This window comes from Parasphingorhabdus sp. (assembly GCF_036963705.1).
In the GTDB taxonomy this organism is placed as follows: domain Bacteria; phylum Pseudomonadota; class Alphaproteobacteria; order Sphingomonadales; family Sphingomonadaceae; genus Parasphingorhabdus.
In genome coordinates this window covers 1-41637 of sequence record NZ_JBALUT010000022.1, presented here as the reverse complement: position 1 = coordinate 41637, position 41637 = coordinate 1, and the positions used below count along the sequence as shown (strand labels likewise).

Below are 41637 nucleotides of genomic sequence, written 5' to 3'. Positions count from 1 at the left end.
GTAACAGGTGAATGATTACGACAAGAAAGATTGATACAATCTTGCTCGAACTCATCTCTTGGTCAGCATAAGCCATTCAGAAATGTAACTCCTTTTTCCCCATCAAGGTCGCATGCCTCATCGCTGAAGCCCTTTACAAAGGCATGAGGCTTGAAAAACCGTCGCGACCTTTGTTGTCCCAATGACAGCTTTTCGTTCGCATGAAAGCCATCTTAAATTTGTTTTAACGTGCTAGTTCCACGCAGGCAATCGCTTTGTTGGTTCATCATCGATTAAGCTGTTAAAGACCCACTATAGGCCTTAAACCAAGCATCTTGAAATCCAGCTCCCGAGAAAATCATGCGCCCATTGACATTTTTAGCCTTCACCTTGCTTTTTAGCGAAATTGCGTTGTTTCCAGCTTTATCCCAAGCGCCGGGCGACACGGATCCGCTGCAATATGCAGACCTCGCCGACCTCAGCGCAGCCGCTCCGATCATCGTTCATGCGACAATTAAGCAAGCGATTAAAGTCGACCCGGAAAGGGCACCAAACGCGCCTCCGGGAACCCAGCGCTTTTATATTATCGCTTCAACCAACGCTTTGATTCGCGGTCAGGGCGGGGTCGGAGAGACGATTCGTTACGTCATTGATTTGCCTCTTGATGCACGGGGACGGGCTCCCAAAATCAAGAAACAGCCATTCATTATATTCGCTCGTCGTCCGTCGAGCGGCGGCGACAATATACAATTAATAGCTGAGGATGGACAGATCGCCTGGTCAGAAGTTCGCGAACAGAGGGTCCGCTCTCTGGTCCGCGAACTGGTCGACCGCGACGCACCGCCCGCCATTTCGCGGATCGCCAGCGCTTTTCACGTGCCGGGCACTATCATTGGCGAAGGTGAAACCCAGATATTCATGGAAACCGAAACCGGGTCCCCCATTTCGATCACTGTGCTGAAACGCGACGGCCAGCAAAAATTCTGGGCCGTGTCCCTTGGCGAGATTGTCGATGAGGCAGCGCGCGCGCCGGTCAGAAACAGCCTGCTGTGGTACCGGTTGGCTTGCTTTCTTCCCGCGCAATTGCCCGCCGCCTCGCTGACCAGCGACATCGCTGCCAACGCCCGGCAGGCGCAAAGCGATTATCGGCTGGTTCTGCGCGACCTTGGCAACTGCCCGAGATCACGACAACCCTGAAGCAGCAGAACTAGTTCTGGCATTCGCTCATGGCGGCGCTAATAAGGCGCCAACAATCTCACTCGCAATTTAAAGAGGCTTATGACCATGACCGCTCCGCTACGCATCGCGCTCGCTGGACTAGGCACCGTAGGAACCGGTGTTATTCGGTTAATCGAAGAAAATGGCGCCATGATCGCACAGCGGGCCGGCCGTCCGATCATTGTATCCGCCATTTCCGCGCGCGACCGGAACCGTGATCGCGGAATCGATCTGGCCGCATATCCCTGGTTCGACCAGCCTGAAGAACTCGCGGCGCTTGACGATATTGATTGCGTTGTCGAAATGATCGGCGGCTCCGACGGCACAGCGCTGGAACTAGCGCGTAAAAGTCTGGCAGCGGGCAAGTCGTTCGTTACTGCCAACAAGGCCATGATCGCCCATCACGGGATGGAGCTGGCCAAGGCGGCCGAAAACGGGAATCTGTCGCTAAGATATGAAGCAGCGGTCGCCGGCGGAATACCTGTGATCAAAGGACTGCGCGACGGTGCTTCGGCCAACAAGATCGAGCGGGTTTACGGTATTCTCAATGGCACATGTAATTATATCCTCACCGAAATGGAAAAACACGGCCGCGCCTTTGACGACGTCCTGAAGGACGCCCAGGAAATCGGCTATGCCGAATCGGATCCAAGTTTTGATATTGATGGCGTAGATGCAGCCCATAAATTGGCGATCTTGGCAGCACTGTCCTTTGGCAAGGCACTCGATTTCGAAGGCGTGGAAATTGACGGGATTCGTCATATCATGGCGGCAGATATCGGCCAGGCAAAGGCGCTGGGCTATCGCATCCGCCTGCTCGGCATGGCCCGGATCGATGACGGGAAATTATTCCAGCGCGTTACCCCCTATCTGGTGCCCGAAGGGCATCCGCTAGCCCATATTGAAGGTTCGACCAATGCGGTGGTTGCCGAAGGCAATTTTTCCGGTCGTCTGATGTTTCAAGGAGCGGGTGCCGGTGAAGGACCGACCGCCTCTGCGGTCGTCGCTGACCTGATTGACATTGCCCGAGGCGATGCCGGCACCGTATTTGCCGCGCCGGCGAGCAAGATGGAACCATGCGAGCGGGCCGAGAGCGGAAACCGGATAGGCAAAAGCTACATTCGGTTCATCGTCGCTGACAAGCCGGGTGTCTTGGCTGAAATCACCGCAGCCATGCGCGACGCCAACGTATCGATCGAGAGCCTCATCCAGACCGAGAAAGCCGCAGAAGGATCGGTGCTGATCTCCATGGTAACGCATGATAGTCGCGAGCGGGACGTCTCATTGGGCCTTGCTGCCCTGTCGAGCTCGACCAGCTTGAAGGCGACTCCGGTCGTGATGCATTTGCTGAGCGATCAGGACTGATCAGTCTCCGGTTAGAACGCCGTCACGAAATTGCTGTTGATAGTCTTTGGTCGGGACATCCGCATTCTCATCCCCGAGGATCTTTTGCAATCCGTCCAGTATGCGACCGCTTTTTCCGTTACCGACAACCGATTTTAGCCGTTCGATAGAGCAGTTTCTATCCTGCAGCGAAACTCCGCAGCTTCCAGAAACGACACGGGACGAATTCGCCGCCGGAATTTCCCCGCGCTGCGGCCCCCGATTTTGATTGGGTCCGGCTAGTTCCGGAAATGGCAGGCGCTGCTCTCGATCGATTTCAGAGGTGCCGCAGACTACAATCTCATCGCTGGTCTGGTGGACAAGGCAGCCGTCGGCATCGACAGCTACCAGTTGCCGAGCGTTTTCCACCAACGCACGAGTCCGGTCATCGGGCAACGGCGCCTGCCCCATCACGGGTGATGGGACCAGTAAAGAGATCAGCAAAACCTGTCTCGACATTGTAATATCGCTCCCCTATCGAGAGTTCAAAATTACCCTATAGAAGGACTACTCCACAATATGCCCGAAGCAAGCCAAATATTGGACCGCGTACTCGTCATGGAAATGGTACGCGTTACCGAAGCGGCGGCCATATCCGCAGCCAACCTGATCGGTCGCGGTGACGAAAAAGCGGCTGATGCCGCCGCTGTAGAAGCGATGCGCGCGGCGCTGAACGAGTTGGATATATGCGGCACGGTAGTTATCGGAGAAGGCGAACGGGACGAGGCTCCGATGCTTTTTATCGGCGAGAAAGTCGGGCGCGGCTGTGAAGGCGAAGCGCCGGCCATCGATATCGCGCTCGATCCGCTGGAAGGCACGACCATCACCGCCAAGGCAGGCGCCAATGCACTGGCCGTCCTCGCTATCGCGGAAAAGGGCAACCTGCTGAACGCTCCTGATGTCTACATGGAAAAACTGGCTGTCGGGCCTGGCTATTCACCCGGTATCATCGATCTTAACAAATCGGTGACCGAAAATGTCGAAGCCGTCGCCAAGGAGAAGGGCGTTGCGCCGGCTGAAATCATCGTCTGCGTTCTCGACCGTCCGCGGCATGACAAGATTATATCAGAATTGCGCGGGATCGGTTGTGGAATCATGCTGATTCCCGATGGCGATGTTGCCGGCGTGATCGCAACGTCCGACGAAGACACGACCGTTGATATGTATATGGGTAGCGGCGGCGCACCGGAAGGCGTGCTCGCGGCAGCTGCGCTGCGCTGTGTTGGTGGCCAGTTCAAAGGACGCCTGTTGTTCCGCAACGACGATGAGCGCCAGCGTGCCTATAAATGGGGCATTGAAGATCTCGACAAAATCTACGACCTGAAGGAATTGGCCAAGGGCGATGTGATCTTTGCCGCCACCGGCGTAACCCACGGTTCGCTGCTGGAAGGCGTCAAGAAACTGCGCGGCGGAAAAATGACGACGGAAAGCGTTGTGATGCGCGCTTCGTCCGGCACCGTACGCTGGGTGAAGAGCGAACATCGCAAGACCTGAAAATGAGAGTTCCAAGCCTGGCGCCGCTAAGGCGATTTGCCAATGGGGCTAGATGGTCAATCCTGGCTCTGCCTTGGTTGATCGCCGGCTGTGTGACGCCGGTAGACTATGGCAAGATACCGCATTCCGCCTATGTAGCGCCAGAACGATGCAATCCACCGGCAACGAGTTCCGCGGGCATTAGTGACAAGCCCTTTTTCTTTGTCACTAGCCGCCTGCCGGACTGCCTCACCGAAAATATCAGCCTGCTCAATCACCGCGGTGACAAAGTACGTTACGGTCGTTTTGCAGATCCTCGAAACGTGGCAGAAGAAGCGGACGAAGCAGAGCGCAAGGTTGCGCTGACATTCACTGACACACAACAGTGGTGGACGGGACTTGCCGAGCAGATGACCGCCGCTGACGGTCGCGTTCTACTTTACGTTCATGGCTACAAAGAGACATTTTACACAAGTTCGCGAGACACGGCCCAGATCGCGCGACTGGCTAACTTTGCAGGGCCCGTCATTCAATACAGCTGGCCTTCGCAAAATGCGTTGCTCAAATATCCCGTCGATGAAACCAATATGTACTGGGACGAACGCAATTTTCGCAAATTCCTGATGCAGTTGGCGCAGCTCAAATCCACCAAGGAAATTGTTCTCGTTTCCCACTCGCTGGGCGCAAGACTGGTTTTGCCCTCGGTGGAATTTGTTGACCGCAATGTGTCCAATAGCGATTCGAGCGTCATTTCGAACATCATTCTCGTCTCGCCGGATGTCGACACGCAAGATTTTGAACGCGACATTGCCGAAGAGATATTGTCGGATCGGCGCGTGCGAAACGACCGGAGAATTACCGTTTACGCATCGATAAATGATCGGGCCCTGTCTCTATCGGATGGCATTCATGGCTACCCCCGCCTCGGTTACCCCAGATGTTTCGATCCATTTGAAGCAGCCGACCTCAAGGCCAAAAACCTGCCCGAACGATGCTATGCAAGACATCCCACATATGCGGAGGCAGTCGACAAGGCGGCTTTGACCATAATCGACACCACCGCGATCAGCCGGGGCCGTAGCGGCCACAGCAACTATCTGGTGAGCGCGCCCGCTTGTCGGGACTTTGCGGCCGCAGTTAACGGCAAAAGAAAGCCTGAAGGGCGCCAGGCAACGCATCTTGCGCATGTCTTTATCCTCCCGCCGATTCCCAAAGGCGAGAAGCCTGATCATCTAGCGATTTGCCGCCGGGCAGAATGACGGCGAGTGGTTCCGATCCACTGACAAATCTGCTCGGTCAGGTCCGTGCCTGTACGATCTGTTCCGGACTGCCCTTGGGACCCAAGCCATTGTTACAAGCGGACAGGGCGGCGCAGATCCTGATCGTTGGACAGGCACCAGGCAGCAAGACTCACGAAAAAGGTCGGCCCTTTGATGATCTTAGCGGCAAGCGGCTGCGGCAATGGCTCGGCGTAACCGAAGACCAGTTCTACGATCCGCGTCTATTCGCGATCATTCCGATGGGTTTCTGCTTTCCCGGAACCGGCAAAGGTGGCGACCTGCCACCCCGACCGGAATGTGCTTCGGCCTGGCGAGAGCCGCTAATGCAGGCATTGCCGAACGTAAAACTCACTCTAATGCTCGGCCAATATGCTCTGGACTGGCATCTTGGGGAGAAAAAATCCAGAACCCTCACTGAAACCGTCCAACGCTGGCAGGAATTCTGGCCCGGCCATTTGCCCCTGCCCCACCCCAGCCCGCGCAATATTCGCTGGTTCAAGGCCAACCCCTGGTTTGAGGCGGATGTGATCCCGGTTTTGCAGGAACGGGTCGGCAAACTGATCTAGAAGACCCCTATGGCCAGTCCGGCCGACAAAGTGGCCCCGGTCTCCGCGCATCGATTGCAATCGACTTGCGGGATGGTCTTTGGCGCCAATATCGCCTCTTCGGTTTGCGCATGGGTGCAGATTATGAGTGTATCAATCACTTTCTTGAGCCGCCAGCCGGTGGCGATACGCTCCAATTGTGCTTTGGCATTCGTCCCGTCGGATCCAGCGCAAATCATCGCCGCATAAGGTCTCCCTTCGATCTTGCCGAGCAAGGGATAATAGCAGCGGTCGAAAAATGCCTTCATCACCCCGGCAATCGCCGCGAGATTTTCCGGGGTCGCGAAGATATAGCCGTCGGCGGACAACATGTCGTCCGGCTGGCAGTCTTCCGCACGAATGACGCATATAGCGGTGCCATCCTCGCCCTGCCCGGCCGTTGCGGCAGCCTCGACCATTTGGGCGGTACCGCCGGTATAGCTATAATAGACGATCAGAAGCTTTTTCATCATCCAGCCTCTAGCAAGCAACAGACCGATTGTCAGCGCCTCAGCTTTCACGCATAGCACCGGCCATGAACGCAGTATTGAATGTCGAAAACTCCCTGTCCGGCCAAAGCTGGCGCTGGCGCAGCACCAGCGCCGACGCGCGCGATCCCGGATTTCAGCCGGATGATCTGGTAACCCAGTTATTGCTTGCGCGGGGCGCTAGTCGCGAAACGCTCGAGGTCAACCGAGACCCGACAATCAGGGGTTTCATGCCCGATCCCTCGGTCTTTCAGGATATGGATGTGGCGGCGGATCGCCTCGCTCTCGCTATCAAAAATCAGGAAAAGGTCACGATCTTCGGCGACTATGATGTCGATGGCGCAACCAGCGCAGCCTTGCTGATCCGGGTGCTGAGAGACCTTGGACTTGAGGCCGGCTATTATATCCCCGACCGCTTGATGGAGGGTTATGGCCCGTCCGGCGAGGCCCTAGTCAGGCTCGGCGAGCAGGGCAGCAATCTGGTGGTCACGGTTGACTGCGGGGCAATGGCCTTTGAAGCGCTCGACATGGCGCATCAGGCCGGTGTCGAAGTGATTGTCGTCGACCATCACAAATGTGCGGTGGAACTCCCCAAGGCGCTGGCACTGGTCAATCCCAACCGGCTGGACGAAAGCGAAGCCGGCGCCGAACATGGCCATCTCGCGGCCGTCGGCATGGCGTTCCTGCTCGGCGCGGCGCTTGTCAGAACGCTTCGCAAGCAGGGTTTCTTCGCCGATCGAGCCGAGCCCAAGTTGCTCGAGCTGCTGGATATTGTTGCCTTGGGCACTGTGGCCGACGTGGCCCAGCTGCGCGGCCTGAATCGCGCGTTTGTCGCGCAGGGTATCAAGGTCCTCGCAGGACGCCAGAATGTCGGCCTTTCGGCTCTGATTGATGCCAGTCGGCTCAAACGCGCACCGATATGCTCCGACCTCGGCTTTGCTTTGGGTCCACGGATCAACGCTGGCGGACGAGTCGGCAAATCCGATCTCGGCGTGCGATTGCTGATCACACAAGATCCCGAGGAAGCGCAGGCCATCGCCGCCGAACTAGACCATCTCAATCAGGAACGCCGCGCGATCGAAGCCCATGTGCTCGAGGAAGCCGACGCCATGTGTTCCTCGCAGCAGAATCAGGCCGTAGCGGTGCTTTCTGCCAAGGGCTGGCATCCCGGGGTCATCGGGATCGTAGCAGGGCGGATCAAGGAAAAGCTGAACCGTCCGGCGATCATCATCGCGCTGGACGAAGAGGGAATCGGTAAAGGCTCCGGCCGTTCGATTTCCGGCATCGATCTCGGCGCTGCGATCATCGCCGCCAAGGACAGTGGCTTGCTCATCGCCGGCGGCGGCCACGCTATGGCAGCGGGCATCACCATAGAGGCGGACAAGGTGGATGCCTTTTCCGAATTTCTCAACGACCGGCTCGCGGACAGCGTCGGCAAGGCTCAGGATGGCAAGGCCCTGTTGGTCGATGCTTTGCTCTCCCCCAAAGGCGTCAACCCGACAATCGTCGAAGCGATGGACGGCGCTGGCCCCTATGGCATGGGTTGGCCTGCTCCGCGCATTGTCACTGGTCCGGTGCGAATCATCAAATGCGATATTGTCGGAACCGACCATGTCCGGATGATCGTCGCCGGCGATGACGGCGCATCGATCAAAACAATCGCATTTCGCGCTGCTGAAAGTGATCTCGGCCAGGCTTTACTCCATGCTCCGCGAGGGCGGAAATTGTGGATAGCAGGCCGCGCCAAGATCGATGACTGGGGCAGCCGCCCGTCGGCGGAAATCCATCTGGAAGATGCCGCCTGGGCCGATTGAAGGGAGGTCCAAAGCAGACCAGGACAACACCCTTATCGCTATCCCGACGCCTATCACCCGTACGCAGAAGACAACGAGCTAGGGTCCTTTGTCACTGCAGCGGGAAATAGGCCGGAAAAACCGGCTAAAAGAGGGTTGACCAAAGTCCAACGCCCCCCTAATGGCCGTTGCTCGCTGACCAGCAATTGGTATGGCCCCTTCGTCTAAGGGTTAGGACGCGGCCCTTTCACGGCTGAAATACGGGTTCGAATCCCGTAGGGGTCACCATTATTTTCATTCTAGTCCTATCACGATCAGGCCTAGCGGCCAGCCTGCTCGGGCTTCCCGCCTGAGAGCAGTGCGGCTAAGAAATGAAGCAGCTTATGCGGCCTTCTCCGTTTTCGCGGTGTTTTCGTTTATGTGACGTCAGTGATCGGCATCATCCGCGCCCAGCGGATGTTGATGAAAGAATTCAATCTGCATTTTCATCGGGCCGACAAGATTGACAAAATGCGGCGACTGCGGAGGAATCGGTGCGGGACTATCGACCGTTACAAGGCGCCTTGATCGCGGATCGATAAACACCAGTTCCACCTCGCCTTCCAGCACGCGCAGCAAGCCCCAGGTACCATCCTTGGTGCTGTGCTTGTTGCGCAGGGAATCAGGTAGACTGAGCTCGTCGAATATCGGTGACGAACCATAAGGAGCGACGGACTTGGATGCGCCGGCCATCAGACCACAGCCCTGATGACGGCGAAGGCACAGGCAAAGACCGCCAGCAATATTGGCACTGTTAGAATCTGTGCGTTGGCGGCGGCGCTGTTCATCCACCCGGTCTGTGTTTCTATCCCGCCAATTCGACCATCCTGTGGCAATGCCTTGCGTTCGGCTGCGGTGACATTGTTCAGAACGGCGGCGGTACCGAAATACATGACGGTATAAGCGATGCTGACCACCAGCGCGAATATGGCGGCGATGCCGTGACCGGTTGCTACAAAAAGAGCAGCAAAAAAGATAGCATAGGATATGAACATCGTGATCCAGACCGAAGCGGGTAGATCGAATGTCCGGGCTTCATGCGATGGCGCGCGATAACCTTCCGGCACATCTTCCATTTCCGCCATGATTTCAGCGGAAATCGCCTGGCCACCTTCCATTTGAAAATCCATCAACATGATCGTGTCTCCTTTTAGCGGGAAATGGCGTCCAGACCGCCGCGTTGGACCTTGATACCGGTAAGCAGGCTGTCGGCGATCCGCCCGGCGGCTTCGCGAAAAACCTGTGCGGCGGAATCATTGGGTGCGACATCGTCGAGGGTCTGGTTCCAAAGCACCAGCCAGCGGTCGAAATGCAAATTGTCGAGGCCGCCGACGGCAATGTGCTTGAGCATGGGATTGCCGCGAAAGCGGCCTGACTCGAGCGTTACCGACGCCCAGAAATCCTTCATCCGCGCGAGATGCGGCGTCCAGTCGGCAACATGGGACAAGAAGATCGGTCCGAGCAGTTCATCGCTGCGAATGGCGCCATAAAAAGTCTCGACGAGATTGGATATCAAAGCATCATCGATGCCAAGCGCATTGGCTTGAGCCATCTTTTTCGCTCTGGCGCGTTCGGCATAGCTGCCTTCGGTCATGATCCCGACTCCGATAATGTGTATTTCATATGCATTATTTATACCGCTTGGCAGCTAATAGCAATATATGATATGCATCTTTTATGAGATTATCCGTACAGACCGATTATGCGTTGCGCACTTTAATGTATCTGGCCGCCAATGACGGTCATCACTCGATCACCGAAATCGCTCGGCAATATGGCATCTCGAAAAATCATATGATGAAGGTTGCCCAACGATTGGTCGCGGAGGGTTTTGTTGACAGCGTCCGGGGTCGCAGCGGCGGATTGCTGCTGAATCAGCCAGCCGACGCAATCAATGTCGGCAAGGTCGTCCGCCGTTTCGAAGATTCCGGAAACTTTGTCGAATGTTTCGACAAGGCCAGCAACAGCTGCGTCATCACCCCGGTTTGTGGTTTGCGGCATATCCTAGCCGACAGCGTCGAGGCCTTCATGCGGCATCTCGACGGATTTACCGTCGCCGATCTGATTGGTGGCAAAGCCAGATTCCAATCCGCCTGGGACTGAGAGGAGCTTGTCCGACACTGCCACGATTGGCCCAGTGGTCGCGGAGATCATGGTGAATAGAACAGGGTCTCGATGCGAAGAGGTTCGTGAGCAGGCACCATAGAAAATCCGTGCATGCCGCTTTCCGGATTCTCCGCTATGATATCCGGATGGAACTACCAATGCTCAGCAAAATCCCGATAATGTTCGAACGGCGATCCCCGGATAGCGCGCGAGGCTATTTTTCTTTCTTCGTCGGTCTTGCGGTCTTTGTCGCAGGGACCTTGGCAACATACATCGCACAGAATGCCGATCGGCCGATCAGCGCCGCCCTGATCTATGTTTCTGCGGTGACCATTATTGGCGCGGTAAACGGACTTCGAGGCGGCTTGCTCGCGGGCATTGGCGCATCATTTTTCTACAATTTCTTTTTCAGCGAGCCTTTGCTCGATTTCGGCGTCACCACATCAGACGAATATATCCCTCTACTCGCCTTCAATCTAAGCGCGCTCTTGTCAGGTGTGCTAGCGGGACGGATCAACGACAGAGCCCGGGCTGCCGAGATTGCACAGCAGAAAATCAACCTGCTACTCGACATCAGCAACCAGCTTCAGACAGCAGTGCATCTGGAAGATATCGACCGGGCAATCGTGGAGACCGGCATATTCGATTCAGCCCAGGAATTTGAAATACATGCTCTCAGCGAAGACGAATGGATCGCGGTAAAAGGCAAGGAACATTGGCTAGCAGAGGCACAACAAGCCATCGAACGAGGAGAATTGCAGCATGTTGAAGATCAGAAAATTGCCTATCTTCTGTCGTCATCGCAGCGCCGCGTAGGGGTGCTGATCTGCAACCAGAATGCACAGAAATCCAAGCGCCTGAGCAAGATAGATTTCGCCGCAGTGTTAAACCTGTTGAGCATGGCAATCGACAGATTTGTGCTGCTCCACCAGAAATCGGAAGCGGAGGCCATGCGTCGGTCCGAAGAGTTCAAGACCGCGCTGCTATCGTCAATTTCCCATGACATGCGGACCCCGCTGGCCGCGATATCCGCGTCCGCTTCCAGCCTGATATCTTACGGCGAAAAACTGCCCGAAGCTTCCCGGAAAGATATGCTGACGATCATCCAGGACCAGTGCGAGAGGCTGAACCGCTATACGACCAACCTGCTCAATCTCGGCAGGCTTCAAGCCGGCATTTCTCCGGACCAGCTGGAAAGCCTGGATTTGGTGGAAATGCTGGGATCGGCGGTGAACACTGTGAAAGTCCATCATGGAGGGCGCGAAATCATCAAATCCCTGCCATTTGACGCCTGCACGGTGCGAGCCAATCCGGTCATGCTCGAGCAATTATTCTACAATATTCTCGAAAATGCTATCCAGTATAGCCCCGATGCTGCGCCGGTATTGATCACCGGTCACAAGCAGGCCGGTCATGTTGAGATCGCCATTTCTGACCAGGGCTGCGGGATACCGGTATCCGAGCTCAGCAGAGTATTTGACCGATTCTACCGTTCGGCAGAAAATGTTCGCAAAGAAGGTCATGGCCTCGGCCTTTCCATCGCATCGGGATTTGCGCAGGCCTTTGGTGGCAATATCTCCGCGCATAGCCCCTTGGAAAAAGGCAAAGGAACCAAAATAATCGTGAAGCTTCCGGCTACGTCAACGACATCAGAAAGCATTGGTAAATGAACGCGAAAATATTGTTGGTCGATGATGAGACCGCCCTTATCCGATCACTGCAGCCTGTATTAACCGCACAAGGCTATAGCGTAGAGTCAGCAGGAACCGCCGCCGAAGCGTTGAAAAAGGCGAAAGACACCGTGTTCGATATCATCTTGCTCGACCTCGGCTTGCCCGATGCCGATGGCAAGGAGATCATCTCGAAACTGCTGAGCTTCAACGCCCTGTCGATCCTCATCCTGTCCGCCCGCCATCAGGAAGCGGAAAAGGTCGCTGCACTGGATCAGGGGGCCGATGACTTTATCAACAAGCCATTCAATATCGAGGAGCTCTTGGCGCGCATCCGGGCTGCAGTCCGGCGCTTGAAAAACGAGGCCGTCAAAAGTCAGGAATTCAGATCCGGTCAATTATCAATCGATTTTCTCAAACGGAAAGTTGTCCTGATGGATCAGGAAATCAAATTTTCGCCCAAGGAGTTTGATCTGCTGGAAACATTGGCGCGTCATGCGGGACAGGTCGTCACCCATCGTCAGCTATTGCTGGCCGGATGGAATGACCCCAATGTCGATACCCAATATTTGCGCAGCTATATGGCCCTCATTCGTCAAAAGCTGGAATATGATTCATCGCAACCGGAATATCTGCTGACCGAACCCGGCGTTGGCTATCGACTGGATATTGAATCTGAACATTGAAGATTGGATGACGCGGGCATCGTCGGGGCAGGCGATTGCCCGCGTCATCGCAGAGGGACTTCTACTTGTTCATAAAGCCCCTGAAGAGGGCCCGCTCTTTCTATGATAAGTCAGCCGCGGCCGTTACAATGGATTTCATATGCGCCTTCGATGTCTAGCGCATATGAAATCCGTAGTAATTGCTGTTGGAAAAAACACCTATGAGGCACGGGTAACAGTAAAAAGGTTGTCCCATGTCCAATTATCCTATTTCGCTAAAACTGCTGTCCATGCCTCTGCTCGTTGCAGCCCTGTCTCTATCTGCCTGTAGCAAGAAAGCGCCGCAAGGCCTGCCGCCTGCGCCCGGAGACAATGCGGATTACAACCAGTCTTCCAGCGGACCGATCAAGGGCAGCCAAGAAGACTTTTTGGCCAATGTTGCCGCAGACCGGATATTTTTCGATACCGACCGGAGCAATGTGGACAGTGCCGATCAGGAAGTTCTGCGCAGCCAGGCCGCTTGGCTGCTTGCCAATCCGAGTGTCCGGATCCGGGTCGAAGGCCATTGCGACGAGCGCGGGACCCGCGAGTATAATCTTGCTCTGGGCGAACGCCGCGCAAATGCTGCGAAAAACTATCTTTCTACCCTGGGCGTGGAACTGTCTAGAGTATCGGTCGTCAGCTATGGCAAGGAACGTCCTGATGCCCTGGCGTCGGATGAACAATCATGGGGCAAGAATCGACGTGCTGTGACGGTAACGGTCCGCTAAATATTGGATTGATCGGAACAAGCGGCCTGCCAGCGCAACCTTCCTTCACCTTGCGAGCAGTGGCAAAGGCGATAGCTGGTGTCCTTTGTCACTGCTTCGCGTCTGCTTCGACATCATGATCTGCAACCATATTCGACTGTGCGCGTTGGAAGCGAATGGATGAACAAGTCGACAAATCGCTGAACACCCTCGAGATACTGATCGCGCAACTCCAATCGATGTGGGAAAGCATAGTCGGCCTGCTACCGAGCCTGGTTATCGCGATCACCTTCCTGATCTTCACCTGGATTGTCGCAAAATTTGCTACCAAAATTTCCGATAAGATAACTGCAAAAACCGCGATGCGCCCTTCATTGCGCGAACTTGTCGATACGCTGGTCAAGATCGCAATCTGGACGGTTGGTTTGCTGGTATCCCTCACAATCCTGTTGCCGGATTTGACCCCGGGCAGTCTGGTTGCCGGCCTTGGTATCGGGACCGTCGCAATCGGCTTTGCCTTTCAGGATATATTCGAGAATTTTCTCGCCGGCATATTGATCATGGCGCGCGAAAAGATGCGGATCGGTGATTATGTCAAATGCGATGGTATCGAGGGAAGAGTCGAACAAATATTGCTGCGCGAAACCCATATTAGGAAGCCGTCCAACGAACTGACGATCGTCCCCAATTCAATCCTTTTCAAAAATCCCGTCGAAATTCTGACTGATCGTCAGCAGCGACGGCACGAAGTCGTCGTCGGCGTTTCCTATGACACTGATCTCGAACAGGCGCGCTCCGTGATTGGCGAAGCCGTGAAATCCGCTGATGTCGTCGATAGCGAGAAACCGATCGATATATTCGCTTGTGAATTTAACTCCAGTTCCGTGGATTTCAAACTGCGCTGGTGGTCCGGTTCAGCCCAGCGCGACATGCACGAAAGCCGCGATCTGGTAATCCGGTCGGTAAAACGAGCACTGGATGACGCGGGCATAGAGATCCCTTTCCCCTACATGACGCACACGTTCAAGGAATCACTCGCAATAGCTTCACCGGGGAATTGATTGATGCTAGTTTTGCAGAAACCGGTCGAATTTGAGGCCAAGCCCGGCTCACGCTCTCGTGAGTATGGAGACATCAAGGATGGATCGATGACCGAGACCGTTTCGTTTCAAAATCAGATACAGTCGGTCGACGTCAAACTCGACAATGGTACCCACGTCTGCCTGCGGCGCGTTCGCCATTCCGACCTCGCCCAGATCGAAAAAGGCATCAGTCAAATGTCCGACCAGAGCCGCTATTTGCGCTTTTTCTCGGGATCTAAGACGATGCCGCCGTCCGTTATCGAAAAATTGGCAAGCGTCGACGGAATCCATCATCTCGCCTGGGGCGTGATCAATATGAGCGAGCAGGATCGCCCCCCCATTGCCGCCGCGCATGTCTTTCGCGAAACTCGAACCGACGACGCCGGCGAGTTTGCGATTACCGTACTGGACCAATATCATGGTCAGGGCGTCGCAAGAATATTGATGCTGACCGTGTTTATCGACTGCTATTGCGAAGGATTGAGGCACTTGCGGGTCGACATCCTTCGCAGCAACAAAAAAGCTTACGGCCTGATGCGGTCGATCGGCGCGAAGCCCTGTTCGCTGGATGGGCCCGTCGCTCAATATGATCTCGTCGTGGCCGACGCGATTGCTGCACTCCGGAAAATGGAAAACCCGACAGTGCTTCCCGAGATTGTGGCCGCTTTTGCAGCTGACTGAATCCCGAGTCCTGGTATGCACATTCCCGAGCAAAAAAATCATTCGCTGTGGAACCAATATAATACCGCCGCGTTTATAACGTTATTCCTTGGGCGATGTCCGATTTCACCTTCGACCCAAAGGTTTGCGCCGGAAAACGGAGCCTTGGTAAATATGCCCCCTATGCATATCATCGCTCACGTTTTCCGGCCCTTCACAAAACAGATATAGCTTCAGATTTCAATATGATCGTGCACATCCGGCGCGCGACATTATTACCGACTCGGTCACGTAAGTGCCTAGGCCGCAAAATATTCCAACCCTCCACCAAAGGAACATTTGATTTAATATCCATCTGCGGTAAGCGATCAGGATATTGAGCAGATGATCAAAGCGATGGATTGGGATAGAATATGGTCAGCATGAAAACGGTAACTGCAATAGCCGCATTGTCAGTTTTGGCTGCAGGCTGCTCAGGTGGTGGCTCGGATACCAATGAACCAGCGCCAAGCGCGACTGAAGCTGTTCCGTCTCCCGTCGAAGCAGGCGGACCAGCCGCTGACGACGTCGCAACACTGGATGGAGTAGAATATGCCAGCCTCACCGGTGATGCAGCATCCGGAAAATCGAGCTTCGCCCAGTGCCGGACCTGCCATGTCGTCGATCCCGGCATGAACCGGGTCGGTCCTTCCCTCGCGAATATAGTCGGCCGTGAAGCCGGTACGGTTGCAGGCTTCCGATATACCGACGCCAACGCACAAAGCGGCATCACCTGGACCGAAGAAAAACTCTTCCAGTTTCTCGAAAAGCCACAGCGGGTGATCCCGAAAACCAAGATGATTTTTGCCGGCATACCGGACGCGCAGAAGCGCGCGGATATGATTGCCTATCTCAAGAACCCGAGCTGATCAGGCTTTCCAGCATCCGGCGAGATGGTCGTCGGTCATCCCGATGGCCTGCATATAGGCATAGATGATCGTACTGCCGACAAAGCTCATGCCGCGTTTCTTGAGTGCTTTGGAGATTATGTCACTGATCGGCGAGGTGCTCGCCATATCGGAAAAATGGCTCGGCCGGTTGACCGGCGGCGCACCACCAAGATGGTTCCAGAGCCAAGTATCGAAACTACCAAATTCTCTCTGGATTTCTAGAAAAACCAGAGCGTTCTTCCTCACAGAATAGATCTTGAGCCGGTTGCGAATGATGCTTGCATCTTCGCGTAGCGCTTCCAGTTCGTCGTCGTCCATCACTGCACAACGCCCGACATCAAATCCGTGAAAGGCGCAGCGATAGCCATCGCGTTTGCGCAGCACCGTTTCCCAACTCAACCCAGCCTGAGCACCTTCGAGGATCAGGTTTTCGAACAATAACTGGTCATCATGAACCGGGACGCCCCATTCTTCGTCATGATATTCGCCGTAAAATTCCTTGCCGGCCTGTCCGCCAAAGCATCGGTGTTTTCCGTCTGAACCAACCACTGTCATGCTCGTTGACTAGCCTCTCCGAACGGCCACGACAATTCTATTCGGCTGGCTGGATGTCCGGTGTGCGACCCTGATCGGGGGTCCACCAGCCGATCCGCCGCTTGATCCAGTTGAGCAACCGCGGGATAGGCGCGTTGCGGTCCATCCATTCGGCATAATCCTTATATTTCGGATCGCCGAGCAGATGTTTTTCTTCGGTCTTGGCGCGCCAATAATAGACCCCGCTGACCAGCGCCATCAGCACCGTATTGCGGACAAAATCAGTGAAGCTGCCCGAGGTCACCAGAAACGGCATACTCGCCAGCCACCAATAAGCATTTTTGGCGACATAGGCAGGATGCTTGGTCCAGCTATAGGGACCGTGGGTCAATATCCCGCGATGGGTGAGATTGGAAAAGCGTAGACCGAAAGCCACTGTAGCCCACGCATAGATCGCGGTGAGAACAACCAGAATGCCGCCCCAGATCGCAAGAATTGTGGGCTGACCGCCTAGCCAATATGACCAGTCGGCGGTGTTGACATGATAGTTGAGCGGTCCGTTATCGCCCATCAAGATAAACGGCGGATAGCACATCAGGGCCGCGACCCAGCCTGCGAGATAAGGGTTTGCGGTGCGTATATGAGAGTCGAGTGATTTCATCGTCAGCAAATAGCCAACCGTCGCAAACTGAACATCGACGACGAACATCGCTATGATCAGCCAGCGTGCAATCGCTACCGGATTGCCCGCAAGTTCATTGATTTCAAGTCGGACGAGATCGCCAAAGCCACCGGGCACGATCGAAATCATGAAGGCGAGGAAGAAACCCTTCACCGCCCAGGCGCGCAGGTGATGATAAATTTGTTCGCGATCAAATTCGTTGTTCCGGCCGGTCAGAAACTGGCCGAAATGCCAGGCACCGTCACGCGGCTCGATAAAATAGCGGTCCATGAACAGGACATAAGGGATCGAAAGCACGAAAAGCCACGGTGCGGCGAACTCCAGCATCTGCATCGAGAATTGATATTGTCCGGTCCAGTACCAGCGCCCGACCGCGTAAATAGAGGCAATAATGCCCCATGTCGCCCAGAGACCAGTCAACTTCACCAGGCTGATGTCGAATATCTCTTTGAGCGATTTCGGATTTTGCCAGTCGATTCCGGTGGACGGACGCAAATGTACCTTGTCCTTGAGCAGCGACCATATCACCATCGGCAATCCACAAGCAAAACAAGCGGTAAGCGCGGAATAGGGCCCGTCCAGACCATATTGACGCGCAATCAAAATCCACGAAGCCAGCCCAATCAACCCCGCTACGCCCACACCATGGGAGACAGCCGACTGGGGCCGCGGATCAGCGCTTCTGGATTTTCGTCCGAACATGCGGCTGCTTTAACCAAAAATGGTAAGCAAGCTGTGAACGACCCTGAAGTAAGGCAAATTTCCTAGGTTTTGCCTAGGAATATTCAGGCGCTTGCCCTATATTCGCTGCTAGTGGTGGATGGGAATGATTTGATGATAAAATACGGGAAACTCATGAGAAATATTGGACTTCCACTCGCAATTTCAATCCTGGCGGTGTCTTGCACCAACGGAGATAACGCACAGGCTAACGGAGGCGCGACAACAGAAGCGCAGGCGCTGGCGGATATTTCTCCCATCGACCGCAAGCCTTTTGAAACAAATGAAATTGCCAGCTTTGATGAACCATGGGCAATGACATTCCTGCCCGACGGCCGGATGCTGGTCAGCGAAAAAGCGGGCAAATTGCAACTGGTCGATGCAAAGGGGCAGAAAACCGAAATCAGCGGCGTTCCCAAGGTCGACTATGGCGGACAGGGCGGCTTCGGCGATATCGTGCTCGCGCCGGATTTTGCGACCAGTCAAATGGTCTATTTGAGCTGGGTGGAAGCGGGAGAAGATGATACCCGCGGTGCCGTGGTCGGTCGTGCAAAGCTTGATCTATCCGGTTCGAAACCGGCATTGAAAAACCTGAAGACGATCTGGACCCAGAAACCGAAAGTAACCGGCGGCGGGCATTATTCGCACCGGATCGCTTTTTCACCGGATGGCCAATATCTGTTCATCGGCTCCGGCGATCGGCAAAAATTCGATCCAGCACAGGATATGGCATCCAATCTTGGCAAGATCGTCAGACTTTATCCCGACGGAACTGTCCCCAAAGACAATCCCTTCGTCGACAAGGAAGGCGCGCTTCCGGAAATCTGGTCGCTCGGCCACCGCAATATTTTGGGCCTCGCCTTTGACAGCAAAGGACGCCTTTGGAACCAGGAAATGGGCCCTCGCGATGGCGATGAACTGAATCTGGTCCAGCGCGGCGCCAATTATGGCTATCCGATCGTATCGGAAGGCAATCATTACGATGGCAAGAAAATCCCCAATCATAGCACCCGCCCGGAATTCGAAGCGCCAAAAGTGGCATGGGTACCAACAATCGCACCAGGCGGACTGATCTTTTATTCCGGCAAGTTATTTCCCGCATGGCAAGGGAGCGCATTCATTGGCGGCCTCGCCAGTCAGTCACTGATCCGTGTCAGTTTCGACGGAGACACGGCCAAGGAAGCCGATCGATTCATCATGAATAACCGTATCCGCGAGGTCGAACAGGGCCCAGATGGCGCGATCTATATTCTCGAAGATGGCGAAAATGGCCGGATGCTCAAGCTGACGCCGACCAAATAACTCTCCGCCGCAAACAGCCTATTCCGATGCTGTGGTCGTGGTTCCTGAAAGGTCGCTGAGAAACCGGCGGACACGCTTCGCGTTAGCCCCGATATCGTGCACGCCGACGCGGCTGACCGAACGCATATCGATGATACTGGCGGCACCATTTTCCGCCGCACGGGCGCGAATAACGACATCATCCTTGAACCGGAACAGCGAGATCGTGTCGGTTGCTTCAAGATGACCCGCTGCGGGATCAATGCTGATGATTTTCCAGCCGCGATCTTCTGCCAGCCGTTGGGCTTTCTCGATCACCACGGCGACCGGTTGATCAATGCGTACCGAGCGGATGTCCGGGTAGGCGTCCTGATGCACCGTCGCCCAGCGCTGGCGCGGGTTCATGCCGCGCATGTCGCTGTCGTCCGCACCCGGAATATTGTCCCAATTATCGGCGCGGAGAGTGAGCGCGCTGAACTGAGGCGGATCGGCAAGATTGGTGGTGATGTCATGAATCGCCGGCAGCGTCAGAATGGCCGAAACATAGGGTATCAGAAATGCCAGGAAACCCAGTGAACCGAGCAAACCCAGCCCCAATAAAGGCCAGCGGGTTTTTTGCCCCTTGCGGCGATTTAGGATGATAAAGACGATCGCAAGAATGAGGGTAAGAACCGCCGTCAACGCAATCCACGGCAGCGCCGCCAGACCAGCTTGCCAGCCCCACAAACCGATACCACCGCCGGCTGCGGCAACGACAAATGCCAGAGGTGCACCAATGCCCAACAGCAAGACAAGCCAGCCCTTGGGGTCGCGGCGGAGCGAAGTTAGCCTGCCCTGCTTCGCTGCTTTCACAGGCTCCGACGCCGGAGGCGCTTCGCCGGTGGATGGTGTGGTTGGTTCATTTTGGTCCGTCACGCGCAAACTCCCTTAACAGATCAATCTTTTAGCTGGCGCTTGCCGATCTGGCAAATGCAACCTATCCGGCTCGACTTTTGCTGCAAAGCGGAGTAGCGCGCGCTTTTCCAGATATATGAGACCAACGATTTGACCAGCATCATTCCTCTCGCCGAAATCGATCCGCAACTGGTCGAATCCCTGCTCGACTCCGCCTTTGGCAACGACCGGCACGAACGCACCGCCTATAAGCTACGCGAAGGCGTGGACATGCTTGAAGGGCTTTCTCTGGCTGCCGTGGATCAGGAAAAGCACGAACTGCTGGGATCGATCCAGTGCTGGCCGATTGCCCTCACCGATGAAGACAGCAAAACGCATCCGATGATCATGGTCGGTCCGGTAGCGGTTTACCCCGATTTCCAGCGCGAGGGCATAGGCCGAATGATGATGGCGGCCCTGCTCAAGGAAATTCACGCCGATGATCCGCTACCTTTGGTGATGATTGGCGATCCGGAATATTACGGACGGTTCTTCGATTTTACCGCCGAGGGGACTGGCGGATGGACCCTGCCGGGACCATGGGAACCGTCACGTCTGCTGGTTCGTGCTAACCCTAAAAACCCGTTGCCTGAAACCGGCGCGCTCGGACCTTGGTCGAGATAGCGAGTCTAAGCCTTTACAGAAATGACGCCGGGCAATAGGCATTTACTATGCCATATACTCCGCCGCCCGAACTAGCCTCGCTCTCCATCGCAGAAATTGCGGAATTGGCCGAAGCGCAGAAGCTGCCCCCGGTAGATCAATGGAATCCCGAGGAGACCGGCGATAGCGAGATGCGTATAGCCGCCGACGGCACTTGGTATCATCAGGGTGATCCGATCAAACGTCCGGCCATGGTTCGCGCCTTTTCCAGCATCTTGCGCCGGGAAGCGGATGACAGCTATGCCTTGGTTACCCCCTATCAAAAGCTGAGCATCATCGTTGATGAGGCGCCCTTCGTCGCGGTGGAACTGGAAAGCGAGGGCAGCGGTCCCGAACGGACGCTCGCTTTCCGGCTCAACACCGATCATCTGGTGGTCGCCAATGCCGAACATCCGCTGCGCTTTGGCGCGGATAAGCCGCAACCCTATTTGCTAGTGCGGAACGGACTCGAGGCAGTGCTAGCGCGGCCGGTCTATTATCAACTCGCCGAACTGGCGCTGGAAGACGCGACCGACCCCATCGGTATCTGGTCCGCTGGCACCTTCTTCCCGATCGCGGCCGACATATGATCCTGCGCGACCGGCTGGAGAAGGCACTTGTCAAAGGCCATGCGAGTGATCTCGATCATCTGCTCTACAATGAACGCGACCATATCGACGATCTGAAAGTCCTGCGCGATGCAGCGGTACTGATCGCGGTGACCGATCGCCCTGATCCGGGAGTGATTTTTGTCCAGCGCCCGCAACATATGCGCAACCATCCCGGGCAGGTGGCCTTTCCCGGTGGTAAAATTGATCCGGGCGACCGGGATGCGATCGATGCGGCCCTGCGCGAAGCGCATGAGGAAGTGGCTCTCGATCGCGGCCATGTCGATATCATCGGAATGACCGACAGTTTCCAGTCGGGAAGCGGTTATAATATTCAGCCCGTGCTGAGCGTCATTCCCCCGGACCTGCCCTTTATCGCCGATCCAAGCGAGGTCGAAAGCTGGTTTGAAGCACCGCTGGATTTCCTGCTCGACCCCAAAAACCGCACGATCCACGAAGGAACCTGGAACGGGCGCAAGCGCCATTATTACGAAATCTACTGGCAAGAATATCGCATCTGGGGAATTACTGCGGGGATTTTGAACAATCTCGGAAAAAGGCTAGGCTGGGGACCATGACATTACCATCGGCAGACTGGATGGAGAGACGGGGCCTCGCTGCGCTGATCGCTGCGCTGGATGGCGGGGCGCGCTTTGTTGGCGGCGCCGTCCGCGACACCTTGCTGGGGCTCGAGGTGAAGGACGTGGATATCGCTACGCCCTTGCTGCCCGAGGACGTGATGGAGCGGCTCACGGCAGCCTCCATCAAGGTTGTGCCTACCGGCATCGCCCATGGCACGGTGACCGCGGTGCTGCCCGACGGACCGGTCGAGATAACCACCCTTCGCCGCGACGTCTCCACCGACGGACGGCGGGCGACGGTGGCGTTCAGCGATGACTGGAAGGAAGATGCGGCGCGCCGGGATTTCACGATCAACGCGCTTTCGGCCGATCCGGATACGCTGGAGATTTTCGACTATTTCGGTGGACTGGAAGACTTGCAGCGACTTCAGATCCGCTTCATCGGTTCTCCTGCAGAACGGATCGCCGAGGATCATCTGCGGATCATGCGCTATTTCCGTTTTCAAGCGCGCTTTGGAAAACAGCAGGTGGATGAGGAGGCATATGCTGCATGCTCCAAAGCGGCCGCGAAACTTGAAACGCTCTCCCGCGAGCGAATTGCCGATGAGCTTCTGAAACTGCTCCAGACCGAAGACCCGCGATCAGCGGTGCTCCAAATGATTGACGCGGGAATTATGTCGCATATTGTCGAGCAAATCGACGAAGATTCCGCGACATTGTTCAGCCGGATCGTCCAGCGCGAGCAGAGACTTCACTTTGCACCAACCGCGATCCGGCGACTGGTGGCGCTGCTGCCGAAGGACGCGGATAAAGCCAGCGAGATTGCCAAAAGCCTCAAGCTATCCAAGAAGCAACAAAAGGCGATTGGCGAGCGGCTTTTGCCGAGCCTGGATGGAGATAACATAGCGCCAGCAGATATCCGCGCCTTTGCCTATCACACCAATGTCGACGCAGCTCGCGATGTCGCGATCTTGTTCGCCAACGACGAAACCTTCCCCGATATGCTCGCACGGCTCCAGGACTGGCAGCCCCCGGTCTTTCCGTTGACCGGCGGCGCCTTGATCGAACAGGGCCTGAAACCCGGTCCGGTTGTCGCCAGGACTTTGGCGAAGATCGAGGCCGCGTGGATTGCGCAAGGATTCCAGGACGAGCAGTGGATCAGAGAATTTGTCGCTGACCTGAAGCTGGCCGGCTAGCCACGAACCGGGAAACCGGTGGTGATGATATTGATATTTGCGACGGAACAACTATTCCGGACAAGCGCAAAAACAGGAGAGACGGAAAATGACGGATGATGCAGTAAAAAAGGATCTGGTCGCGCTGATCACGTCGCCACGCAGCGGTGAATCCACCCATTGCACCGCGGCTGACTATGACCGGCTCTATCAGGAAAGCATCAGCGACCCGGACAGCTTCTGGGCACGTCAGGCCGAACGGCTCGACTGGCAGACCATGCCGACGAAAATTTCCAACGCCTCCTTCGATCCGGTTTCGATCAAATGGTATGAAGATGGCGTATTGAACATCTGCCACAACGCGATCGACCGCCATGTGGCTGCCGGAAAAGGCGATGTCACCGCTCTGATTTTCGAACCCGATGACCCGAAGTCGCCCGGCCGCACCATCAGCTACGCCGATCTGCAGGCAGAAGTCATCAAAATGGCCAACTGCCTGAAAAAACTCGGCGTCGGCAAGGGCGACCGGGTGACCATCTACATGCCGATGATCCCGGAAGGCGGGATTGCCATGCTCGCCTGCGCCCGGATCGGTGCGATCCACAGCGTCGTCTTCGGCGGCTTTTCTCCCGATGCGCTGGCCGGCCGGATCGAGGATTGTGACAGCAAATTCGTGATCTGCGCGGACGCTGGGCGGCGCGGCGGCAAGCTTGTACCGCTCAAGACCAATGTCGACGAAGCGCTGACCCGCGATGGCACGAATGTTACGGCTGTGCTGGTGATCAATCATACCGACACGCCGGTGGAAATGACCGAAGGGCGCGATCACTGGTATCATGAAATTTCCGCCGACGTCCCTGCCGATTGTCCGTGCGAACCGATGAACGCAGAAGACCCTCTGTTCATTCTCTATACGTCCGGCTCGACCGGCAAGCCCAAAGGAGTTCTCCACACAACCGGCGGCTATGCGGTCTGGGTGGCGACGACTTTTCATTATGCGTTCGACTATCAGCCGGGCGAGGTTTTCTGGTGCTCCGCCGATATCGGCTGGGTCACCGGCCACAGCTATATCGTCTATGGTCCGCTGATCAACGGCGCCACCGAGATCATGTTCGAGGGCATCCCCAACCATCCGGATTTCGGTCGCTTCTGGGAAGTAGTGGAAAAGCACAAGGTCAATATCTTCTACACCGCTCCGACCGCCATCCGCGCTCTGATGCGCGAAGGGGATGGACCGGTCAAAGCCCATGACCGGTCGTCTATCCGCCTGCTCGGTACCGTCGGCGAACCGATCAATCCGGAAGCATGGCGCTGGTATTATGACGTCGTCGGCGAAGGCAAGTCACCGATTATCGATACCTGGTGGCAGACCGAAACCGGCGGGGTTATGATCACCACACTGCCCGGCGCCCATGGTATGAAGCCGGGCAGCGCGGGCAAGCCGTTTTTCGGCGTCCAGCCCCAACTGGTCGATGGCGACGGCAAAATATTGGAAGGGGCAACGGACGGAAATCTTTGCCTCACAACCAGCTGGCCGGGACAGGCGCGCAGCGTGTATGGCGACCATGAGCGGTTCATCCAGACCTATTTCAGCACTTATAAGGGCAAATATTTCACCGGTGACGGCTGCAAGCGCGATGCCGACGATTATTACTGGATCACCGGCCGGGTCGACGATGTGATCAATGTCTCGGGCCACCGCATGGGCACGGCGGAAGTCGAATCAGCGCTGGTCTCGCACCCCCACGTCGCCGAAGCGGCGGTGGTCGGCTATCCCCATGATATCAAGGGACAGGGTATCTACTGCTATGTCACGCTGAACGCGGGCGTGGAAACATCAGAGGAACTGGTTGCCGAACTGCGCAGTCACGTTCGCAAGGAAATCGGACCGATTGCTACGCCCGACCATCTCCATCTGACCCCCGCTCTGCCGAAAACCCGCTCCGGCAAGATCATGCGGCGCATCTTGCGCAAGATCGCCGAGAATGAACATGGCGCGCTGGGCGACACGTCGACGCTGGCCGATCCGAGTGTTGTGGATGCGCTGGTCAAAGGGCGCTTGAACAGATGAATGTGCTCCGCACTTGATGCGAAGCTCTGACGGCGAGTATTGTTCCTTGTCGCGCAGGGCTCCGCATCAAGTGCGGAGCACAAACCTAGCCGTCGAAGCCGACAAATACAGCGGCCTCGTCTACCGACTTGCGCGTCGATACCACTGCGTTGGCCGGGAAGCTCTCGTCCGGCCAGCCCAAAGCGATGCTTTTCATGATCACCTGATCATCGGCAATCCCGGCATGTTCGCGAACCACGGGCGATTGCATGATGCCCTGGCTGTTGATGACCGTACCCAGTCCGCGCGACCATGCCGCGTTGACCAGGGCAGTCGCCACCGCGCCACAATCAAATGGGGTGTCGTCACTGCCGTCCACTGCACGGTCATAGGTGATGATCACGCACACCGGCGCGTCGAATTGGCGGAAGCCCCGCATGACCCAGTCCTGCCGCGCATCCTTGTCATCGCGCTCGATCCCCATCGCAGAGAATAGCTGTTTCGCTACGCCAATCTGCCGCTCGCGGTGCTCGCCCGCAAATGGCTCACCTTGACGAAACTCGCGCGATTGCGGCACACCGGCCAGCATCCGTTCGGTGTTGCCTGCACGAATTTTTTCCAGCGGCTCGCCGGTGATGACGTAGAAATTATAGGGCTGCGTATTCATCGACGAAGGCGCACGCATCGCCAGTCCGAGGATTTCCTCAATCAGCTCTTTGGCTACTGGTTCAGGTTTATATCCGCGTATACTGCGGCGGCCGAGGACAACTTCGTCAAACTTCATAAGTAGCTCCAATTGATAATGTTTGTCGCTGGCTAGCTGACAAATCGATATATGCAAACCCCGCTTTCACCAGCGGTGCGCCAGCATCGGCAAATTCCCGATGAAGAATGGGGTACGGTATTTGGGTGCATGGCAGTGATAATCTGTTAAGCCAAAGCCCATGAAAGAACATTTTGAACGCCATAAGCAGGCATGGACCAGCGAAGAAATCCAGAAGCTTCATGCCTTTGCGAAAAAGGGAATGACGCTCAAGGCAATTTCCAAAGCATTGACCCGCAGCGAGGAATCGATCCGGACCCGGTCCAAATTGGATAAGCTGAAAATTGCCAAAAAGCGCTAGGTTTCATCGGTGAACCACATGCGACATCTGTCCTAGACTCAAGTTCTCGGTACCCTGATCTTGTCGACCAGCCAGCCGATCTCCTTCGGCGGCGCTTTGGTGAATCTCGCCACCGCTATCGCCACCGAGAAATTCAGAACCATCCCGATCAGACCAATGCCTTCGGGTGATATTCCGAAAAGCCAATTGGCCTCGACATTGCTTTCCGGCGACCAGAGTTTGAACCAGCCGATATAGAGGAAGGTGAAGCTCAGGCCGGTCAGCATGCCGGCAATCGCGCCTTCGCGGTTCATCCGTTTGGAGAATATGCCCATGAAGATCGCCGGGAACAGAGACGCAGCGGCAAGGCCAAAGGCAAAGGCCACCACCTGCGCGACCCAGCCGGGCGGATAGATGCCGAGATAGCCGGCAACGAATATCGCAGCAGTAGCGGCAAGACGCGCGGCGAGAAGCTCGCCCTTCTCGGTGATATCTGGCCGGAAAGTCTGCTTAAGCAGATCATGGCTGATCGAGGAGGAGATAACGAGCAACAGACCCGCGGCCGTCGATAATGCCGCCGCTAGTCCTCCGGCGGCAACCAGCGCAATCACCCAACCGGGCAGATTGGCGATCTCCGGATTGGCCAGGACCATGATATCGCGGTCGACATAGACCTCGTTGATATTGTCGTCCGCTGCAGCATTGGCGACAATCCGCTCACCATTGGCGCCGATATCTCCGGCAAATTCCGGTGCGCCCTCGAACGGGTCGCCCTTGCCCAACTGCATTCTGCCGTCGCCATTCTTGTCGCGCCAGGCGATCAGATCATTGCTCTCCCAATTCTTGAACCATTCGGGGGCCTGCGCATATTCGACATTGTTGACGCTGTCGATGAAGTTAAGCCGGGCAAAGGCGCCTACCGCAGGTGCGGTCGTGTAGAGCAGAGCAATGAACACCAGCGCCCATCCGGCCGACTTGCGCGCGTCAGAAGCCTTGGGCACGGTGAAGAACCGGACGATAACATGCGGCAGGCCAGCCGTCCCGACCATCAGCGCAGCGGTGATGCAGAAGACATCGATCATCGACTTGCTGCCGTCGGTATAAGCGCCAAAGCCCATGTCCTGCAGCACCAGATCCAGTTTCTGGAGAACATAGAGCCCCGAGCCGTCATTGACCGTCGAGCCCAGTCCTAGTTGCGGAACCGGATTACCGGTGACCAGAAAGCTGATGAAAAAGGCGGGAACCATATAGGCGAAGATCAACACACAATATTGCGCGACCTGCGTATAGGTAACGCCCTTCATCCCGCCGAGCACGGCATAGACGAAGACGATAGCCATGCCGATGATGACACCAAGATTGATCGGCACATCGAGAAAGCGGGAGAAGACGATGCCGACGCCGCGCATTTGACCGGCGATATAGGTGAAGCTGATGAATATCAGGCAGATTACCGCGACCACCCGGGCGGCCTTCGAATAATAGCGCGTACCGATAAAGTCGGGGACCGTATATTGGCCGAATTTCTTGAGATAGGGCGCGAGCAGCAGCGCCAGCATTACATAGCCGCCGGTCCAGCCCATCAGATAGACCGAGCCGTCATAGCCGGAAAAAGCGATGATCCCGGCCATTGAAATGAAGCTCGCCGCCGACATCCAGTCTGCTGCGGTTGCCATGCCATTGACCACCGGATTGACCCCGCCGCCGGCGACATAAAATTCCTTGGTCGAACCGGCCCGCGACGCGATTGCAATGCCGATATAGAGCGCGAAGGACAGGCCAACAAACAGGTAAATGAGGGTCTGGGTAGTCATCAGCCGCGCTCAGTCATCAAGATCATATTGACGCTCGATCCGTTTCATCCGGACGTTGTAGATGATGATCAACAGAATGAAGAAATAGATCGCTCCCTGCTGCGCAAACCAGAAACCGAGCGGATAACCACCGATGTAAAATTGATCGAGAAAATCGCGGAAAATAATCCCCGCGCCGAAGGAAACGACGAACCAGATAGCCATTAGGGTCCACAATAACCGGATATTCTGTGACCAATAGGCCTTTTCCGTGACACTCGTTTCCGCGCCTTTATCCGGCGCATCTCGGTTAATATCGGGCAAGCTGGCCTCCCCTCCTTTTTGCACTGTCGATCAGACTAAGCGGCGGGAAGGATAAAGCAATCAAGTTTTCATATCGGAGATGGTCGGCGGCGGTCAGTTGGGATTGCTGGACAACCCTGATCTAATGAGCGATATCTTTTGCATTGGCGCCGACAATCCTCGACCGCAGCAAGCGAGTGGCCTCATCGTATAATTTTGAATTTTGATGGGCGCGAGCGATCAATTGAGCACCGTCGACCAGAGCGAGGCAGGCGTTTGCTTCTTCTGCAGGGTTGCCAATATCGATTATACTGCCATCCTGCAGTCCAAGCTTAAATGTGGCTGCGAGCCAGTCTATATTGATCCGATGAAACAACGCCAGATCATTAACGATTTTGGCCTGCAAGCTCTGCTGGTCAATATTGAGAGCGACCGACAAACAAATCGAGTCCCCCTCTTCAATCAAGCTTCTTGTTTCCAGAATATAGGCCATCAAACGATCGCCGGCACGGCTCTCTGTGTCTGCGACATGTTCGAGAAATGAAGAGATCTGACCGGAAAAACGTTTGAGCAAGGCAGCGATCAGGTCCGACTTTGAAGAGTAGTGATAGTAGATGCTGGACTTCTGAATTCCGACTTCGCATGCGACTTCATCGAGGCTAAACCCGTTATAGCCTCTTCTCCGCACAGCATTTTCCGCAGCGTTCATGATTGCTGTCTTTGTTGATATCGTTGTCACGCCTGCCATCAATCGCACATAGCACCGCGATCCCCTTATCCACAATGACATTTATTTTGATATTCTAGCACATTAGCGCTTGACCACGTTGACTACCGACCGTTCGGTCGGTACGGTTATGAAATTAGATTATGCGACGGGAGTATGTATGCGTCAGCACAAAGATTTTACCTTCATTGAAGCCAATACAAACAGTCCTAATGATAGTTCGCTTGAGCAGATGAAACTCTCGGTCCCAAAATCACAAACAGACAAGAGCTACGGCATAAGCCCGTCCAAAACCGCTAAATTCCTGCTGAAAAGCCGTGCCCTCAGGTCGGAACAATTCCGGGACATCACCTCCGGCATTGACGATGTTTCGTGGCATATCTTGCTTGATTTGGTCGCCGCTAAGAGCGCCTGCAAGCCGATTACGGTGCATGGCCTTGCAATCACCCACAATATGCCGATGAGTACTATGTCCAGATATGTCGATTATTTGGTCGGTGTCGGGTTGATCATTAAATCAGTCGACGCTCAAGACGATGAACAGGTGCTGTTGAAGCTGACCGCATATGGCGATATCCGGACCAGCAATGCCCTTGAGAATATCGGTCGTGAGCTTGCTGGTTTCTGACTTGATTTTGTCGAAAAAGCTAGGCGGCTTTTATTTTTCCACCGATCCGTTCGACTTCTGCCAACTGGCAAAGTTCCAGGATCGCAATATCAACATGGATAGCCGCTATGTTGGCATCGATAGAGTCGAGCTGCGATAAGATCTGCTCAAGCCGATCAATCCATTCGCACAAGGTCTCTTTATCTCTGCTCATCGGTTTAGAAGATTCTTCCTGTCATACGTGGAGCGCCGAAATCAGACCTGATTCAGATGACGCTTTTTTGTCGTCAAGTCAACTAATTCCAAATAGCTCGTCCGAAAGAAGACAAGTTTGGACGCATTTTTACCTATTCCGGTAAAAGTCCACACAACACCGAGGCAGACGGTAGATATTTTGCCAAATCACGGGTGATTAGACTGTCAGTTTACCCTCCATTCACCTGAAACCAAGCTTTCTCACTAAGAAACCGCCGATCTTCCAGAGCTCTGCTTCAAATTCCATGACCGATATTTACAGTACATGAACAATTATTCACTTTATCGAAAACAAATGTCTCAATATTTTGAGAGATAATCGCTCTATTCCCTGCAAATTTTTCCGAACGTTCAAAGGTATCTGCGTCAGGCATCTAAATCATTTTGCATCGATATATGCTGGCCAACCCTGAGGAAATGGCATCCTGCTCAGATCTAGTCAAACTTCCCGCTCTTCGGGAAACCCGTAGGTGGCAATCGTCCAGCTGCGCCGCGCGCAACCCGCCACATGGTCAGATCATTTTCGGTCCGGGTGCGTCCGCTGTCGCCGCCCATGGCCCAGCTCAAGCCGTCATCGTCATTAAACACGATCGCGTCCGACAGTCCGCCATCCTTGTAGCGCTGTAGCATGACACCCTGCCCCTTTGCCATTTCGGGCATCTCGCTGAGAGAGAATACGACCAGCTTGCGGTTTTCGCCGATCGCTGCGACGCGATTGGCGCCTTCCGGAATTTTGCGCACAACCAAAAGACGCGCGTCACCCTTCAGGTTTACGACCTGACGCCCCTTCTTGGTTTCCGCGACCACGTCCGCGATGCTGCAAATGAACCCGCGTCCCCAGCTGGAGGCGATCAGCAGCTTGCCCTTCAAATCCGCAACCATCAGCGTCATCGGCTCGGCATTGGCGTCGAGATCGACCATAGACCCTACCGGCTCGCCAAAGCCGCGCGCGCCGGGCAGCTTGTCCGCACCGAGCGTATAGAAGCGACCGTTATCGCAGCACATCAGCAGCTTGTCGGTCGTCTGCGCGTGGAAAGCATATTTCGGGCCATCACCCTCTTTGAACTTGAAACTGTCCGGTAAGGAGAGATCGGCGTGCCCCTTCATCGCCTTGATCCAGCCCCGCTGCGACATGATCACCGTGACAGGCTCTTTCTCGATAAAGGCTTCGAGCGAAATTTCCCTTGCCGGTGCCGCTTCGATAAGCATCGTGCGCCGTTTTCCCAACGCGGTGTCTTCGGCATAAAGCTTGCGCAGGTCAGCGAGGTCTTTCTTCAGTCTCGTCTTCTGCCGCGCCGGACTTTCGATCAGCTTTTCAAGCCCTTCCCGTTCCTCGAGTAGCTTGTCCCGCTCGCTACGCAATTCCATTTCTTCTAGCTTGCGCAAAGACCGCAGCCGCATATTGAGGATTGCCTCGGCCTGACGGTCGGTCAGCTTAAACTCGTCCATCAACATCGGCTTGGGTTCGTCATAATTGCGGATAATCTCGATCACCCGGTCGAGATTGAGATAGGCAATGATATAGCCTTCAAGCAGCTCCAGCCGACCATCAATTTTGTCGAGCCGATGCTGCGAACGACGGACTAGCACTTCAATCTGATGGACGATCCAGTGCTTCAGTACCTCGCTGATGCCCATCACCTTGGGCACCCGGTCCTTGTCGAGCACATTCATGTTGAGCGAGAAACGGTTCTCGAGATCGGACATCCGGAACAATGCGTTCATCAGATCTTCCGGATCGACCGCCCGGCTCTTCGGCTCCAGAATGATCCGCACCTGCTCGTCCGATTCGTCACGGATATCGGCGAGAATCGGTAATTTCTTGTCGGCAATAATCTGGGCAATCTGCTCGATCAGCTTGCCCTTTTGCACTTGGTACGGAATTTCGGTGATGACAATCTGCCACGCGCCGCGCCCCTCGGCGTCTTCCTTCTCCCACTTGCAGCGCACCCGCATCGCGCCGCGTCCGCTTTCATAAGCCGCGTCGATTACTGATTTGGGATCGACCAGCGTACCGCCGGTAGCGAGGTCCGGGCCGCGGACAATCGCCATGATCTCGGCATGCTCGGCCTTGGGAGAGTCGATCAAGAGCGTTGCGGCGTCGATAATCTCGTGGACATTATGCGACGGGATGCTGGTTGCCATGCCTACCGCAATACCGCTTGCACCATTGGCGAGCAGATTGGGGAAAAGTCCAGGCATGACCTCGGGCTCTTCATCTTCGCCATTATAGGTGGGTTTGAAATCGACTGTGCCTTCGTCGAGACCGTGCATCAGCTCGATCGCCGTGCGCGTCATGCGAGCCTCGGTATATCGATAGGCCGCAGCATTATCGCCGTCGATATTGCCGAAATTCCCTTGTCCATCGACTAATGGGTAGCGCAGCGAAAAGGTCTGGGCGAGGCGGACCATCGCGTCATAGACCGACTGGTCGCCATGCGGATGATATTTACCGATGACATCACCGACAACCCGGGCGCATTTCTTGTATCCCTGCGACGGATCGAGCTTCAGCATCCGCATTGCCCATAAAAGCCGGCGATGCACGGGTTTCAAACCATCGCGCAGATCCGGCAACGACCGGGCGGTAATCGTCGACATCGCGTAAATCAGATAACGTTCGGACAGCGCTGCATCAAAGGGCGCTTCGACTATCGCATCAAATTCATCTTCGGGTTCTTCGGGCGGGGCTTCGGTTACATCACTCATGGGAGGAGCGATAGCAGGGTGGATTCATGCTTGGTAGAGGGAAAGTAGAGGAAAGACGAAGGAGCATGGCTTCGCAGAGCAATTTTACGTCACGGGCCGTTCGCTACGATAATAGAGAAACGCGAACCACAACGCGACTGCACCAAGAAGATGCCAGACCGCATGCCCCTGCACCAGGCTTTCGGGGCTGCAAAGCTGGCCGCGCTGGTCCAGATTCCAGATCGTGAAGGCGACAATATTGGCGACAAGCCCGGCGATATAATAGCCGGTCCGGACCTGTGGACGCAGTGGCCTGGCAAAGACCAGTTCCAGCGTGATTGCGGCCAGCAGGATCACCGCGAAGAGCCAGCGGCGGACTTCGGGGAGCGCATAGAGCGTTGCAACAAGAATGACACAAAGCAGCGCATAATAGATCATCGCGCGCCTATCAGCGATGCCTCGCCATTTCGCGATCGCGATGATGAGAAAGAACCCGCTGACCAGATACATGCCCAGCACATCGAAAAACTGCCCCCACAGAGTTAGCGTAGCGTGGAGCAGGAACGATCCAACCCCTGTGACGATCGCGGCAACCCCGAGAATGCTAGCCGCCGGGGCCGGAAAAGCCGACAACCAGTCACGAGATCGGCCCACCAATATCATCAGAAAGCCGGCGAAGACAAAGCCGAACGATGAAAAACTGTTGGCAGGTTGCAGCAGAAACGAACCGGTTCTGGGCATTTCGCAAAAGCATCTGGTTTCGGTACAGGTCGCTGCAGCGAAACGCGACCAGTCGGGACCGAAGAGCATGAGCAACGCGAGTGTGATCGCCGCCGACACCGCTGTGAGCACTAGCGCGAAAAACAGCTTCCCGGAAATGTTGGTCATCGAGTCAACCAAGCTTCCGGCAGATCAAGGCCGTCCCGTTCATTGTCCCATATGATCCCCATGATCCACCAGCGACCGTTGGGCTTGCCATCGTTGCCTATGCCGTCATTCCAGAGATGGATCATATTCACGCCTCGAAACTGGATCTCGGAATGATCCGGCGTTTCACGCGCTTCATAAGTGGAATAGACATGGGCTACCTGGCCAAAAATATCGACTTTGCGGCCAATTTCGATCTCGTAAAAGGACCGGCCGGCGAGCATCGGGATCGATGCCTCGACAAATTCATCAAAGCTGAACGGATAAGCGACAGCCTTGCCATCCTCGATTCTCGTGCGAACCAGCACGCAGCGCGGATGATAGATTTCCCGGTCACGTTCCCAGTCCTGCCCACCGGGCGGACCTGATATACACTCATATAGCGTTTCCAGGACCTCATTCATGCTGTGATATTTATTCATTGCGATCACAATCTTTCGGTTAATCCGGTTAACCATCATGAAACGGGATTGTTTGCGCCGCAAGCTGCTTTCGCATATAGTAAGGCTCGGTTGCCCCGATCCGTTCAATCAGCCATGATTCGAACAATCGGGGCATGATTTTTTGTCGCTCTCTTTGCGAAGTGGAAACCAGCAATGTCCCGTCGTCGCCAAATTTATGAAGGCAAGGCCAAGATTCTTTATGAAGGCCCTGAGCCTGGCACGATCATCCAATATTTCAAGGATGATGCGACCGCGTTCAATGCCGAAAAAAAGGGCACGATCAACGGCAAGGGCGTGATCAACAATCGGATCAGCGAGCATATTTTCACGCTGCTCGGCCATATCGGCATCCCCAGCCACTTCATCCGCCGCCTCAATATGCGCGAACAGCTCGTCAAGCAGGTCGAGATTGTCCCGATTGAAGTGATTGTTCGCAATGTTGCGGCCGGTTCTCTTTCCAAACGCCTTGGCATTGAAGAGGGCACGCCGCTTCCGCACACTTTGCTGGAATATTGCTACAAGGATGATGCTCTCGGCGATCCGCTGGTAGCAGAAGAACATATCGCCTGCTTCGGCTGGGCAAGCCAGGAAGAGATGCAGGACATTTCTGCCATGGCTATCCGGATTAACGACTTCATGGCCGGGATGTTTGCCGGGATCGGTATCAAGCTGGTCGATTTCAAACTCGAATTCGGGCGAATTTTCGAAGGCGATTTCTCGCGCATCATCCTTGCTGACGAAATCAGCCCGGACGGTTGCCGTCTTTGGGATATCAAGACCAACGAGAAGCTCGACAAGGACCGGTTCCGCCGCGATCTTGGCGGAGAAGCCGAGGCCTATCAGGAAGTTGCCCGTCGTCTGGGCCTTTTCCCGGAAGGCGAAAGCGAAGTGCTGGACTTAAATAGTGAACGAAAGAAGCGCGGAAAGTAACCATAGTTTTTCGGGCCGTGGTTAGGTGATCATGCGATTAACCCCGTCAAGGGGGCGGTAGTATCCCGTGAATATCGCTTATGGTTTACGCGAATTTAACCATTGAAATGATAGCACCGCCCTCATGTGGAACTCATGTGAGGAACTTTTCCAATGCGCTTACTAATTTTGCTCGCTACGACAACGATGCTCGCCGCCTGCGGCGGAGCCGGTCCTCAATCCGTGGGCAGCAGTGCGCCGCCAACTGGCGGCACAGGCAGTGGTGGCGGCACCAGCGGCGGAACGGCTCACACATTTGTCAGTCCTCAAGATCCCAAAACCTATAAAGCGGTGGGTAGTTCGCATAGCTATGCCTATAGTCAGGCAGTATCAGTCCAAGCCGACGCCACCGGAGCTGCTATCCCTGGCACGCGAACCGCATCTCAAACTGGCCAGCTTTACCAAGGCGACGCAACGACTGTACGCGATTCGAACCTTACCATTGCCTACAACCCTCGCGACGCTATTTTCGATGTTAGCTTCAATAACCCAACCGCCGGTACAACAGCGACTAGCCGATTTCAGGATCCTCTCCACAGAACTAACTTTGGCGGCGTGGTAGAACCTCAGCGGGGGACCCCAAATCTGGGCTCAGCGGCTTGGAATATTTCGGGTGTTAACTATCTGGAGAGCGGCACCAGCGATAATGTGTATTACGATCCAGGCCTTCCCGGCGAATTCGTGTTCGAGCTTCTCGATCCAGAACTCCCCGGCAGCTATAATTCAACGACTTTTTTCTATCAAACGCCGGGTACAGAAACTCAATATGTAACTTTCGCCGGATATTTGCGCAACCAAGCGTCTGTTAGTCGACAAGACCAAGCCAACGGCAATGGCACAACAACCGGCGTTACGGTGCAATCAAACACATTTGAACGTGGCGCATTTGCTTATGGCGAATTGACTGCGAACGATAAGGTTCCGACCACCGGCACCGGTGCGTTCGAGGGCTCAATGCTAGCATCGATGGTGTTTAACGATCAGCCAGATACTACTGGGAATTTTGACACTTATTTTCAATGGATAGCTGGCACAGCCACAACCAATATTGACTTTGGCGCCAACACTTTCTCTCTATCCCTAGATGGTAACGTTGGCGCACCGCTGTTCGATGGCACCAGTGGCCAGCATAGCGTCCTAGAAGATGCCCTTTTCCGAGCAAATGGAGGAGGCAGCATCAATTTGGTCAACGCTGGTGGATTCTTGGGTCAGTTCAACGAAGCATGGTTCGTCAATCCTGGCGGTGCACGCTTGGATCTGGTCATCGCAGGGTCTAGCATCAATGGCGCCTTTTATGGGCCCAACGGTACCGAAATTGGTGGTGGCTATCGAATCGTTGGCGGTACTCCGGATGAACGGATTGATATCTTGGGAACTTTTGTTGGCAAGAAGCCCTAGAGACCAAGGATGATTACGTCTGAATTTCTGCTCAAAGCTACAGCTATGTCTTGCATAACCATTGCAGGATTCGGCGAGGCGCAGGCGTCAACTTCTTTAGCGACTACGGTCGACGCAGCCGCGGATATCGCTCCAAAGTTGCAGCCAACCTGTGATGCTGGCGGAAAATGTCATGTTCAGGTGACACCAACGCAGTTGCTCGCGAAGGCAGAGGCACTAATTCAGGAAAAAAACTATCAAGCGGCACTTCCGTTGGTCGATGCGCTTGGACAGGTTCCTGAACTACAAATGCAGCAACGGTTTCTGGCTGGATATATCGCAATCGAAACTGGCGACGTAGATGGCGCAATCATCAAATTCCGGTCAATTCTGGATGACAATCCTGGCCAGACCCGGGTCAGGCTGGAACTAGCCAGAGCCTATTTGATGACTGGCAAGGAAGCCAGCGCAGATTATCACTTCCGTCTCGCCCAGAATGACGACAATCTACCGGATGAAATCGCCCAGACTATTCGCAATACCCGCAGTATTTTGCGTGATCAGCGGGTATGGCGGTTCAGTTTCGATTTTGGATTTGCCCCGGATACCAATATCAACGGTGCTACCAATGCCGAAACGATCGACATCAACTTTGGCCCCATCAAACTCCCCTTGCAACTGGATGAAAACGCACGCGAGCGTTCCGGCATTGGTCAAACAGCTGGGTTCTCCGGGGGGATACGCGTAAAGGCCAATGATCGACTGGCTCTATTGCTTGATGCCGATAGTAAAATCATAAATTACGACGGCAAGGATGCCGACGACATTGTCGTTCAGGTGGCCGCTGGCCCAGAGCTTCGCATCGCTCGCTATGCCAGTCTATCGTTGCAGGCTGTCGGCCTTCAGCGCTGGTATGGCGGTCAGCTCGCTACCCGGGAGTATGGCGGCAAGTTCGGCTATCAGCAGGCGCTCAGCGAAGGCCAGAGGTTGGGCCTTGAGCTGGATGCCCGCCGCACGGAATCACAGTTTAGCGACGCCTACAGCGGTTGGCAGCTAGGTGCCAATGTCACCTACGAACATGTTATCGGCAAATCCCTGATCGCCTCTGCCAGTGTTTTTACGCGCCGTGATCTGCTCAACGCTGACGGCTTCTCCAGTCTCAACTATGGCATGAATCTTGGTATTGGTGGAGAATTACCGCTCGGCCTGAACGCAGGCGTTTCGGCCAGTGTCAGTCGTTCCGAATTTGATGCACCCTTGTTGCTCTATTCCACGGAAAAGAGAGAAGACTGGAGGGGCTTCGCTCGCGCCTATATTGGCAGTCGGAAAATCAAATTTCTCGGCTTCTCGCCTTCCATAGACTATAATTATTCCCGGGTAGACAGCAATTACGACCTGTATGAAATGAACCGCCACCGCGTAAATTTTAAATTTGCACGCTATTTCTGAAGCCCAATCAACGCATTTCACCGCCTGACATTTCCATTTTGCTTTCTTGCTCTTGCCCCTGCTAAACTTGCCGCTATAGCAAGGCGATATTGGCTGCGGAACAACGCGAGGGCGACGGATGAAAGTCAGAATATTTGTAACGCTGAAAGATGGCGTATTGGATCCCCAGGGAAAAGCCATCCATCATGCGCTGGAAAGCCTCGACTTTTCAGGCGTCAATGACGTCCGTGCTGGGAAGCTGATCGAGCTCGATGTTGATGCATCTGTTGGGCGCGTTGAAATCGAAAAAATGTGCGACAAGCTGCTCGCGAATACTGTGATCGAAAATTATGAAATCGAGATCGCGGATTCGACACAGGAGACCGTGGGCTGATGCAATCTGCGGTGATCGTCTTTCCCGGCTCAAATTGTGACCGCGACATGGCCGTCGCCTTGGAAAAGGTTTCCGGCAACAAGCCCCATATGGTCTGGCACGGTGACAGCGAACTTCCTTCGGGGATCGACCTGGTCGCCATCCCAGGCGGTTTTTCTTATGGTGATTATCTAAGATCAGGGGCGATGGCGTCCCGCTCAAACATCATCAGTGCCGTCGTTGAGGCAGCACAGCGTGGCGTCAAAATATTAGGCGTGTGCAACGGGTTTCAAATCCTGACCGAAATCGGATTATTGCCTGGTGCGCTGATGAGAAACAGCAAGATCAATTTTATCTGCAAGGATGCTGAACTCGATGTCACCAATTGTGATACGATTTTCACCTCACGCTTTACGGAAAATACGCCGATCTCGGTTCCAGTTGCCCATCATGACGGCAATTTCTTCGCTGACGCAAGCACGTTGGATAAGTTGGAAAGCCAAGGCCAGATAGTGTTTCGATATAGAAGTGATATCAATGGGTCCTCGCGGAATATCGCCGGTATCATCAATGAAACAGGAAATGTCTTGGGGATGATGCCGCACCCCGAACGTGCCGTCGACAGCAAGCACGGCGGGACGGATGGATTGCCGTTGTTCGAAAGCCTGATGAACTAGGACTTGGTACTTCGCCAAAATTCAAGGCCGTCGTTCGGGAAGACGCGATTCCAATAATCTGGATTCAGCAGGCCGGATACGCGGATAAAGTTCGTAAACCCGCCTTTTTAGAATCACCCGCACTCTGCTTTGGTCCAGATCATCGGACAAAGCATATTGTCTGGCTGACGTCTATCGGACGCAAATGCGGCCATGCTTACTCTTTAATCCCGTCAGATAGTCCAGTTACTGTGAAACTCAAACGGGACCAACGTCCGTAGCGCGTTGGTCGACACGATTATATCTGCCCAAAAGAAAGATCGCGAAACCGCCTTAGTTGCAGAGCTGAAACGAAAAAGGGCCGGTCCGAAGACCAGCCCTTTTCACAATTAATATTTATGTTGGTATTAGTTACCCGAACCAGGTCCGTACATAACTTCAACACGACGGTTCTGCGGTTCGCGAACACCGTCTGCAGTGTCAACGCGAGGACGCGATTCACCGAAGGCTTCGCTTGCGATCGCGCCGGCACCAATGCCACGCGATTCAAGGTAAGCACGAACAGCACCGTTGCGACGCTGGGACAGACCGACGTTGTAGCTGGCAGAACCAGATTTGTCAGCGTGACCAGCCAGCATGACCTGAGCCGAACCACAATCACCATATGCGGTAACCGCATTGTCGAGAACCGAAGCCGCTTCTGGTGTGATATCCGACTGATCCCAGTCAAAGAACACAATATAAGGGCCAGGCGCACATACTGCCGGTGGTGGTGGTGGTGGCGGTGGTGGCGGTGGTGGTGGTGGTGGCGGTGGCGGTGGCGGTGGTGGTGCCGCTGGTTCGCCGCCAAAGTTGTAAATCAAGCTACCCAGAATCGAGTGGGTCCGCAGACGCGTGTCAGCCGTACGGCCAACTTGGTCTACGAGGTTGATTTTTTCAGCATTGAAGAAACGATATTTCAGTCCAACATCCCAGCTATCGCTCAACGGAGCACGAACGCCAGCAAGCAATTGCCATGCTACGCCTGTATCCGAATCATCGATATAAGGTCCGGCAAAGATGTTCGTCACTTCGGTCCGTGCAACACCGACACCGGCGCCAACAAAGCCCTGGATGCCGTCATCGTCACCAAAGTCCAGCATACCGTTCAGCATGAAGCTGAGCGCGTTTACTTCGCCATTGATTGGAAAAGTACCAGTGACTAATCCGCCAGCACCGTTTGCAGCACCAGGAATACCTGGGGCAAGAGCTTCTACGCGATTGGCTGCTGCAGCTTTATATCCAACTTCGGCTTCCAGACGGAAACCTCCGAAGTCATAACCTACAATACCGTCAAAATCATAACCGGCGTCATGATCAACTTCGAATGCACCGTCGTTGCCGGCAACATCGATAGACAGATCTTCAGCGATCATTGCACCGCCCTCAACACCAACATACCACTGGCCATCACGGGCCAGAGCAGGTGTAGCGAGCGCTGTGGAGGCAAGCGCCAGTCCTAAGGCAAGCTTCCGCATTTATATTCCCCTTCTCATTTAGGTTCTAAATTTCACGCCGCTTTCTAACCTCTAGCCACGGTCAGTGCAAGCAGCCAAATCGCATAACTGTTGCGAAAATGTCGCCATTTGCGGTGTTTAGTCCAAAAAATGGCTTTGAGAATCGGTTAAGTCCGGTGATTCAGCTTTTCCATAGGTCTCTGAATAGGTTATCATGTGCCGAATTTGAGAATTCCGTGGGCTTCAAGGGCCGTCAAAATCGAATCGATGGAGCCTCGAGCCTCTGCATCAATGAAAGAACCCGCCACCGGACTTCCGACTTCAATCGCCAACTGCCAGGATTCGCGATAAATTGCGAAGTTGTCGGCCGATTCAATATAGACACGCATCGATGGCAGCGGCGAGAAAAATTGCCAGCCATTACCCGACCAGCCAGCAATTTGATCATCATGATCCAGCCAGTCATCTGTTGCGCCGGAGCCTACGAGCCAGGACTGGCCGGCAACGGGAGTAATGGTCGTCGGATCGGTTTCAATTGCCTGTACGACCGGGTGGATCAAAAAGTCGATGCGGGCGAGGGCTGCGTTATGGAACAGCTCCTTGTGAGCCTGCCCTGCGGCAAGCAACGGCAATTCAAGCCGGGCGGTTTCTAGTAAAGCCATATTCTATTCTTTCCAATAATTTTACTACGACCTAGTTCAGAGAATTTATATTGGCATTTCAACTACCAATGCTTCTGAAACACCAAAGGCTCCAATCTGGTAGACCTTGGCTATCAGGCTATCGAATTCCCCCGCTTGAAACGGTCCAATTTGGTCCGCGGATATAATTACATTCGGCATTTCCGACTCAATCATGATGGATGCGCCAGAACCCCCTGCCGGCGACAGTTCCAAACGATATTTCTCGACCTCCTCAGCCAGCGGCACTTCGACATGATCGGGCCAGATCATTCCCGCCCGAGACCGTCTGGTCCAGCGAATTTCGAGATCGCCATTATCTAGAAAATTCCACTCAGGATGAACCGGTGACCATGGCATCAAGGCCCGCCCCGCCGATGCAATCTCGGCCTTGACCGGGACAAGATCGTCTCTCCCTAAAGCGAAGAGGGTCGTGGGTGAAAACGGGGAATAAGCTGCCGGACCGACGGCCAGCAACGAACTCGCGTCTAGCAGGGCAAAATCTTCA

The 41637-nt window shown here is 54.9% G+C and carries 44 protein-coding genes, 1 tRNA gene and 1 pseudogene; 27 read left to right on the top strand and 19 right to left on the bottom strand.

Annotated elements, in window-relative coordinates:
• The first annotated feature begins 390 nt into the window (after positions 1-390).
• Together V7680_RS07415 and V7680_RS07410 are read left to right on the top strand one after the other, a co-directional pair.
• Positions 391-1176, top strand: coding sequence for a hypothetical protein (locus tag V7680_RS07415; protein WP_335652649.1), 786 nt, complete (start codon positions 391-393; stop codon positions 1174-1176).
• An 87-nt stretch (positions 1177-1263) separates the two neighbouring features.
• Positions 1264-2562: a homoserine dehydrogenase gene (locus V7680_RS07410; protein ID WP_335652650.1), complete on the top strand. Its 1299-nt coding sequence runs from the start codon at positions 1264-1266 to the stop codon at positions 2560-2562.
• On the opposite strand, the gene V7680_RS07405 is transcribed toward V7680_RS07410, so the two are convergent.
• A complete protein-coding gene (locus V7680_RS07405; RefSeq protein WP_335652648.1) occupies positions 2563-3039 on the bottom strand; it encodes a hypothetical protein in 477 nt (158 codons plus the stop codon).
• Positions 3040-3099: 60 nt separating this feature from the next.
• On the opposite strand from V7680_RS07405, the gene glpX reads away from it, so the two are divergent.
• From glpX to V7680_RS07390, 3 genes are read left to right on the top strand one after another with little or no spacing between them, the layout of a single operon-like run.
• On the top strand, positions 3100-4074 hold the full coding sequence (gene glpX, locus V7680_RS07400; RefSeq protein ID WP_335652647.1) for a class II fructose-bisphosphatase: 975 nt from the start codon (positions 3100-3102) through the stop codon (positions 4072-4074).
• Between the two features lie 2 nt (positions 4075-4076).
• Positions 4077-5312: an alpha/beta hydrolase gene (locus V7680_RS07395; RefSeq protein WP_335652646.1), complete on the top strand. Its 1236-nt coding sequence runs from the start codon at positions 4077-4079 to the stop codon at positions 5310-5312.
• Positions 5309-5899 carry a uracil-DNA glycosylase family protein gene (locus V7680_RS07390; RefSeq protein WP_335652645.1) on the top strand — a complete coding sequence of 197 codons (591 nt, stop codon included), beginning with the start codon at positions 5309-5311 and terminating at the stop codon, positions 5897-5899. Before V7680_RS07395 ends, V7680_RS07390 begins: the two co-directional genes overlap by 4 nt.
• On the opposite strand, the gene V7680_RS07385 is transcribed toward V7680_RS07390, so the two are convergent.
• A complete protein-coding gene (locus tag V7680_RS07385; RefSeq protein ID WP_335652644.1) occupies positions 5896-6390 on the bottom strand; it encodes a flavodoxin family protein in 495 nt (164 codons plus the stop codon). The two genes, V7680_RS07390 and V7680_RS07385, sit on opposite strands and share 4 nt — an antisense overlap.
• 62 nt (positions 6391-6452) lie before the next feature.
• Between V7680_RS07385 and recJ the strand changes: the two genes are divergently transcribed.
• Positions 6453-8219 carry a single-stranded-DNA-specific exonuclease RecJ gene (recJ, locus tag V7680_RS07380; protein WP_335652643.1) on the top strand — a complete coding sequence of 589 codons (1767 nt, stop codon included), beginning with the start codon at positions 6453-6455 and terminating at the stop codon, positions 8217-8219.
• A 192-nt stretch (positions 8220-8411) separates the two neighbouring features.
• Positions 8412-8486, top strand: a tRNA-Glu gene (locus tag V7680_RS07375).
• Positions 8487-8624: 138 nt separating this feature from the next.
• Here V7680_RS07375 and V7680_RS07370 read toward each other — a convergent pair.
• Genes V7680_RS07370 through V7680_RS07360 form a run of 3 tightly spaced genes read right to left on the bottom strand, consistent with a single transcriptional unit; the run spans position 8625 to position 9831 of the window.
• Positions 8625-8930 (bottom strand): DUF1971 domain-containing protein, encoded by a 306-nt coding sequence (locus tag V7680_RS07370; protein WP_335652642.1) that lies wholly within the window; start codon positions 8928-8930, stop codon positions 8625-8627.
• Entirely contained in the window at positions 8930-9373 is a 444-nt protein-coding gene (locus V7680_RS07365; protein ID WP_335652641.1) for a hypothetical protein, read from the bottom strand. The genes V7680_RS07370 and V7680_RS07365 overlap by 1 nt, the downstream gene beginning before the upstream one ends.
• A 14-nt stretch (positions 9374-9387) precedes the next feature.
• Positions 9388-9831, bottom strand: a complete 444-nt coding sequence (locus tag V7680_RS07360) for a group III truncated hemoglobin (protein WP_335652640.1) — start codon at positions 9829-9831, stop codon at positions 9388-9390.
• A gap of 83 nt (positions 9832-9914) precedes the next feature.
• Between V7680_RS07360 and V7680_RS07355 the strand changes: the two genes are divergently transcribed.
• From V7680_RS07355 to V7680_RS07325, 7 genes are all read left to right on the top strand, one after another.
• Positions 9915-10340, top strand: a complete 426-nt coding sequence (locus tag V7680_RS07355; protein ID WP_335652639.1) for an RrF2 family transcriptional regulator — start codon at positions 9915-9917, stop codon at positions 10338-10340.
• 161 nt (positions 10341-10501) lie between these two features.
• Entirely contained in the window at positions 10502-12013 is a 1512-nt protein-coding gene (locus V7680_RS07350; protein WP_335652638.1) for a sensor histidine kinase, read from the top strand.
• The gene (locus V7680_RS07345) at positions 12010-12699 is read left to right on the top strand and encodes a response regulator transcription factor (RefSeq protein ID WP_335652637.1); all 690 of its coding nucleotides are present in this window, start codon (positions 12010-12012) and stop codon (positions 12697-12699) included. Before V7680_RS07350 ends, V7680_RS07345 begins: the two co-directional genes overlap by 4 nt.
• A 233-nt stretch (positions 12700-12932) precedes the next feature.
• Positions 12933-13448, top strand: a complete 516-nt coding sequence (pal, locus tag V7680_RS07340; protein ID WP_335652636.1) for a peptidoglycan-associated lipoprotein Pal — start codon at positions 12933-12935, stop codon at positions 13446-13448.
• Positions 13449-13603: 155 nt separating this feature from the next.
• Complete coding sequence (locus V7680_RS07335) at positions 13604-14488, top strand: mechanosensitive ion channel family protein (protein ID WP_335652635.1); 885 nt, start codon at positions 13604-13606, stop codon at positions 14486-14488.
• A gap of 87 nt (positions 14489-14575) precedes the next feature.
• Complete coding sequence (locus tag V7680_RS07330; RefSeq protein ID WP_335652634.1) at positions 14576-15190, top strand: GNAT family N-acetyltransferase; 615 nt, start codon at positions 14576-14578, stop codon at positions 15188-15190.
• Positions 15191-15582: 392 nt separating this feature from the next.
• The gene (locus tag V7680_RS07325; RefSeq protein WP_335652633.1) at positions 15583-16077 is read left to right on the top strand and encodes a c-type cytochrome; all 495 of its coding nucleotides are present in this window, start codon (positions 15583-15585) and stop codon (positions 16075-16077) included.
• Here the strand turns inward: V7680_RS07325 and V7680_RS07320 are convergent, their stop codons facing one another.
• Both V7680_RS07320 and V7680_RS07315 read right to left on the bottom strand, forming a co-directional pair.
• The gene (locus tag V7680_RS07320) at positions 16078-16647 is read right to left on the bottom strand and encodes a DNA-3-methyladenine glycosylase I (RefSeq protein WP_335652632.1); all 570 of its coding nucleotides are present in this window, start codon (positions 16645-16647) and stop codon (positions 16078-16080) included. It abuts the gene before it with no gap.
• A gap of 43 nt (positions 16648-16690) precedes the next feature.
• The gene (locus V7680_RS07315; protein ID WP_335652631.1) at positions 16691-18016 is read right to left on the bottom strand and encodes a methyltransferase family protein; all 1326 of its coding nucleotides are present in this window, start codon (positions 18014-18016) and stop codon (positions 16691-16693) included.
• Between the two features lie 153 nt (positions 18017-18169).
• Between V7680_RS07315 and V7680_RS07310 the strand changes: the two genes are divergently transcribed.
• Positions 18170-19336 carry a PQQ-dependent sugar dehydrogenase gene (locus V7680_RS07310; RefSeq protein WP_335652630.1) on the top strand — a complete coding sequence of 389 codons (1167 nt, stop codon included), beginning with the start codon at positions 18170-18172 and terminating at the stop codon, positions 19334-19336.
• Positions 19337-19354: 18 nt separating this feature from the next.
• Here V7680_RS07310 and V7680_RS07305 read toward each other — a convergent pair whose 3' ends face one another.
• Complete coding sequence (locus V7680_RS07305; protein ID WP_335652629.1) at positions 19355-20230, bottom strand: DUF1499 domain-containing protein; 876 nt, start codon at positions 20228-20230, stop codon at positions 19355-19357.
• Between the two features lie 129 nt (positions 20231-20359).
• On the opposite strand from V7680_RS07305, the gene V7680_RS07300 reads away from it, so the two are divergent.
• The 5 genes from V7680_RS07300 (at position 20360) to acs (ending at position 25325) form a co-directional block, all read left to right on the top strand.
• Positions 20360-20872, top strand: coding sequence for a GNAT family N-acetyltransferase (locus tag V7680_RS07300; protein ID WP_335652628.1), 513 nt, complete (start codon positions 20360-20362; stop codon positions 20870-20872).
• Between the two features lie 47 nt (positions 20873-20919).
• A complete protein-coding gene (locus V7680_RS07295; protein WP_335652627.1) occupies positions 20920-21480 on the top strand; it encodes a DUF1285 domain-containing protein in 561 nt (186 codons plus the stop codon).
• Positions 21477-22076 (top strand): CoA pyrophosphatase, encoded by a 600-nt coding sequence (locus V7680_RS07290; protein ID WP_335652626.1) that lies wholly within the window; start codon positions 21477-21479, stop codon positions 22074-22076. Before V7680_RS07295 ends, V7680_RS07290 begins: the two co-directional genes overlap by 4 nt.
• Positions 22073-23275, top strand: a complete 1203-nt coding sequence (locus tag V7680_RS07285; protein ID WP_335652625.1) for a CCA tRNA nucleotidyltransferase — start codon at positions 22073-22075, stop codon at positions 23273-23275. The genes V7680_RS07290 and V7680_RS07285 overlap by 4 nt, the downstream gene beginning before the upstream one ends.
• Before the next feature lie 88 nt (positions 23276-23363).
• Positions 23364-25325 (top strand): acetate--CoA ligase, encoded by a 1962-nt coding sequence (gene acs / locus V7680_RS07280; protein ID WP_335652624.1) that lies wholly within the window; start codon positions 23364-23366, stop codon positions 25323-25325.
• 85 nt (positions 25326-25410) lie between these two features.
• Here acs and V7680_RS07275 read toward each other — a convergent pair whose 3' ends face one another.
• A complete protein-coding gene (locus V7680_RS07275) occupies positions 25411-26088 on the bottom strand; it encodes a nitroreductase (RefSeq protein ID WP_335652623.1) in 678 nt (225 codons plus the stop codon).
• 160 nt (positions 26089-26248) lie between these two features.
• Here V7680_RS07275 and V7680_RS07270 point away from each other — a divergent pair, with 160 nt between their 5' ends.
• Positions 26249-26428 (top strand): hypothetical protein, encoded by a 180-nt coding sequence (locus tag V7680_RS07270; protein WP_335652622.1) that lies wholly within the window; start codon positions 26249-26251, stop codon positions 26426-26428.
• Positions 26429-26466: 38 nt separating this feature from the next.
• Here the strand turns inward: V7680_RS07270 and V7680_RS07265 are convergent, their stop codons facing one another.
• The 3 genes from V7680_RS07265 to V7680_RS07255 form a co-directional block, all read right to left on the bottom strand.
• Positions 26467-28221 (bottom strand): sodium:solute symporter family protein, encoded by a 1755-nt coding sequence (locus V7680_RS07265; RefSeq protein ID WP_335652621.1) that lies wholly within the window; start codon positions 28219-28221, stop codon positions 26467-26469.
• A gap of 9 nt (positions 28222-28230) precedes the next feature.
• Positions 28231-28524 (bottom strand): DUF4212 domain-containing protein, encoded by a 294-nt coding sequence (locus tag V7680_RS07260; protein WP_335652620.1) that lies wholly within the window; start codon positions 28522-28524, stop codon positions 28231-28233.
• Between the two features lie 121 nt (positions 28525-28645).
• Positions 28646-29212, bottom strand: coding sequence for a TetR/AcrR family transcriptional regulator (locus tag V7680_RS07255; RefSeq protein ID WP_335652619.1), 567 nt, complete (start codon positions 29210-29212; stop codon positions 28646-28648).
• Between the two features lie 148 nt (positions 29213-29360).
• Here V7680_RS07255 and V7680_RS07250 point away from each other — a divergent pair, with 148 nt between their 5' ends.
• Positions 29361-29858 carry a MarR family winged helix-turn-helix transcriptional regulator gene (locus V7680_RS07250; protein WP_335652618.1) on the top strand — a complete coding sequence of 166 codons (498 nt, stop codon included), beginning with the start codon at positions 29361-29363 and terminating at the stop codon, positions 29856-29858.
• Between the two features lie 19 nt (positions 29859-29877).
• Here the strand turns inward: V7680_RS07250 and V7680_RS07245 are convergent, their stop codons facing one another.
• From V7680_RS07245 to V7680_RS07230, 4 genes are all read right to left on the bottom strand, one after another.
• A complete protein-coding gene (locus V7680_RS07245) occupies positions 29878-30051 on the bottom strand; it encodes a hypothetical protein (protein ID WP_335652617.1) in 174 nt (57 codons plus the stop codon).
• 476 nt (positions 30052-30527) lie between these two features.
• Positions 30528-32801: a DNA topoisomerase IV subunit A gene (parC, locus tag V7680_RS07240; RefSeq protein ID WP_335652616.1), complete on the bottom strand. Its 2274-nt coding sequence runs from the start codon at positions 32799-32801 to the stop codon at positions 30528-30530.
• Between the two features lie 84 nt (positions 32802-32885).
• The gene (locus V7680_RS07235; RefSeq protein WP_335652615.1) at positions 32886-33668 is read right to left on the bottom strand and encodes a ceramidase domain-containing protein; all 783 of its coding nucleotides are present in this window, start codon (positions 33666-33668) and stop codon (positions 32886-32888) included.
• Positions 33665-34111, bottom strand: coding sequence for a hypothetical protein (locus tag V7680_RS07230; RefSeq protein WP_335652614.1), 447 nt, complete (start codon positions 34109-34111; stop codon positions 33665-33667). The genes V7680_RS07235 and V7680_RS07230 overlap by 4 nt, the downstream gene beginning before the upstream one ends.
• Positions 34112-34303: 192 nt before the next feature.
• Between V7680_RS07230 and purC the strand changes: the two genes are divergently transcribed.
• The 5 genes from purC to purQ all read left to right on the top strand — a co-directional run bounded on the left by purC (position 34304) and on the right by purQ (position 38974).
• The gene (purC, locus tag V7680_RS07225; protein ID WP_335652613.1) at positions 34304-35080 is read left to right on the top strand and encodes a phosphoribosylaminoimidazolesuccinocarboxamide synthase; all 777 of its coding nucleotides are present in this window, start codon (positions 34304-34306) and stop codon (positions 35078-35080) included.
• A gap of 153 nt (positions 35081-35233) precedes the next feature.
• A complete protein-coding gene (locus tag V7680_RS07220; protein WP_335652612.1) occupies positions 35234-36517 on the top strand; it encodes a transferrin-binding protein-like solute binding protein in 1284 nt (427 codons plus the stop codon).
• Between the two features lie 45 nt (positions 36518-36562).
• The gene (locus V7680_RS07215; RefSeq protein ID WP_335652611.1) at positions 36563-37945 is read left to right on the top strand and encodes a surface lipoprotein assembly modifier; all 1383 of its coding nucleotides are present in this window, start codon (positions 36563-36565) and stop codon (positions 37943-37945) included.
• Positions 37946-38063: 118 nt separating this feature from the next.
• Entirely contained in the window at positions 38064-38318 is a 255-nt protein-coding gene (purS, locus tag V7680_RS07210; protein ID WP_335652610.1) for a phosphoribosylformylglycinamidine synthase subunit PurS, read from the top strand.
• Entirely contained in the window at positions 38318-38974 is a 657-nt protein-coding gene (purQ, locus tag V7680_RS07205) for a phosphoribosylformylglycinamidine synthase subunit PurQ (RefSeq protein ID WP_335652609.1), read from the top strand. The genes purS and purQ overlap by 1 nt, the downstream gene beginning before the upstream one ends.
• A 386-nt stretch (positions 38975-39360) precedes the next feature.
• Here the strand turns inward: purQ and V7680_RS07200 are convergent, their stop codons facing one another.
• The 3 genes and pseudogenes from V7680_RS07200 to V7680_RS07190 form a co-directional block, all read right to left on the bottom strand.
• On the bottom strand, positions 39361-40470 hold the full coding sequence (locus tag V7680_RS07200) for an OmpA family protein (RefSeq protein ID WP_335652608.1): 1110 nt from the start codon (positions 40468-40470) through the stop codon (positions 39361-39363).
• Between the two features lie 191 nt (positions 40471-40661).
• A complete protein-coding gene (locus V7680_RS07195; RefSeq protein ID WP_335652607.1) occupies positions 40662-41111 on the bottom strand; it encodes a DUF2793 domain-containing protein in 450 nt (149 codons plus the stop codon).
• A gap of 45 nt (positions 41112-41156) precedes the next feature.
• Positions 41157-41637 (bottom strand): annotated as a pseudogene (locus V7680_RS07190) (hypothetical protein); the annotation flags it as partial.

What these genes read in the sequence shown, in the direction of transcription:
- V7680_RS07410 (WP_335652650.1), top strand. Translation starts at nt 1,264, where the DNA reads ATGACCGCTCCGCTACGCATCGCGCTCGCTGGACTAGGCACCGTAGGA.
- V7680_RS07405 (WP_335652648.1), bottom strand. Translation starts at nt 3,039, where the DNA reads ATGTCGAGACAGGTTTTGCTGATCTCTTTACTGGTCCCATCACCCGTG.
- glpX (WP_335652647.1), top strand. Translation starts at nt 3,100, where the DNA reads ATGCCCGAAGCAAGCCAAATATTGGACCGCGTACTCGTCATGGAAATG.
- V7680_RS07395 (WP_335652646.1), top strand. Translation starts at nt 4,077, where the DNA reads ATGAGAGTTCCAAGCCTGGCGCCGCTAAGGCGATTTGCCAATGGGGCT.
- V7680_RS07390 (WP_335652645.1), top strand. Translation starts at nt 5,309, where the DNA reads ATGACGGCGAGTGGTTCCGATCCACTGACAAATCTGCTCGGTCAGGTC.
- V7680_RS07385 (WP_335652644.1), bottom strand. Translation starts at nt 6,390, where the DNA reads ATGATGAAAAAGCTTCTGATCGTCTATTATAGCTATACCGGCGGTACC.
- recJ (WP_335652643.1), top strand. Translation starts at nt 6,453, where the DNA reads ATGAACGCAGTATTGAATGTCGAAAACTCCCTGTCCGGCCAAAGCTGG.
- V7680_RS07370 (WP_335652642.1), bottom strand. Translation starts at nt 8,930, where the DNA reads ATGGCCGGCGCATCCAAGTCCGTCGCTCCTTATGGTTCGTCACCGATA.
- V7680_RS07365 (WP_335652641.1), bottom strand. Translation starts at nt 9,373, where the DNA reads ATGTTGATGGATTTTCAAATGGAAGGTGGCCAGGCGATTTCCGCTGAA.
- V7680_RS07360 (WP_335652640.1), bottom strand. Translation starts at nt 9,831, where the DNA reads ATGACCGAAGGCAGCTATGCCGAACGCGCCAGAGCGAAAAAGATGGCT.
- V7680_RS07355 (WP_335652639.1), top strand. Translation starts at nt 9,915, where the DNA reads ATGAGATTATCCGTACAGACCGATTATGCGTTGCGCACTTTAATGTAT.
- V7680_RS07350 (WP_335652638.1), top strand. Translation starts at nt 10,502, where the DNA reads ATGCTCAGCAAAATCCCGATAATGTTCGAACGGCGATCCCCGGATAGC.
- V7680_RS07345 (WP_335652637.1), top strand. Translation starts at nt 12,010, where the DNA reads ATGAACGCGAAAATATTGTTGGTCGATGATGAGACCGCCCTTATCCGA.
- pal (WP_335652636.1), top strand. Translation starts at nt 12,933, where the DNA reads ATGTCCAATTATCCTATTTCGCTAAAACTGCTGTCCATGCCTCTGCTC.
- V7680_RS07335 (WP_335652635.1), top strand. Translation starts at nt 13,604, where the DNA reads ATGGATGAACAAGTCGACAAATCGCTGAACACCCTCGAGATACTGATC.
- V7680_RS07330 (WP_335652634.1), top strand. Translation starts at nt 14,576, where the DNA reads ATGACCGAGACCGTTTCGTTTCAAAATCAGATACAGTCGGTCGACGTC.
- V7680_RS07325 (WP_335652633.1), top strand. Translation starts at nt 15,583, where the DNA reads ATGGTCAGCATGAAAACGGTAACTGCAATAGCCGCATTGTCAGTTTTG.
- V7680_RS07315 (WP_335652631.1), bottom strand. Translation starts at nt 18,016, where the DNA reads ATGTTCGGACGAAAATCCAGAAGCGCTGATCCGCGGCCCCAGTCGGCT.
- V7680_RS07310 (WP_335652630.1), top strand. Translation starts at nt 18,170, where the DNA reads ATGAGAAATATTGGACTTCCACTCGCAATTTCAATCCTGGCGGTGTCT.
- V7680_RS07295 (WP_335652627.1), top strand. Translation starts at nt 20,920, where the DNA reads ATGCCATATACTCCGCCGCCCGAACTAGCCTCGCTCTCCATCGCAGAA.
- V7680_RS07290 (WP_335652626.1), top strand. Translation starts at nt 21,477, where the DNA reads ATGATCCTGCGCGACCGGCTGGAGAAGGCACTTGTCAAAGGCCATGCG.
- V7680_RS07285 (WP_335652625.1), top strand. Translation starts at nt 22,073, where the DNA reads ATGACATTACCATCGGCAGACTGGATGGAGAGACGGGGCCTCGCTGCG.
- acs (WP_335652624.1), top strand. Translation starts at nt 23,364, where the DNA reads ATGACGGATGATGCAGTAAAAAAGGATCTGGTCGCGCTGATCACGTCG.
- V7680_RS07275 (WP_335652623.1), bottom strand. Translation starts at nt 26,088, where the DNA reads ATGAAGTTTGACGAAGTTGTCCTCGGCCGCCGCAGTATACGCGGATAT.
- V7680_RS07270 (WP_335652622.1), top strand. Translation starts at nt 26,249, where the DNA reads ATGAAAGAACATTTTGAACGCCATAAGCAGGCATGGACCAGCGAAGAA.
- V7680_RS07265 (WP_335652621.1), bottom strand. Translation starts at nt 28,221, where the DNA reads ATGACTACCCAGACCCTCATTTACCTGTTTGTTGGCCTGTCCTTCGCG.
- V7680_RS07255 (WP_335652619.1), bottom strand. Translation starts at nt 29,212, where the DNA reads ATGAACGCTGCGGAAAATGCTGTGCGGAGAAGAGGCTATAACGGGTTT.
- V7680_RS07250 (WP_335652618.1), top strand. Translation starts at nt 29,361, where the DNA reads ATGAAATTAGATTATGCGACGGGAGTATGTATGCGTCAGCACAAAGAT.
- V7680_RS07245 (WP_335652617.1), bottom strand. Translation starts at nt 30,051, where the DNA reads ATGAGCAGAGATAAAGAGACCTTGTGCGAATGGATTGATCGGCTTGAG.
- parC (WP_335652616.1), bottom strand. Translation starts at nt 32,801, where the DNA reads ATGAGTGATGTAACCGAAGCCCCGCCCGAAGAACCCGAAGATGAATTT.
- V7680_RS07235 (WP_335652615.1), bottom strand. Translation starts at nt 33,668, where the DNA reads ATGACCAACATTTCCGGGAAGCTGTTTTTCGCGCTAGTGCTCACAGCG.
- V7680_RS07230 (WP_335652614.1), bottom strand. Translation starts at nt 34,111, where the DNA reads ATGAATGAGGTCCTGGAAACGCTATATGAGTGTATATCAGGTCCGCCC.
- purC (WP_335652613.1), top strand. Translation starts at nt 34,304, where the DNA reads ATGTCCCGTCGTCGCCAAATTTATGAAGGCAAGGCCAAGATTCTTTAT.
- V7680_RS07220 (WP_335652612.1), top strand. Translation starts at nt 35,234, where the DNA reads ATGCGCTTACTAATTTTGCTCGCTACGACAACGATGCTCGCCGCCTGC.
- V7680_RS07215 (WP_335652611.1), top strand. Translation starts at nt 36,563, where the DNA reads ATGTCTTGCATAACCATTGCAGGATTCGGCGAGGCGCAGGCGTCAACT.
- purS (WP_335652610.1), top strand. Translation starts at nt 38,064, where the DNA reads ATGAAAGTCAGAATATTTGTAACGCTGAAAGATGGCGTATTGGATCCC.
- purQ (WP_335652609.1), top strand. Translation starts at nt 38,318, where the DNA reads ATGCAATCTGCGGTGATCGTCTTTCCCGGCTCAAATTGTGACCGCGAC.
- V7680_RS07200 (WP_335652608.1), bottom strand. Translation starts at nt 40,470, where the DNA reads ATGCGGAAGCTTGCCTTAGGACTGGCGCTTGCCTCCACAGCGCTCGCT.
- V7680_RS07195 (WP_335652607.1), bottom strand. Translation starts at nt 41,111, where the DNA reads ATGGCTTTACTAGAAACCGCCCGGCTTGAATTGCCGTTGCTTGCCGCA.